Source organism: Microcoleus sp. Pol7_A1 (genome assembly GCF_036701085.1).
Taxonomy (GTDB): Bacteria; Cyanobacteriota; Cyanobacteriia; order Cyanobacteriales; family Microcoleaceae; genus Microcoleus; species Microcoleus asticus.
The window spans coordinates 1-57,671 of record NZ_JAUBQD010000046.1 but is presented as its reverse complement, the minus strand read 5'-3'; the positions used below and the strand labels follow the sequence as shown (position 1 = coordinate 57,671).

The 57,671-nt window shown below is 45.4% G+C and carries 42 protein-coding genes and 1 pseudogene (1 of these 43 running past the window's edge); 23 read left to right on the top strand and 20 right to left on the bottom strand.

Features of this window, described 5'->3' with window-relative positions; genetic code table 11:
- From QUA20_RS22740 to QUA20_RS22725, 4 genes are all read right to left on the bottom strand, one after another.
- On the bottom strand, nt 1-1,609 hold the start of the coding sequence (locus QUA20_RS22740; RefSeq protein WP_333191337.1) for a WD40 domain-containing protein. Its footprint begins 1,910 nt before the window's first position; 1,609 of the gene's 3,519 nt are visible here — the first part of the coding sequence; it begins with the start codon at nt 1,607-1,609; its stop codon lies beyond the left edge, outside the window.
- A gap of 27 nt (nt 1,610-1,636) precedes the next feature.
- Nucleotides 1,637-5,203, bottom strand: a complete 3,567-nt coding sequence (locus tag QUA20_RS22735; protein ID WP_333191336.1) for an AAA-like domain-containing protein — start codon at nt 5,201-5,203, stop codon at nt 1,637-1,639.
- A 27-nt stretch (nt 5,204-5,230) separates the two neighbouring features.
- Nucleotides 5,231-8,773 (bottom strand): AAA-like domain-containing protein, encoded by a 3,543-nt coding sequence (locus QUA20_RS22730; protein WP_333191334.1) that lies wholly within the window; start codon nt 8,771-8,773, stop codon nt 5,231-5,233.
- Nucleotides 8,774-9,008: 235 nt separating this feature from the next.
- Nucleotides 9,009-10,331: an AAA-like domain-containing protein gene (locus QUA20_RS22725; protein WP_333191333.1), complete on the bottom strand. Its 1,323-nt coding sequence runs from the start codon at nt 10,329-10,331 to the stop codon at nt 9,009-9,011.
- Between the two features lie 583 nt (nt 10,332-10,914).
- On the opposite strand from QUA20_RS22725, the gene QUA20_RS22720 reads away from it, so the two are divergent.
- The 3 genes from QUA20_RS22720 to QUA20_RS22710 all read left to right on the top strand — a co-directional run bounded on the left by QUA20_RS22720 (nt 10,915) and on the right by QUA20_RS22710 (nt 17,429).
- Entirely contained in the window at nt 10,915-12,462 is a 1,548-nt protein-coding gene (locus QUA20_RS22720; protein ID WP_333191331.1) for an ATP-binding protein, read from the top strand.
- Between the two features lie 175 nt (nt 12,463-12,637).
- On the top strand, nt 12,638-16,255 hold the full coding sequence (locus QUA20_RS22715) for a GAF domain-containing protein (RefSeq protein WP_333191329.1): 3,618 nt from the start codon (nt 12,638-12,640) through the stop codon (nt 16,253-16,255).
- A gap of 37 nt (nt 16,256-16,292) precedes the next feature.
- Entirely contained in the window at nt 16,293-17,429 is a 1,137-nt protein-coding gene (locus QUA20_RS22710) for an adenylate/guanylate cyclase domain-containing protein (RefSeq protein WP_333191344.1), read from the top strand.
- A gap of 36 nt (nt 17,430-17,465) precedes the next feature.
- On the opposite strand, the gene QUA20_RS22705 is transcribed toward QUA20_RS22710, so the two are convergent.
- Together QUA20_RS22705 and QUA20_RS22700 are read right to left on the bottom strand one after the other, a co-directional pair.
- Nucleotides 17,466-18,746, bottom strand: a complete 1,281-nt coding sequence (locus QUA20_RS22705; RefSeq protein WP_333191326.1) for a recombinase family protein — start codon at nt 18,744-18,746, stop codon at nt 17,466-17,468.
- Nucleotides 18,747-18,749: 3 nt separating this feature from the next.
- Nucleotides 18,750-19,109, bottom strand: coding sequence for a VOC family protein (locus QUA20_RS22700; RefSeq protein ID WP_333191324.1), 360 nt, complete (start codon nt 19,107-19,109; stop codon nt 18,750-18,752).
- A 196-nt stretch (nt 19,110-19,305) separates the two neighbouring features.
- On the opposite strand from QUA20_RS22700, the gene QUA20_RS22695 reads away from it, so the two are divergent.
- From QUA20_RS22695 to QUA20_RS22660, 8 genes are all read left to right on the top strand, one after another.
- Nucleotides 19,306-19,725 carry a hypothetical protein gene (locus QUA20_RS22695; RefSeq protein ID WP_333191323.1) on the top strand — a complete coding sequence of 140 codons (420 nt, stop codon included), beginning with the start codon at nt 19,306-19,308 and terminating at the stop codon, nt 19,723-19,725.
- Nucleotides 19,726-20,011: 286 nt separating this feature from the next.
- Nucleotides 20,012-20,206: a hypothetical protein gene (locus tag QUA20_RS22690; RefSeq protein WP_333191321.1), complete on the top strand. Its 195-nt coding sequence runs from the start codon at nt 20,012-20,014 to the stop codon at nt 20,204-20,206.
- Nucleotides 20,207-20,254: 48 nt separating this feature from the next.
- Nucleotides 20,255-20,524 (top strand): hypothetical protein, encoded by a 270-nt coding sequence (locus tag QUA20_RS22685; protein WP_333191319.1) that lies wholly within the window; start codon nt 20,255-20,257, stop codon nt 20,522-20,524.
- Between the two features lie 120 nt (nt 20,525-20,644).
- Nucleotides 20,645-21,154 (top strand): SpoIIE family protein phosphatase, encoded by a 510-nt coding sequence (locus tag QUA20_RS22680; RefSeq protein ID WP_333191317.1) that lies wholly within the window; start codon nt 20,645-20,647, stop codon nt 21,152-21,154.
- Between the two features lie 22 nt (nt 21,155-21,176).
- Nucleotides 21,177-21,407 (top strand): SpoIIE family protein phosphatase, encoded by a 231-nt coding sequence (locus tag QUA20_RS22675; RefSeq protein WP_333191315.1) that lies wholly within the window; start codon nt 21,177-21,179, stop codon nt 21,405-21,407.
- A gap of 165 nt (nt 21,408-21,572) precedes the next feature.
- Complete coding sequence (locus QUA20_RS22670; RefSeq protein WP_333191314.1) at nt 21,573-22,808, top strand: adenylate/guanylate cyclase domain-containing protein; 1,236 nt, start codon at nt 21,573-21,575, stop codon at nt 22,806-22,808.
- Nucleotides 22,809-22,839: 31 nt separating this feature from the next.
- Nucleotides 22,840-23,448, top strand: coding sequence for a DUF6272 family protein (locus tag QUA20_RS22665; protein WP_333191313.1), 609 nt, complete (start codon nt 22,840-22,842; stop codon nt 23,446-23,448).
- Between the two features lie 66 nt (nt 23,449-23,514).
- Nucleotides 23,515-23,868, top strand: coding sequence for a slr1659 superfamily regulator (locus tag QUA20_RS22660; RefSeq protein WP_333191312.1), 354 nt, complete (start codon nt 23,515-23,517; stop codon nt 23,866-23,868).
- A 120-nt stretch (nt 23,869-23,988) separates the two neighbouring features.
- On the opposite strand, the gene QUA20_RS22655 is transcribed toward QUA20_RS22660, so the two are convergent.
- Nucleotides 23,989-25,407, bottom strand: coding sequence for an ATP-binding protein (locus QUA20_RS22655; protein ID WP_333191311.1), 1,419 nt, complete (start codon nt 25,405-25,407; stop codon nt 23,989-23,991).
- A gap of 193 nt (nt 25,408-25,600) precedes the next feature.
- Complete coding sequence (locus QUA20_RS22650) at nt 25,601-26,431, bottom strand: alpha/beta hydrolase (protein WP_333191309.1); 831 nt, start codon at nt 26,429-26,431, stop codon at nt 25,601-25,603.
- A 159-nt stretch (nt 26,432-26,590) separates the two neighbouring features.
- Between QUA20_RS22650 and QUA20_RS22645 the strand changes: the two genes are divergently transcribed.
- Both QUA20_RS22645 and QUA20_RS22640 read left to right on the top strand, forming a co-directional pair.
- The gene (locus tag QUA20_RS22645; RefSeq protein ID WP_172188544.1) at nt 26,591-26,791 is read left to right on the top strand and encodes a hypothetical protein; all 201 of its coding nucleotides are present in this window, start codon (nt 26,591-26,593) and stop codon (nt 26,789-26,791) included.
- A gap of 154 nt (nt 26,792-26,945) precedes the next feature.
- On the top strand, nt 26,946-28,928 hold the full coding sequence (locus QUA20_RS22640) for a BamA/TamA family outer membrane protein (protein ID WP_333191306.1): 1,983 nt from the start codon (nt 26,946-26,948) through the stop codon (nt 28,926-28,928).
- 449 nt (nt 28,929-29,377) lie between these two features.
- Here the strand turns inward: QUA20_RS22640 and QUA20_RS22635 are convergent, their stop codons facing one another.
- Nucleotides 29,378-30,679 (bottom strand): HEAT repeat domain-containing protein, encoded by a 1,302-nt coding sequence (locus tag QUA20_RS22635; RefSeq protein ID WP_333191304.1) that lies wholly within the window; start codon nt 30,677-30,679, stop codon nt 29,378-29,380.
- Between the two features lie 45 nt (nt 30,680-30,724).
- Nucleotides 30,725-31,276, bottom strand: coding sequence for a CPBP family glutamic-type intramembrane protease (locus QUA20_RS22630; RefSeq protein WP_333191302.1), 552 nt, complete (start codon nt 31,274-31,276; stop codon nt 30,725-30,727).
- A 56-nt stretch (nt 31,277-31,332) separates the two neighbouring features.
- On the opposite strand from QUA20_RS22630, the gene QUA20_RS22625 reads away from it, so the two are divergent.
- Nucleotides 31,333-31,623, top strand: a complete 291-nt coding sequence (locus QUA20_RS22625) for an acylphosphatase (RefSeq protein ID WP_333191300.1) — start codon at nt 31,333-31,335, stop codon at nt 31,621-31,623.
- Nucleotides 31,624-31,762: 139 nt separating this feature from the next.
- Here QUA20_RS22625 and QUA20_RS22620 read toward each other — a convergent pair whose 3' ends face one another.
- A complete protein-coding gene (locus QUA20_RS22620) occupies nt 31,763-32,404 on the bottom strand; it encodes a phosphoribosylanthranilate isomerase (RefSeq protein WP_333191342.1) in 642 nt (213 codons plus the stop codon).
- A gap of 133 nt (nt 32,405-32,537) precedes the next feature.
- Here QUA20_RS22620 and psaK point away from each other — a divergent pair, with 133 nt between their 5' ends.
- From psaK to QUA20_RS22600, 4 genes are all read left to right on the top strand, one after another.
- Complete coding sequence (gene psaK, locus QUA20_RS22615) at nt 32,538-32,822, top strand: photosystem I reaction center subunit PsaK (protein WP_333191298.1); 285 nt, start codon at nt 32,538-32,540, stop codon at nt 32,820-32,822.
- A gap of 80 nt (nt 32,823-32,902) precedes the next feature.
- Nucleotides 32,903-34,099, top strand: a complete 1,197-nt coding sequence (locus tag QUA20_RS22610; RefSeq protein ID WP_333191296.1) for a site-2 protease family protein — start codon at nt 32,903-32,905, stop codon at nt 34,097-34,099.
- Nucleotides 34,100-34,303: 204 nt separating this feature from the next.
- Nucleotides 34,304-36,280 (top strand): adenylate/guanylate cyclase domain-containing protein, encoded by a 1,977-nt coding sequence (locus QUA20_RS22605; protein ID WP_333191295.1) that lies wholly within the window; start codon nt 34,304-34,306, stop codon nt 36,278-36,280.
- Between the two features lie 17 nt (nt 36,281-36,297).
- Complete coding sequence (locus QUA20_RS22600) at nt 36,298-37,098, top strand: DUF928 domain-containing protein (RefSeq protein WP_333191293.1); 801 nt, start codon at nt 36,298-36,300, stop codon at nt 37,096-37,098.
- 50 nt (nt 37,099-37,148) lie between these two features.
- Here QUA20_RS22600 and QUA20_RS22595 read toward each other — a convergent pair whose 3' ends face one another.
- A complete protein-coding gene (locus QUA20_RS22595) occupies nt 37,149-37,928 on the bottom strand; it encodes a biotin/lipoate A/B protein ligase family protein (RefSeq protein ID WP_333191291.1) in 780 nt (259 codons plus the stop codon).
- Between the two features lie 143 nt (nt 37,929-38,071).
- Here QUA20_RS22595 and QUA20_RS22590 point away from each other — a divergent pair, with 143 nt between their 5' ends.
- Entirely contained in the window at nt 38,072-38,398 is a 327-nt protein-coding gene (locus tag QUA20_RS22590; RefSeq protein ID WP_172188562.1) for a thioredoxin family protein, read from the top strand.
- Nucleotides 38,399-38,623: 225 nt separating this feature from the next.
- Nucleotides 38,624-39,829: an LL-diaminopimelate aminotransferase gene (locus QUA20_RS22585; RefSeq protein WP_333191290.1), complete on the top strand. Its 1,206-nt coding sequence runs from the start codon at nt 38,624-38,626 to the stop codon at nt 39,827-39,829.
- A 260-nt stretch (nt 39,830-40,089) separates the two neighbouring features.
- Here the strand turns inward: QUA20_RS22585 and QUA20_RS22580 are convergent, their stop codons facing one another.
- The gene (locus QUA20_RS22580) at nt 40,090-40,488 is read right to left on the bottom strand and encodes a hypothetical protein (RefSeq protein WP_172188566.1); all 399 of its coding nucleotides are present in this window, start codon (nt 40,486-40,488) and stop codon (nt 40,090-40,092) included.
- Between the two features lie 128 nt (nt 40,489-40,616).
- A complete protein-coding gene (gene surE / locus QUA20_RS22575; RefSeq protein WP_333191289.1) occupies nt 40,617-41,423 on the bottom strand; it encodes a 5'/3'-nucleotidase SurE in 807 nt (268 codons plus the stop codon).
- 216 nt (nt 41,424-41,639) lie between these two features.
- Here surE and pheS point away from each other — a divergent pair, with 216 nt between their 5' ends.
- Nucleotides 41,640-42,644, top strand: coding sequence for a phenylalanine--tRNA ligase subunit alpha (pheS, locus tag QUA20_RS22570; protein WP_333191287.1), 1,005 nt, complete (start codon nt 41,640-41,642; stop codon nt 42,642-42,644).
- 239 nt (nt 42,645-42,883) lie between these two features.
- Here the strand turns inward: pheS and QUA20_RS22565 are convergent, their stop codons facing one another.
- Complete coding sequence (locus QUA20_RS22565) at nt 42,884-43,333, bottom strand: hypothetical protein (protein WP_172188572.1); 450 nt, start codon at nt 43,331-43,333, stop codon at nt 42,884-42,886.
- Nucleotides 43,334-44,018: 685 nt separating this feature from the next.
- Nucleotides 44,019-47,540 (bottom strand): response regulator, encoded by a 3,522-nt coding sequence (locus QUA20_RS22560; RefSeq protein WP_333191285.1) that lies wholly within the window; start codon nt 47,538-47,540, stop codon nt 44,019-44,021.
- Between the two features lie 946 nt (nt 47,541-48,486).
- Between QUA20_RS22560 and QUA20_RS22555 the strand changes: the two genes are divergently transcribed.
- Together QUA20_RS22555 and QUA20_RS22550 are read left to right on the top strand one after the other, a co-directional pair.
- Nucleotides 48,487-48,822, top strand: coding sequence for a hypothetical protein (locus tag QUA20_RS22555; RefSeq protein WP_333191283.1), 336 nt, complete (start codon nt 48,487-48,489; stop codon nt 48,820-48,822).
- 437 nt (nt 48,823-49,259) lie between these two features.
- Nucleotides 49,260-49,883 (top strand): GNAT family N-acetyltransferase, encoded by a 624-nt coding sequence (locus QUA20_RS22550; protein ID WP_333191282.1) that lies wholly within the window; start codon nt 49,260-49,262, stop codon nt 49,881-49,883.
- A gap of 795 nt (nt 49,884-50,678) precedes the next feature.
- Here QUA20_RS22550 and QUA20_RS22545 read toward each other — a convergent pair.
- The 4 genes and pseudogenes from QUA20_RS22545 to QUA20_RS22530 form a co-directional block, all read right to left on the bottom strand.
- Nucleotides 50,679-51,751 (bottom strand): annotated as a pseudogene (locus tag QUA20_RS22545) (IS630 family transposase).
- Nucleotides 51,752-53,179: 1,428 nt separating this feature from the next.
- Nucleotides 53,180-54,898 (bottom strand): GTPase HflX, encoded by a 1,719-nt coding sequence (gene hflX, locus QUA20_RS22540; RefSeq protein WP_333191280.1) that lies wholly within the window; start codon nt 54,896-54,898, stop codon nt 53,180-53,182.
- A 364-nt stretch (nt 54,899-55,262) separates the two neighbouring features.
- Entirely contained in the window at nt 55,263-55,472 is a 210-nt protein-coding gene (locus tag QUA20_RS22535; protein WP_333191341.1) for a manganese catalase family protein, read from the bottom strand.
- 332 nt (nt 55,473-55,804) lie between these two features.
- Nucleotides 55,805-56,284 (bottom strand): DUF4383 domain-containing protein, encoded by a 480-nt coding sequence (locus QUA20_RS22530; RefSeq protein WP_333191278.1) that lies wholly within the window; start codon nt 56,282-56,284, stop codon nt 55,805-55,807.
- Nucleotides 56,285-57,671 lie beyond the last annotated feature (1,387 nt).

Here is a 57,671-nt window from a genome sequence, read left to right as displayed (position 1 = left end):
TTTGTAATTTTCGTTTAGCTTCGATCGCTTTTATCAGCGCGTCTAATCTCCGGTTTGAGGCAAACAATCCATCAGAAGAAGATGTCAGTGCTTTAATTTCGCTGATTCTTGCTTCGCGTTCGCTTGCTACTGCTCGGCGATACTGAAAATAAGTTGTCACCCCTAAGCCGCCGGCAAATAGCAATGCTCCACTGACTGCAAACAGCAAAAATCTTTGTCGTTTGGCAGCTTTTTTCTCTTGAATTAATCGTATTTGTTCCTCTCTCAGTCGCGCTTCTACTTCTTTTGTCCGTTCTGCTTCTAAAGCGAGTTGAACTTCTTGGCGATCGAGGTTTTGACTGGCAGCAATAAATTGATAATCTAAGTCGCTCAAACTTTTTCCTTGCGCCCAAAATAGAGCTTCTTCCAGAGCTTGACCGCGCAAAAGCCGCGATTCGTCCTGTTGTCTAGAAGCAATCCAAGCATCGAAGGCTTGGGAGTAAGGGCGGAGTTTTCCTAATTGTTGATCTACCCATTCGAGGTTAAATACTTCTCGATAAATTCGGTTTTTTACCTGCAAATAACCCGGCTGTTTGACGACTAATCCCGATAGCAATAGTTCGATTTGCTCTCGGCTGTCATCGGTTGCCACTTTTACGCCTTGTAAGATTTGCTGATAAATGCCTAGCAATCTAGCTGCGCGTTGTTCGTTGCGAAGAAGGCGATCGCGTATCGTTTTCAAATGCTCTGGTTCGTCTTGCGATTCCCAATTCTCGATAAGTTGCGCTCTGACCACAGATTCGACAAAAAATCCTTCGGTTATCGCTGGTATTGTTAAATCACCGCCGCGGGATTCTTTAGTAGTTCTTACCACCAATTCACATATTTTTTGGGTCATAAATGGCTGCCCTCCAGTCCAAGCTAATATTTCTTTTATAACTGCTGGTGGATGGGGGATTATATTTTCTAATCCTAAAGCTAATGGTTGTGCTTTCTCAAAAGAAACCCCCTGCAAATCGAGCGCTCGTCCGATATTAAAAGGAGTTCGATTTTTATCTACTATTAAATCGCTGGGCGTCGCTACTCCGAAAATGGCGAAGGTAATTCGATTGTATTCTGGATTGATGGCTCTTTGGTTGTAACAGTACCGAATCAAGGCAAAAAAATCATCGACTGGAAAATCTAAACTTAAAATGCTATCAATTTCATCAACAAATATAATAATTCTGTATTCTGGAAATTGGGCTAACAAGATGTCTTCGATGAAATGGCTCAATCTTTGGAGGAGAGAAACTTCTTCTTCTTTCCACCAGCTTTTAAAATTAACTTGCCCTAATAATTTGAAGCCGCGCCACAAATCGCCAACGATTCCTTTATACCATTGTAAGGGAGTGATATTTTCGCTGCCGATGCGGGTCATGTCGATGGTGCTGCATTGAAATCCTTCTGCTTGCAATCGATATTGAGTGCGGACTAAGAGGGAAGATTTGCCCATTTGACGCGAGTTGAGGACGTAACAAAATTCGCCAGCTTTTAATGCTTCGTAGAGTTCGGAATCGGCCGCTCTTACTACATAGGTAGGCGCATTATTGGCGAGACTGCCACCAATTTGGTATTGATAATTGTTCATCATTTTGAGCTCAGAGTTTCTGATTATTTAGCGATCGCCCACTCGATCGCACAAATGTCTGTCCTCCTCCTTCACATCGGCATTTGTTCGCAGGTAATCCCGCACGCGATCGCACGCATAAGCGAGTTCATCTAGTTTGAGAATGCGCTCCACATCCCACAAAATCACCGTGCGATCGTCCCCAGCGGAGGCAATGAGTTTGCCATCGGGGCTAAACGCAACTCCCCAAACGTTCCCTTCATGTCCGGTTAGCGTCGTTATTTCTGTCCCGTCGGTTTTCCAAAGTTTGAGTGCGCCAGTTGAGCCTCCCCCCACCAGAATTTGACCGTCAGGACTGAAATTAACTGCCATCATGCCTCTAGTATTTCCCTTGAGGGTTTTGAGCAACGTGCCATCGATCGTCCAGAGTTTAATCGTGTCATCCCTGCTGGCAGTTGCCAAAGTGCGACCGTCTGGACTGATGGCAACTTCCCAAATCGGGCTGCGATGACCCTCTAGAGTCTTGGAAAACTTACCGTCAAGACTCCACAACCGAGCAGTGCTGTCGCTACTGGCTGAAACCAGCCTCTGTCCGTCAGGGGTAAAGTCCACATCGTAAACCCTAGCCCGATGCCCTGTGAAAGTTTTCAGCAAAGTGCCGTCCTTGTTCCACAGTTTCACAGTTTTATCGTTGCTAGCAGAAGCCAGTAGCCGACCATCTGGACTGACGGAGGCATCCCACACTCCCGCCCCATGTCCTGTAATGGTTTTCAGCAGCGTCCCGTCGAACTGCCAGAATTTAATTGTTTTATCTTCACTAGCGGTAGCAAAAATAGGTGCGATCGCAGGATTGGCAAAGCTGGCACCAGAGAGGAAAGCAACGGAGCGAACGGCGGTCTTATTTCCGGCAAAAGACTTCAGCAACGTGCCGTCTCGCGCCCACAGTTTGAAGCTGCCATCCGTACTGGCTGAAGCTAGCATCTGACCGTCCGGGCTGAAATCCACATCCCAAATCGTGCCGCCATGTCCGTAAAGAACTTTTGAGAAGGGGTTTGTCGGGTTCCACAGTCGGGCGGTATTGTCGTCGCTGGCGGAGATAACTATTGGACTGTTAGGAATAAAAGCAAGCCCGCGAATTCCCGATTGATGCCCTTTGAGGACTTTCAAAATTGTCCCGTCCGGCTTCCAGAGATTGATGGTTCCGTCGGCGCTGGCGGAAGCGATGAGATCGCCTGCTGTGCTGACGGCGACTTCAAACACTTCCGCACTGTGACCGCTAAGAGTTCGTAGCAGGGTTCCGTCGGGTTGCCAGAGTTTGACAGTGTTGTCAGCGCTGGCAGAGATGATGGCGGGACGCTTGGTGCCGCTATTATCGGCAAGTAAAGCGAACTCAACGTCCCAAACGGTGGCGCTGTGACCTTCCAGAGTGCTCACCAGTTCGCCGTCTAGAGTCCAGACCTTGACAGTATTATCTGTGCTGCTAGATGCGAGGAGGTTTCCATCCGGGCTAAAGGCAACACCCCAAACTGCACCTTGATGTCCGCTCAGGGTTTTGAGCAGTTTGCCATCAACGCTCCACAGGCGAATGGTGCTGTCTTCACTGGCGGAGGCGATGCGCTCACCGTCTGGACTCACGGCGATCGCCCAGATCGCAGTCTTGTGTCCCTGAAAGGTTTTGAGCAGTTTACCTTCCCGACTCCACAGATAAATGTTGCCGTCTACGCTGGATGTTACCAGGCTCTGACTGTCGGGAGTAAAACTGAGGGCGTAGACGCTGCTGATCGTGTGCTCGAGAGTGTGCAGCAAGGTGCCATCCCGTTGCCACACCTTGGCTGTTTGGTCGCCGCCTCCGGTGGCTATGAGTTGACCGTCTGGACTGACATCAACTGCCAGAACCGGGCTGGAATGCCCCAACAGGCGATTGAATTCTGCCGTTCCATAGATGGCTTGTTGCAGTATTTGTTGAACTTGAGATTGCAAATGGGGGCTGGAATTCGCGAGACTGTCGAGCCTGCGTCTGGCTTTGATCGCACTCACGAGGGCGTCTAATCGCTGTTGGGAGGCGAATTGCCCTGCGGAGGAGGAGGTGAGGGCTTGAATTTCGCTGATGCGGGCTTGCTGCTCGCTGGCGATCGCGTAATGATATTGCCAGAGGGCAATAATGCCAAAGGCGATCGCAACTATTAGCGCTCCGCTGAGCGCCCCAAGAAATCTTCGCTGTCGCTTCGCTATCTCTCGCTCTAAAACTAACCGCTTGCGTTCTTCTGCGAGTCTCGCTTCAACTTCTCTGAGCCTCGCTGCTTCCAGCGCTTGCTGCACTTCCAGCCTGTCTAATTCTTGAGAAGTCGCTAAAAATTGATAATCCAAATCGCTCAAACTTTTTCCCTGGGCCCAGTAGGAAGCGTCTTTTAGCGATTGTCCCCGCAACAGTCGCGATTCATCGGTTTGTTTTGAAGCGATCCAAGCGTTGAAAGCTTGGGAGTAAGGACGCAGTTGCTCTAACTGTTTTTCTACCCATTGTAGGTTAAACACTGCTTGATAAATCGGGTTTTTGACCTTCAACAAACCTTGTTGTTTAACTACCAAACCTGATAGCAACAGTTCGATCTGCTCTCGACTATCATCGGCTTCAATTTCACCCCCCTGTAAGAGCTGCTGATAGATGCCTAAGCTACGTGCAGTGTATTGTTCGTTGCTAAGGAGGCGATCGCGTATCGTTTTTAAATGCTCCGGTTCGTCTAGGGATTCCCATTTATCGATGATTTGCGATCGCACCAAACTCTCCACCCAAAATGCCTCTGCTCCCGGGGGAATATTTACTACTCCGCCCGCCGTTTCAAGGCTAGCTCTGTAAGCCAAATAGCAAATTTTCTGGGTGAGGAATGGCTGTCCTGAAGTCCAAGCTAATATTTGTTTGATTACGGCATCAGGATTACTTACGGCACTCTCTAATCCTTTAACTAATAGTTGCGATTCGTGCCGTTCAAAACCCCGCAAATCTATAGCACGACCGATATTAAAAGGAGTTCGCTTTTTGTCAGCTATTAAATCGCTCGGCGCGGCTACTCCAAAAATTGCAAAACTAATGCGATTGTATGAAGGATTAATCGCTCGCTGATTGTAGCAAAACCGAATCAGGGCGAAAAAATCATCGACCGCGAAATCCAAACTGAGAATGCTATCGATTTCATCGATGAATATAAATATCTGCTCTTGAGGAAATTTGACCAGTAGGATATCTTCTATAAAATGGCTCAATCTTTGCAGAAACGAGACATCTTCTTCATCGCACCACCAGGTTTTAAAATTAACTTGTCCTAATAATTTGAAGCCGCGCCACAGTTCCCCAATCATGCCTTTATACCACTGTAGGGGAGTGATATTTTCGCTGCCGATGCGGGTCATGTCGATGGTGCTGCATTGAAATCCTTCAGCTTGCAATCGGTGCAAGGTGCGGACTAAGAGAGAAGATTTGCCCATTTGCCGCGAGTTGAGGACGTAACAAAATTCGCCAGCTTTTAATGCTTCGTAGAGTTCGGAATCGGCAGCTCTTACTACATAGGTAGGCGCATTATTGGCGAGACTGCCACCAATTTGGTATGGATAATTGTTCATCATTTTGAGCTAAGAGTTTCTGATTATTTAGCGATCGCCCGCTCGATCGCACAAATGTCTATCCTCATCCTTCACATCGGCATTTGTCTGCAGATAATCCCGCACGCGATCGCAAGCATAAGCCAGTTCATCTAGTTTGAGAATGCGCTCCACATCCCACAAAATCACCGTGCGATCGTCCCCAACAGAAGCAATCTGTTTGCCATCGGGACTAAACGCCACCGCCCAAACATTCCCCTCATGTCGGGTTAGCGTCGTTATTTCCGTGCCGTCAATTTTCCAGAGTTTGACTGCGCCAGATGCGCCTCCCGCCACCAGCATTTGACCGTCAGGACTGAAATCAACTGCCATCAAGCCTCTAGTATTTCCCTTGATGGTTTTCAGCAACGTGCCATCGATCGTCCAAAGTTTAATCGTGTCATCCATGCTCGCACTTGCCAAAGTCCGACCGTCTGGACTGACAGCGACTTCCCAAATTCCACTGCGATGACCTTTCAAAGTCTTGTTCAAGCGACCGTCCAAACTCCACAACCGAACTGTACCATCTGCACTGACAGAAACCAGCCTGTTTCCGTCGGGGGTAAAGTCCACATCGTAAACCCTAGCCTCATGTCCTGTGAACGTTTTCAGCAAAGTGCCGTCCTTGTTCCACAGTTTCACGGTTTTGTCGTCGCTGGCAGAAGCGAGGAACTGACCGTCAGGACTGACGGAGACATCCCAAACGCTCGCCCCATGTCCTGTTATGGTTTTCAGCAGCGTCCCGTCGAACTGCCAGAGTTTAATCGTTTTATCTGTACCAGCAAAAGCGAGTACAGGCAAGATATCTTCTTTGGCAAAGCTAGCAGGAGAGACGAAAGCAACCGAATAAACGGGAGCCTTGTCTCCCGCCAAAGACTTCAGCAACGTACCGTCTTTTGCCCACACTTTGAAGCTGCCATCCGAACCGGCTGAAGCTAACATCTGACCGTCTTGGCTGAAGTCCACATCCCAAATGATGCCGCTATGTCCGTACAGAACTTTCGAGAAAGGGTTTGTCGGGTTCCATAGCCGGACGGTATTGTCGTCGCTGGCGGAGACAGCGATTTGAGAGTTGGGAATAAAGATAACGCCGCGAATTGCAGATTGATGCCCTTTGAGGACTTTCAAAAGCGTCCCGTCCGGCTTCCAGAGATTGATGGTTCCGTCTGCGCTGGCGGAAGCAATGACATCGCCTGTATCGCTGACGGCAATTTCCAACACTTCGGAACTGTGACCCCCGAGAGTTCGTAGCAGCGTTCCGTCGAGTTGCCAGATTTTAACCGTGTTGTCAGCGCTGGCAGAGAGAATAGCGAGACGTTTTGTGCCGTCACTGTCTGCGAGGAAGGCGAACTTAACGTCCCAAACGGCAGCCGCGTGCCCTTCCAGAGTTCTCACCAGTTTGCCGTCCTTGGTCCAGACCTTGACCGTACCGTCGGTGCTGCTAGAGGCGAGCAGGTTTCCATCCGAACTGAAGGCAATACCCCAAACCCCACCTTGATGTCCGCTTAGTGTCTCCAGCAGTTTGCCATTAAAGTCCCACAGGCGAATCGTGCTGTCTTCGCTGCCAGTGGCAAAGCGATCGCCGCCCGGACTGACGGCAATGTCCCATATCGCAGCGCTGTGTCCCTGAAAGGTTTTGAGGAGCTTGCCGTCTCGATCCCACAGATAAATGCTGCCGTTGAGACTGGATGTGACCAGGCGCTGGCTGTCGGGACTGAATTTGAGCCCGAAGACAGCAGCCGGGTGTTGCAGGTTGTGGAGCAGCGCACCGTCCCGCTGCCACAGCTTGACTGTGCGATCGCCGCCGCCGGTGGCGATGAGTTGGGCGTCTGGGCTGACATCAAGACCCAGAACCACGCTGGAATGCGCCGTCAGGCGATTGAATTCTGCCGTTCCGTAGATGGCCTGTTGCAGCACTTGTCGAACTTGCGATCGCAACTGGGGGTTGGAATTAGGGAGGTCATCGAGCCTGCGTCTGGCTTTGATGGCAGTGACGAGGGCGTCTAATCGCTGTTGAGAGGCGAATTGCCCTGTGGAGGAGATGCTGAGGGCTTGTATTTCGCTTTTGGCGGCGCGGTAATATTGCCAGAGGGCGAAAATGGCGGATGCGATCGCAGCTATCAGCAACCCACTCAACGCTGCAATAAACTTGCGCTGTCGCTGTGCTGTCTTTCTTTCATAAGCTACGCGCTTGCGTTCTTCTACCAGTCGTGCTTCGACTTCTTTTACTCGTTCTGCTTCCAGTGCTTGCTGCATTTCCAACTTGTCTAATTCACCAGAAGCGGCTAAAAACTGATAGTCCAAATCGCTCAAACTTTTACCTTGCGCCCAGGATTTAGCGTCTTTCAGCGCTTGTCCGCGCAACAGTCGCGATTCGTCTTGTTGTTTGGAAGCGATCCAAGCATCAAATAGTTGGGAGTAAGGGCGCAGTTGCCCTAAGTGTTTTTCTACCCATTCGAGATTAAATACTTCTTGATAAATTATGTTTTTTACCTGCAAATACCCATATTTTTTTACCACTAAACCCGATAGTAATAGTTCGATTTGATCTCTGGTATCATCGGTTGGTACTTCCACACTTTGCAAGATTTGCTGGTAAATGCCTAGCAATCTTCCGGCGCGTTGTTCGTTTCTCAGGAGGCGATCGCGGATCGTCTTTAAATGCTCTGGTTCGTCTTGAGATTCCCAATTGTCGATGATGTGCGATCGCACGACCGATTCCACAAAAAATTCTTCCGTTCCCGGTGGAATTATCAGCACGTCAGTGTGAGATTCTCGCGTCGCTCTTACTATCAATTGACACAGCTTTTGGCTCAGAAATGGTTGCCCAGAAGTCCAAGCTAATATTGATTTGATAATTACCTCGGCATTACTAACTACACTCTCTAAACCTTGAGTTAAAGGAGAGGCTTCTTCCCAAGAAAAACCGTGCAAATCTACTGCTTGTCCGATATTAAAAGGTGTCCGATTTTTATCGGCGATTAAATCGCTGGGTGTAGCTACTCCGAAAATCGCGAAGGTAATTCGGTTGTAGGCGGGATTAATGGCTCGTTGGTTGTAACAATAACGAATCAAGGCGAAAAAGTCATCAACGGGAAAATCTAAGCTTAAAATACTATCAATTTCATCGACAAATATAAAAATTCGCTCCTGCGGAAATTTTACTAATAAAATCTCTTCAATAAATTGACTCAATCTTTGCAGGAGAGAAACTTCTTCTTGTTCTTTCCACCAAGTTTTTAAGTTAAGTTGCCCTAAAAGATGGAAGCCGCGCCATAAATCCCCAACGATTCCTTTGTACCACTGTAAGGGAGTAATGTTTTCGCTACCGATGCGGGTCATGTCGATGGTGCTGCATTGAAATCCTTCTGCTTGCAATCGGTGCAAGGTGCGGACTAAGAGAGAAGATTTTCCCATTTGCCGCGAGTTGAGGATGTAACAAAATTCGCCAGCTTTTAATGCTTCATAGAGTTCGGAATCGGCAGATCTTACTACATAGGTAGGCGCATCACTGGCGAGACTGCCACCAATTTGGTATCTAACCTTGGTCATGCCGTTTACAGGTGGTTTTAAAGGTGAGTATGTAGTGAATTTATTTAGAGGTGAGGATGTGGTACTGGAGCTTGATTGTAATAAAAATTATGCCAAATTTGGGTTAATTACCGCCTTTTTTTATTTAGTCCGCCGGCGCGGACTTTGTTTGTATAGCAGCGACTTATCATCGCCCGGACAAGTCTAGTTTTCAAGAATAATTTTGTATGGCGCAAAAAAACAGTAAACCCCCGCTCTAAAGAAAGTTGTGCGAACCAAAATACAGGCGGTACAACTCGCAGCTTAGCGTATAGCGGTTGTTATCGATATGAATCAGCCCCATACTCATTAATTTAGAACCTAATATCGGATCTAATTCCACGCCCCCCTCAGATTTTACCACTTGTTTAAGTGCAACCGCAAGTTCGGGATACTCTTGCAATGTCACCCAAAAATTCTGCAAGTAATCTTTATAAATTCCCGCCAGTGTGGGAGCTTCTTGTAGTAGCCTATCTAGCGTTACAGCGTTTTGACAGAGGTGGTAAAAAGCGAGCCGCACCAGATAAGGATGTCCCCCCACCATTGCCATCAGTCGATCGGCATCGGGGGTATCTCTCCAATCCAGTCCGTGACGCTGCGCTAAAGCAAGTATCTGCTCTTTTGTAAAATAGGGTAATTGCAGCGGCAAACCGACATTAAAAGGCGATTCATTCAGCTTAAAAGGAATATAAACTTCTGTGGAGTGAAGTACGATTAACCGCAGTTTTCCAAAAGTTTCTATCCGCTTTGCTTCTTCATGCCAGCTTCGCAGCAGCGGCAAAAATTCTCTGGCAATTTTTGGATACTCTAAAATTCTATTGACTTCATTTAAAGCTAAGACAATAGGACTCCTTATTTCTGCTAATACATATTGTTGCAAATAGACGGTGCAGCTTACTTTGCTACCCATATCTTCATCCCAATAATCATCTAATAGAGGTGGCAATTTTAGGTGACGGCTGATGTTGGCACAAAACCAGCGTAAAAATTTATCCAAGTTGTCTAAAACAGCTTCCTCGGCTTGCTGAAAATCCAAACTTACGGTTTGGTAGCCAAGAGAATTAGCGCGCTCTAAAATCCTTAGCAGCAGGGAACTTTTTCCCATCTTCCGGGGAGCTTTAATCCGCAGAACACTTCCAGGTTTGTCAATCTGTCGGTACGCGAGTTCTTCAATTAGCGGGTGATGGATATAAAATGGCGAACCGAGGGGTACTGGAGAGCCGGGATAGTCTAAAGGTGTTGCTAGGCATTGGCTGCGGGTAAATTCTTCTATTAATTTTCGTTCCTCTGCTGTCAGGGAACGCGATTCTAGAGAGGATCTAAAATTTGATTTACTAATAGGTATCTGCAAGATCTCAGAGAGAGATTGCCACAAGGACGAGGCGATGTTTCTCAGGTAATGCTCTCCGTAATGAGAGGCTGATGCTATACTTGTATAAGTCTTTCCTTCCCAAACTTGGCGGAGTATGATTTCTTGTACGGGATATAAATTTTTTTTAAATCGGGTACGAGTTAGCTGTATGACCTCATCTATTGTCATAATTTGCAATTATTCCCTAAGTGTATCGTTGATGTTATCACTTTTGATTGACTGTAAAGCCCTGAGCGATAGCCTATTGAATTGCGACGCGAGGCGGAAATAATATTTCTCTGGGGGTAACAGGTAAAATCCGTTAAATGTCACCGAACCCTTCTTTATTCTACTCCCTAGGGCGTAATCCCTACGCTCGTCGGCCAAAATGTCATGCAGGTGTCACAGTGAGTAGTAAAGCCATAATTATAAATGTGACACTTGACCTTGATAAATTTTAGTTAATTGATGTTAATTTAATCAGATGTAGTTTCATAGAGTTCTCGTGACTATCGGGTAATTGATATGGCTTAAAATTTTCCGGGCAAGGGTTTCAGCGATTTTATTTAGAAAAATTTGTGTTTCTAAATAAAGTTGAGCCACAAATGTTACGCCACAAATCCAAGATATCCTTTCATATCGCTGCATCTATTCATCACAATTGTGACAATTGTTAAGTCCAAAAGCCTAATTCTTCTTTTTGTGTTCGCAGGTTTTTAAATTTTCCTGTAATCCCCTCTAAAAAATAGTAGCAGATAACCGAGTTGATTTGATGCAAATGGTTCATAAAATGTTTCCCAATTATTTTATTCCTCACGGCCATTGCTACTTGTGGAAGCCTGGATTAGTGGGGCTGCACGTTTTGTCAGATGCTTTGATTGCCGTCGCTTATTTTTTGATACCCATTACGCTGATTTATATAGTTAAGAAGCGGCAAGATGTGCCTTTTGACTGGGTTTTTATGTTGTTTGGCTCTTTTATTGTCTGCTGCGGCATTACCCATATTATGGAAATATGGACGCTGTGGCATCCTAATTATTGGTTCTCTGGTTTTCTTAAAGGGATTACGGCCCTGATATCGCTATCTACAGCAGCAGTGCTGGTGGAACTAATTCCAAAAATCTTGGCTATCCCCAGTCCCGATCAATTGGCGGTGGCAAATGTGGCTTTACAAAATGAGATTGGCGATCGCAAACAAGCTCAGGAAGCACTCTCAGAATTAATGCTGGAATTGGAAAAACGGGTTATTGAGAGGACGAGCGCTTTAGAATCCACCAATGAACTTTTGTTACAGGAAAATCGCGATCGCTCCTTGGCTGAAAATTCATTGCGGCGCTCTGAAGCTAAACTGCTTGAACGAACTCAGCAGCTAGAGAAAACTCTGCAACAACTTAAAGGCACCCAAGCTCAACTCGTACAAAATGAAAAAATGTCCTCTTTGGGGCAAATGGTAGCTGGCGTTGCTCACGAAATCAATAACCCTGTTAACTTCATTTATGGCAATCTGATTCCGGCTGAGGAATACATTAAAGACCTTTTGGGACTGATTAAGGTATATCAAATTTATTACCCCACTCCTGCGCAGGAAATTGCAGACAAGATTAAAACCATCGATCTCGATTTTGTTTTAGAAGACCTGCAAAAACTTTTTAGTTCGATGAAGATAGGAGCAGAGCGGATTAGGGAGATCGTTAAATCTTTACGCACTTTCTCCCGGTTAGACGAAGCGGATATGAAAAAAGTAAATATCCATGAAGGTATCGACAGCACTTTAATGATTGTGCAGCACCGCTTGAAAGAACAACCAAAACGTCCGGCTATCCAAGTTATTAAAGAGTATGGAGATTTACCACAGTTAGAATGCTATGCTGGAAAGCTCAACCAAGTATTTATGAACATTATTTCTAATGCTATTGATGCTTTAGAACTGATGGCGCAGCAGGGACATTCCACCAAAGGCTATTGGGAAAATAATTTCGATGAACACTTACACAAGACCCATTGCCAACTGCTAAAAATTCGCATCCGCACGCTTTTGGTTGAGGGCAAGTGGGTGCAGATTTGCATTGCTGATAATGGCACTGGTATAGATTCTGACGCGATCGCTAAAATTTACGATCCCTTTTATACGACGAAACCTATCGGTTATGGTACGGGCCTGGGTTTGGCAATTTCTTATCAGATTATTAAAAGCCATGAAGGTTATTTGCGTTGTGTTTCCGAGCTTGAGAGGGGTACAGAGTTTATCATTGAAATTCCCTTGAAATCCCAAAATCAGCAACAAGCAACTTGCTCAAAAAAAGTTTTTGTAAAGCTGTAAATTTTGGTTGATCCCGTTTTGGTGAAGCAACTTGTGTGGTGGGCATAAAAACCAGCACTAACTCAAATATAGGCCAGGCTCTTGGGTCTAATTCATAAGAAAAATAGGGTAGCCTATTCGACATACTATACAACAAGAAGAGCATTTTAATTAAAATTATCTGCAATCAAACATTATGTGGCCAATAGTCAAAAGTATCTTTTCTCCAAGTCAGTATATGCCTCACGGTCACTGCTATCTGTGGCAAACACCTTTGGTATGGCTGCACATCACCGGCGACTTTTTAATCGCGATCGCCTACTATTCAATTCCGGCGATGCTGATTTATTTTATCCTCAAGCGGCGCGATATCCCTTTTTTAGGAATATTTGCTTTATTTGGTGCATTTATTATTCTCTGCGGCACGGGTCACTTGCTAGAAATTTGGACGCTGTGGCATTCCGCTTATTGGCTGTCGGGAATTGAGAAAGGACTTACTGCAATTGTTTCCTGCTTCACTGCTGGACAGATGGTAACACTATTGCCACAGTTTTTATCTTTAAAAACCCCCCAAGAATTAGAGGCAATAAATCGCAAGTTGCAGAGTGAAATTACTGTCCGTGAAGATGCAGAATTAGCGCTGCGACACGCTTATGATGACTTAGAAACTAAAGTCGAAGAGCGCACCGCACAGTTGAGAGAAACCAACGGTTATTTAGAAGCAGAAATTAGAGAAAGAATAGCCGCTGAATCGGCTTTGCGCGAACGAGAGCTTAGGTTAACAGACCAACAAACTGCCTTGCTAGAATTAGCACAAAATTCTAGTATCTACGAGGGAAATATTAGCGAGGCGTTGAGAGAGATTACACAAATGGCAACCCGTACTCTGAATGTTGAGCGGGGAAGCGTTTGGTTTTATCGGGAAGATAAATTAGCATTGTGCTGTGCGGATATTTACGAACTGACAGCCAATCAACACAATGAGGGTGCTGAACTGAAAGTTGCTGACTATCCTAGCTATTTCCAAGCTCTAAAGAGAGAACAGACGATCGCAGCAGTTGATGCCAAAACCGATCCGCGCACCCAAGAATTTACAGAATCTTATTTGATTCCTTTAAACATCTCGTCAATGCTAGATGTTCCTATTACCCATCAAGGACGAATTGCGGGTGTAATTTGTTTGGAACATCAGGGGACGCCGAGGAAGTGGACGCTCGACGAACAAAGCTTCGCTAGCTATTTGGCACAGATGACAGCTTTAGCAATGGAAGCTCGCGATCGCAAGCAAGCCGAGTTAAATTTGCGCTCTGTCACCGAACGCTTGCAATATTTGCTGGCGACTACTCCGGCGGTGATTTTTAGCTGCCAATTAGGAGGAAATTATGACGTAACATTTGTTAGCGAGAACGTTATTTCAATGATCGGCTACGAAGCACGCGAATTTGTTGATGGTTCTCTTGATTGGCATAGCATCGTTCACCCAGAAGATCGAGAGGTTGTTAATACTTCATTCGCTCAGATATTGGAAAAAGGATCGATTTCCTATGAATACCGCGAACTGCACAAAGACGGTAATTATCGCTGGATATACGATGAGGTTAAGTTGGTCAAAGATGCTGCTGGCATACCTGTGGAGTGCGTTGGTTATGGAGTAGATATTACTGCACGCAAACAAGCGGAAATAGCCTTGCAGCAACAACTAAAAAGGGAGCGGCTCGTAAATTCCATTCAAGAGCGGATTCGTTCTTCTCTTAACCTAGAAGAAGTGATGACAGTGGCTGTGGAAGAAGTGCGCCAGTTTTTGTCAACTGACAGGACAGTTATTTACCGTTTTAATCCAGATTACAGTGGATTTATAGCCGTCGAGTCGGTAGCAGCCGATACGATGCCGATTTTGGGAATTGATATTAACGATCCTTGCTTTCAGCAACACTACGTCTCTATTTACGAGCAGGGACACCTTCGCGCGATCGACAATATTTACACGGCAGGTATTTCAGAGTGCCATATTAATTTACTGAGCCAGTTTAAAATTAAAGCTAACCTCGTGGTTCCCATTTTGCAAGGTGAAAAATTATGGGGTCTTGTCATTGCTCATCACTGCCGCAGTCAAAGACATTGGAACTCTTCTGAGATAGAATCTATCAAGCAAATTTCCGTGCAGCTAGCAATTGCCATCAAGCAATCCACCCTTTTTGAACAAGCCAAAACAGAAATTTCCGAACGCAAAGTAGCAGAAACAGCATTACAAAAAGCTGTCGTAGCTGCTGATACGGCTAACCGCGCTAAAAGCGAATTCCTTTCTTCTATGAGCCACGAACTGCGGACTCCCCTAAATGCCATTCTGGGATTTAGTCAGGTGATGGTGCGCGATTCATCTTTAAACAAGCAACACCAGCAGCACCTAGAAATTATTAATCGCGCCGGCGAACACTTGCTTGCACTAATTAATGATATTTTGGAAATGTCTAAAATTGAAGCGGGCAGAAGTCAGCTTAATGAAAGCAGTTTTAATTTAATGCGCCTGCTAGAAACCTTAAAAGAAATGTTTCGATTAAAAGCTAAAGCTAAGAAATTGCAGCTCAATATAGAAGTTGTTGACGGCGTACCGCAATTTCTTAATGGAGATGAAGGTAAATTGCGCCAAATTTTGATTAATCTTGTAGGAAATGCGATCAAGTTTACAGAGACGGGTAGCGTTACGTTGCAAGTGAAAAAGAAGGTAGAAGAAAGTTTTGCTGTTGAAACCGCAGAGTTTACGGGTACACAAACAAAACCTGCCTCGGCGGGTTCAGAACAGTCCTCGCAGGCGGACTTTGATGGTGTAGAGGCGAATGACCTTCGCCGGGTATTTTTACGCCTTCAGTTTGAAATTGAAGATACCGGCCTTGGTATTGCCGCAGAAGAGATGAATAGGTTATTTGAACCATTCGAGCAAACAAAAACAGGTCAACAATCTCAACAGGGTACTGGATTAGGTTTACCAATTAGCCGCAAATTTGTACAAATGATGGGAGGGGATATTGCTGTCAGCAGTACGCCTGGTGTGGGAAGTAAGTTTGCATTTGATATTGAAATCAAGCTTGCCGATCCAACCGAGATGAAAATGCTTCAACCGCAGAAAAAAGTAATTGGTTTAGCACCGAATCAACCAGAATACCGGATTTTGGTAGTTGACGATCGCGCCGATAACTGCCTAGTCATAGAGAGATTACTGTCACCGCTAGGCATCATCGTGCGAGAAGCTAGAGATGGTGAAGAAGCTATTGCTGTATGGGAGGATTGGCAACCGCACCTGATCTGGATGGATATGCAGATGCCTGTCATGAATGGCTATGAAGCCACCAGAAAAATTAAAGCTCATCCTCTCGGAAAACAAACTGTAATAGTTGCTCTTACAGCTAGCGCTTTTGAAGAAGAACGACAAACTATTTTAGAAACAGGGTGCGATGATTTCATGCGTAAACCCTTCGAGGCAAAAATATTATTTGCCAAAATGGAAGAACTTCTAGGAATGCGCTACATTTACGAGGAATCTGTTGATGCACACCAAGAAAATGAAAGCGAAATTAGCGGAGCGACCAGCAATCAATCTGTAGTAGAATCACAACTCGGTCAAATGCCTGTTGAGTGGGTGGAGAAGATATATGATGCTGCTCATGAATGTTGCGACGATAAAATTGTCAAGTTGATTGAGGAAATGCCTAGACAATTTGCTGTAGCCGCACAAGTTTTAACTACTTTAGTGCATGATTTCCTCTTTGATGATATTATAGAGCTAGCGAAATCCGCAGTTACGGCACGTCAGTGTTAATATCTTTAGATCTTAAAAGAATACCGTGAGCGATCGCATGGACAGCAATGAATATCCTACAATTCAAGCCAACATTTTAGTAGTTGATGATAAGCCAGATAACGTGCGGCTTTTATCTACAATTTTGACGGCACAAGGGTATCAGGTTCGTAAAGCGCTGAATGGGCAAAGGGCGATCGCTACCGTGCAAGAGTTTCCGCCGACTCTAATCCTGCTGGACGTGATGATGCCTGAGATGAATGGATATGAGGTGTGTGCAAAGTTGAAAACTTCACCAAAAACCAGTTCCATTCCCGTGATTTTCTTAAGCGCCTTAGATGACGTTGTAGATAAGGTGAAAGCCTTTGATGTGGGTGCAGTTGACTATATTACTAAACCTTTTAACAGTAAAGAAGTATTGGCACGAGTGGCAAATCAGTTAACAATTCAAAGTCAGCAACAGTTACTTCAAGAGCAAACGAAGCAATTAGAAGAAGTTGTGAAACGTTTGCAAAACGAAATTAAAGAGCGACAGGGGGTGGAAGTAGCTTTGCGCCTTTCTCAAAAAAAATCAGATCATTTATTGTTAAATATTTTACCCGCAGCGATTGTTGAAAATTTGAAAAAAGGCCAGGGTGCTGCTGCCGATAGGTTTGACTCAGCAACAGTCCTATTTGCCGATATTGTTGGTTTTACGTCTCTTGCTGCCAGAATTTCACCTCTGGAATTGGTAAATTTGCTAAACAAGATTTTTTCAAAGTTTGACCAATTAACTGAAAAACACGATTTGGAGAAAATTAAAACGAGTGGGGATGCTTATATGGTAGCAGGGGGGGTGCCGGTGCCGAGGGCAGACCATGCTGAAGCGATCGCGGATATGGCGTTGGATATGCAGGAAGCGATCGCAGATTTTCAAACTGACACAGGTGAACCGTTTCAAATTCGGATTGGCATTAATACAGGGCCAGTAGTTGCTGGCGTAATTGGCACGAAAAAATTTATTTATGATTTGTGGGGAGATACCGTTAATGTTGCTTCTCGCATGGAATCTCAAGGATTACCGGGATATATTCAAGTTACTGCTGCTATTTACGAGCTGTTAAAAGATCGGTATTTATTTGAGGAAAGAGGCGCGATCCCGGTTAAAGGTAAAGGAGATATGATCGCCTATTGGCTAAAGGGTAAAAAAAGTTAGTTCAAGCTAATTGATAAGTTATAGCCGAACTAATTATTAAAAAATGAAAATAACTTGAAGTTTCCAACTTTCATTCTCGTGTACTATTTCAATGCGATCGATAAACTCTCGAAAATAGAACCTGCGTTCCGATTCCGACAAGTCCAGCCAAAATTGTGGAAGAGAAACAGTTTGAGCAGTTTCTCGCAAATTCACTGGCGGCAGTTGCGCTAATTTGCTTTGCTGTTCGGCAATTTCCGTGCGGATTTTGTATGATCTCAACTCTGCCGTTTCTGTGTCTAAAATGCCGCTTTCCATCAGGGCGGGAAGTTGGTCTAGGATTTCTTGTTTCGAGGCGATCGCCCTTTCAATTCTTGCTTTAATTCCGTTGATATCCGGCATTTGCAGCGCGGCGACAGCAGCGGGCAAATCCCGACAGATTCCTTCAATGGTTGATTGCAATATTTCTTGGTAGGAAAAGCCACTGCATTTAGGCTGAGACAGACACTTAATGGGCCGCAAATAAAGGTATTCTCTATCTTTGCGGTAGGAGGTGACTTTTGCAACAGTCATGGGCGATTTGCATTCCGCACAAATTGCTAAACCTGCGAGGGAACGGGGGGCGCTGGCGCTGCGGGGAGAAAGGCGGCCGTTGCGGCGCAGCAATCTGTCTATTTGGGCGGCTTCTTCTCTGGAAATAATCGGGACGTGGGTGTTAGAAATTACTTGGCCGTTTTGATATTCCAAATCGCCTCGGTAAGCGGGATTTGTCAGCCAGCGGCGGCCTGTGCTGACGGAGATTTTTTTGCTGTATTTCTTTGCTAAATACCGCACGGAACCGCGCAAAGAACCGTAGATTAGAAAGTGTTCAAAAAAGTCTTTGACGGCGGCGGCGGCCGATCGCTCGATCGTGTAGCGCTCTTTGCCGCGCCGGTAGCCGTAGGGAGCCTTACCCGGTGGAATCCGGGATTTGATGCGGTTGCGGGCGTGTCCTTTGCGAATGCTCCGGCTGTGTTGGCTGCGCTGGAGTTCTGCGAGGATTTGCAGCAAGTTTTTGCGGTTTCGCGGTTCTGTTTCTGCTTGTACGATGATTTCGACGCCGAGGTTTTCGAGTTGGGCGAGGTGCGAACACACTTGCTGCAATGTGTCGCCGAGTTCTTCAAAGCGCTGAATTAGCAGGTATTTGACGGGTTCTGTTTGGCAGTCTTTTAGGAGTTGTTGCAGTTGTTGCCGCCCTCCTAAGTCTTGATATATTCGATCGACCTCTTGGCCCCAAATTTCGGCTGCCGGCGCAGGTTCTAGCAGCGGTTCGCTGTAAGAGTAGGCAATGATTTTCATCTTTTACTCGCTCAGTTCAATTATATTCCCGTCGGGGTCTTGGGTAAATAATGCCGATCGACCTGACGCGCTCATTTGAAACGGGCAATTGTGAGCAATTAATTGCTCTCTGGCTGCTGCTAAGTTAGCAACAGAAAATGCTAAATGTCGGTTGCGCCCCCATTTGTCATTGTCTGCGGCATCTGGGATAATTGTTGCAGCTACAATTAGGTGTATCTGGAAGTTGCCCACTTGATACCAGATACCGGAAAATTTTAATTGTCTATCTATTTTTGACAGTCCTAATATGCTGCTGTAAAATTCTTCTGATTTTTCGAGGTTGGAAACGAGTATGGCGGCGTGGAGGGCTTGAGTAATTTGCATTTTTTTGGGTATTTATTTTTTTATTTTAACCGCTGATGCAGGCAGATGAGCGCTGATGAACGCAGATTGGCTGATGTTTATTCCGTTTTTGATATAATTATAACATTGTCAGTCGTTATTAACATATCTACGGAGGTAGAAGCGAGGCAGCAATTCCAGTTTGCGCCAGCATTTAAAAACTTCTTGATATCATGCTATGACCTCCACCTTTTGCCAATTCCGCCTCCGCACCGCCCTCGCAGTTCCCTTCCTGCAAATTTTTGCAGCCGTTGGTTTAGTTGGCTATCTTTCCTTCCGCAATGGACAAAAAGCGGTAACAGATTTGGCTAACCAGTTAATGACTGAGGTGAGCAACAAAACCGATCGGCACCTAGATAACTATTTCTCAACCCCTCATCATATTAATCAGATCGACATCAATGCGATCGCAACAGGATTGCTGAATCTAGATGACTTAGACCTTGCTGGACGCTATTTTTGGAAGCAAGTGCAAGCATTCGATCATCTTGGCTGGATATCCTATGGACTTTCAGATGGACGCTTTATTTGTGCTGGGCCAGTCAGAACGGGGAAAGGCGTCACTATTGACGAGCTTTCAGCAAGGACAAATCGGTAAATTTACGGCTATATAACCGACAAGCAGAGGAATCGAACTAAAGTAGTGCAGGTTGCTGCATTTGATACGCTGACAGCAGAATGATACACTCAGGCGGCTAAAGCGGGTAAACCCATCTGGACTTCTGTGTATGCGTTAGACCAGTTTAAATTTATTGCTGAGGGGCGATGCGTCCTATTTTTGCAAAGGGCAAACTAATCGGAGTGATTGGGGTTGATTTACAACTGTCCAATATTACTAACTTTCTGCACAACTTAAGCTTGAGCAAATCCGGGCGAACTTCATCATGGAACGAGATGGGCAGTTGATTGGAAATTCCGGTTCCCAACCCTCTTTTACAAGGGTGAACAATCAAGCCCAACGTTTCAGCGCCCTGAACATCTCCGATCCTGTGATTCCAGCTGCTGCTCAAACCCTGCAAAATCAGTTCGGCAGCTTTCAAAAGATTAGAAAAACCCAAAGGCTTAAGATTAAAATTTAAGGAGAGCAATATTTTGTCCTGGTTGCTCCCTGGCAAGACAAGTTTGGGTTGGACTGGCTAATCGTGACGGTGGTTCCCGAGTCATATTTTATGGCCCAAATCCATGCCAATACCCACACCACAATTCTATTGTGCGCGATCGCATTTACTGTGGCAACGGCAATGGGAATTCTCACAGCCCGCTGGATTACTCGCCCCATTGAAGGCATCATCCAAGCTTCGGAAGACATGGCTAAAGGTTATCTCGATCGACAGGTAAAAACCTGTTCGATCGTCGAAATTAAAAAAATCGATAATTCTTTTAACAGCATGGCATGACAACTCAAAGAATTCTTTGAAACCCTGGAATATAAAGTTAAAGAACGCACCGCTGAACTCGCCACAGCTAATACAGAAATTGCGGCTCTCAATCACCGACTCAAAGCGGAAAATATGCGGATGAGTGCCGAACTCGACATTCTCAAACAAATGCAGAAATTGATTTTGACCAAACGCCAAGAACTAGAGGAAATTAAAGATTTAGATATTGCCGGATTCATGGAACCAGCCGACGAAGTAGGCGGTGATTATTACGATGTTCTCCATACCGACGGTGTGGCTACAATTGGCATCGGCGATGTCACTGGACACGGACTAGAAAGCGGCATTTTGATGGTAATGACTCAAGCTGCTGTCCGCACTCTTCAGGAAATGCAAGAATCCGACCCTGTGCGTTTTTTAAATATCCTCAACCGCACTATTTATAAAAATGTCCAGCGCATGAACTCGGACAAAAATATGACGCTAACTATGCTCAACTATGCCGATCGCACAATTAGTATCAGCGGTCAGCATGAGGAAACTTTTGTGGTCAGGAAAGGCGGTAAAATCCAGCGAATAGACACAATAAATTTAGGATTTGCGATCGGCTTAGATGAGAATATTTCTGAGTTATCGGCTATGTTTTAGTAGAGTTAGAGCCGGGGACGGGGTGGTGCTTTATACTGACGGCATCCCCGAAGCTAGAAATATGGACAAAAAATTCTACGGTATCGAAAGACTTTGTGAAGTGGTTTCTCAAAACTGGCATTTGAGCGTCGTCGAACAATTCAAGCAAGCCACCATCGATGATTTGCGAGAATTTATGGCAGAACAGAAGGTATTTGATGACATTACTTTGCTAATATTGAAGCAACAGGGAAATATCGTGCATAATTTATGATTGACTGTCATCAACCCGGTTTCTAGCATCGCTATTGGATTTAGTGGCGAAGCATCTAAGCAGAAGAAGCAGAAACCGGATTTCTCGCTCCGCCTGTGTAAGTTGTAGTAATTTACAGCGAGCGAGTGAAACAATTTTGCTATCCCAGATTCGAGAGGATAAATTATGAAACCCAAAATAAATTTAGCACAATCTACATCTCCAGAAAAGCTCAATACCCAGCTACAGGATTTGATGCAAAAACTTGAGGAAGCCGAAGAGGAAAAAAATAGCTATGAAACTTTAGTAGAAATTATCACGGAACACTCCACGGATCTGGAAAACCAGATCCATCATAAAAATCGAGAGATGCAGACTTACATCCAGCAGGTCAAAAAGGTAATAGATGCAGCTATTGCTGTGAAAAATAACAGCTTTGAACCCCAGATATTGTCAGAGGTGGCAGCGCGTAGTGATGCACTGGGAGAACTGGCACAGGTATTTTCGCATATGGTGCAAACGGTGAAAGCGCGGGAACAAGAATTAGAGAAACTTTTGCAGGCTTACGGACGTTTCGTTCCCGATGAATTTCTCCAATTTCTCGGCAAGCAGAGCATGGTTGATTTCCAGCTTGGAGATCACGTCAGCAAAGAGATGGCAATTATGTTTTCCGATATGCGTTCGTTCACCACGATGGCGGAGCAAATGACTCCTCAAGAAAACTTTGACTTCATCAATAACTATTTACAGCAAATTAGTCCCGAAATTCGCAAGCATAACGGTTTTATTGTCAAGTATATAGGAGATGGAGTCATGGCAGTTTTTCCCGATGGCGTTGATGATGCTATTCAGGCAGGAATTATGAAGTTGGAGCGGTTGCAAAAATACAATCAAAGCCGTGTAATAAATGGGTACGTACCGCTGAATATTGGCATTGGTATCCATGTCGGTGATACAATGGTGGGAATTATTGGAGACGCGAACCGGATGCAAGCCGATGCCCTGTCCGATCATGTCAATCTCACGGCGCGTCTGGAAAGTTTAACTAAGTATTATGGCGTATCTTTATTAGTTTCAGGAGATGTGGTACAACGTTTGACTCAACCAGAAAAGTATCATATTCGATTTTTGGATCGTGCCATTGTCAAAGGTAGACAAGAAGCCATTACTGTTTGTGAGGTGTTAGATGTTGATGCAGAACCAGTGCGATCGCTCAAAATTCAAACAGTGCCTATTTTTGAGGAAGGACTCGAACAATATTGTCTGGGAAATTTTGCTAATGCCAAAGTTTGTTTTGAACAAATAGTGGCACTAAATCCCGGTGACAAACCCAGCCAACTTTACCTAGAACGCATCCAAGCATTTTTAGAAAATAGTATTCCCGCTAACTGGAATGGCGTGTGGAAATTTACCCAGAAGTGACATTAACACATCAATTGAACGGAGAACAATAATGACATCTGGAAGCTTACAATCTGTGACAGAAATCTGTGGAGAATTCATTGACCAATTTCCACCGGAACACGACTCCCTAGAACTTACTTTTACGCCTAGCTCTCGCCCCATCAAGCAGCGCTGGCGCAACAACAGGCTTTCGGCTCATTTTGTAGCCGATTATTTGTCCAGCTTTCTACCAGTGGACGCAGAGGATGCTAGCAGCGAGAAACGGGTTAAACAAAGCAAGGGAGCTGTGAGCTACGTCGCTAACGAACTGTTAGAAAATGCGATAAAATTTAATAAGGATGATACCAATTACAAAGTCAAATTTGGCATACACTTTATTGGTGAAACAGAGGTGACTGCCGTAATTTTTGCCAGTAATAGTGTTAATCCAGAAGGCGCGAATAAGTTGAAGGAGTTTATTAAAGAAATTCTGGCTTCCGATCCGAATGAACTTTATTTGCAGCAGATTGAAAAGAATGCTGAATCTGAAAGCGACACCTCGGGATTGGGATTGCTGACTATGATTAATGACTATTCAGCTAAAATAGGTTGGAAATTCGACCCAAGGCCAGACAGTGATACGATCGCTGTGACGACTGTGGTTCAAATTACGGTCTAGTTTCAACCATTTCAATATTTACTCTCTTGTGCGATCGCAGTATTTTACTCAGGAAACCAAAGAACAATGAGCATTCAAGAAATTAAAGGTGAAGATTACAACATTCAGTACGATGGAGAATCAGTCACAGTCATTTTCCAAGGCGAACTCAGCCTGGGCGGGCCAGCAGAGTATGCACCAATAGTCGAATTGTTAGATGAGGTCGCCAATCCCGAACCGCCTACTATTACCTTGAACCTAAAAAAATTGGAATTTGTTAACAGTTCTGGTATCAGTATGCTGTCTAAGTTTGTCATTAGCGTCCGGAAAAAGAAAACGATTAAACTTTTGGTATTGGGCTCAAATGATGTTCCTTGGCAACAGAAATCTCTCAGAAATTTAGAAAAGCTGTTGCCAACTTTGAAGCTAGAATTAGAGTAGGATATGTGTAAATTTCAACTAGAGTTAACATAGGCGGGACGCCCATACCACACACAATTAACACAGGCGTGCTGCCCGTGCCACAATTAACACAGATAAATTTGGAGATTTGTAAATTGCTTAAATTTGCTGTACCGGCAGTTCAATGATAAACTCGGTTCCTTTGGACGGTTCAGACTCGCACCTGAGCGATCCTCCGTGATTTTCTACTAATATTTTGTAGACAATAGACAATCCTAAACCGGTACCTTTACCGATTTTCTTTGTGGTGAAAAACTGCTCGAACATTCGTTGTTTTATCTCTGCTGTCATTCCGGTTCCCGTGTCAGCAATCCGTACTCTCACGCGATCGGGCCCAGCTAATTCTGTGCTGATAGAAATTTTGAGCGCAGCATGGGGCTCATTTTGTGATGCCTCGTCCAAAGCATCGATCGCGTTGGTAATTAGATTCATAAATACTTGATTTAGCTGTCCGCCATAACACTCTACAGCAGGCAATTTTCCATAATTTTTAACTACTTGAATGTCGCGACGGTCTATTTGAGAATTGAGACGGTTTCGCAAAATTAACACGGTGCTGTCAATGCTGTCGTGCAAATCGCACAGGGTCATGTGACTGTTATCGGTTCGCGAAAAGTTGCCCATAGATTTGACAATTTCGCGAATGCGATTGGAACCCATTTGCATAGAAGAGATAACTTTAGGCAAGTCTTCAACTAGAAAATCAAGATCTATCTCTTTGATTAAAGTTTTAATTTCGGGACAGGGATTGGGACAGTATTCTTGATACAGACACAGCAGGTTCAGCAAATCTTGAGTATAAATTGCGGCATGGCTCAAGTTGCCGTAAATAAAACTAACTGGGTTATTAATTTCGTGGACGATACTAGCCATTAGCGCCCCCAACGAAGACATTTTTTCGCTGTGCAGGAGTTGAGCTTGAGTTTGTTTGAGTTCGCAAAGTGCGCGATCGAGCTGGGCCGCTTGAGCTTCCGCTTTCGCGGTAGCAGCGCAACTTTCTTGATAAAGTTCAACCTGTTTGAGGTCGATTTCAAATTGTTCGATTTCGCTTTCTTGCTGGTATTGACTCACCACGGCATCGAAAGCTTCTAGCAAGTCGCCGCCTGCAGCTTCGACAATGTACAGCATATCGGGATTGTCCAGCCTGATTTCGGCATCGGGAACTTGCACCAATGCTTTTATTCGATCGATATATTCGCGGACTTGTTTGTCTAAATACAGTGGCGGCTCAAAATACATTGCCTTGAGGGTGGCTGAAGGGGGACTGCCTAAGTTGATGCTGCTGCCAATATTAATTAAGTCGCGGTGCGATTTTTCCATCAGCTCGATCGCCTCTAACAAATCCCCGCGCAGTTTTGCTCTTTCTGCCGCATTCTCAGAGCAAGCTAACCTCATGCAAAAAAAAGCCGTTCGTTGGGAAAGCATTCGCTGGCGGCCGCTGATGTTAATTACCGCAGCACTAATTTTTCTGGCTGTCGTAATTTCTTCCAGATTAAAGTAGTTATTGAGTGTCGCCATTGATAATGCCCCCGACTCAACTAAATGTCTGTAGCTCCTGCTGACACAAGATTTAAGAGCCATAAATTTTTTTTGTACAATACACTAACTAATATATTGTGTAGTTCGTAATAAAGTAGTATACTAAAACACAATTATTTTCATTTTTTGACTTATCACAATTTTCATAATTCGGCTTGTTGCATAGTTTTTCTTAATTATTCAAAAATTTACTAATCAACTTGGCCATGATTTGAGCTTGAGTTTGCGGCAACCCGTGAGCGGCATTGGGAATAATTGCTAACTCAGCCCCCGGTATCTCGTTGGCATAGGTTTGACAGTGCCATAGAGGAATTGTTTCGTCGCTATCTGCAGCGATTACTAAGGTAGGAATTTGCAATTGGTGAATTTCTTTTTCTACTGTATCAACTGCGTCTTCCGGTCGCATCCGGCTCATTAAAAATGACCTTGCTACTGGTTGAGACATTAACTCCCGTCGCCACCCGGAAATTTGCTGCAATTTATCACTTTTTCCCGCTAAACTAGCAAAAGGTTTGGCTAAGTTCAAGGCCCAATCAACGGCGGTTGTTTCCCACAGCAGCGGCCGCAAAGCATCGTATTGACCGCAAAAACTATCGTCCCGAATTCCCGCAGGTGCTGCTAATACTAAACTGCTGACTGAATTGGGATATTTTAGGGAATATGCAGATGCCACCCAACCGCCAAAAGAATGTCCGATGATGCAGCATGGTTCGATATTTAGTTGTTCTACAACTTGCCGCACAAAAGCAACTTCTACAGCTACATCGTAGCGGATTTCTGGTTTGCTGGATTCTCCAAAACCCAACATATCTAAACTGATGCACCGAAACTGAGATTGCAATAACTCAATTAATGGCAGCCAGCAAGTCTTTTCTCCGAAGAAACCGTGGAGCATCAATAAGGGTCGGCCGCACCCGATGTCGAGGTAGGCGGCTGTTTGGCTGCTGCTATTGACAAAGGTACTTAATGTGTGCTTCTGTCCTACAAGTGCTTGAGACTGCATGGGCGATCGATTCCTGATAGGTAAGAAATTTTTGTAAACAATTGTAACAAAACGGCAGTCCAAAGGTTAAACTTCATTACGGAGTACACAATTAGAAATAGACCGTGATATTCTCTATTATTATTTGAAAATACTGCCAACTCAAAGCAGGAGAACACTTTGAACTCTACTTTAAAACAGTACCCGGCTTGCTCTCTTCGCGAAGATGTCAGTGAGTACGTAGCACACCTACAGCTTCACATGACTTTACAAGCTCGCAACTTGCTCCCTACCATTACCACCGCTAAGGATAGTCGCGAACTACTGTTGCAGCAAACTCAGGCTCATTTTGAGAAACGAGTTTCTCGACAAGCTATTTAAACAAATTTTACGATCGCCCGCGGTCGATCGAATTTTCCCAAATTCCAGCATCGTAGAAACCCGGTATCCCCAAAAATACCGGGTTTCTTTTCGGCTAATTAGGCAGGGGGCCAGGTTTTGGGTAATATGCGTTGGGTTCTTTAATTTTATGTTTATGCGAATTCCGATTATTGCATTTTTGACTTTGGCGTCGGTGGCTGGTGGCGAATTGGGGGCGCGGGCGATCGATCCGAGTGCCGCACCGACTGAGGCGGAGTTTAGAGAGGGAACCGCAGAAATTGACAGGCGAGACGCCTGTCCCACAAGCGCACAGACGGAGGATGAGGTGAGTCTCACATCTGGCACCATTCTCAAGAACGGGCAAGATGCCCGTTCCACTACAGATGAATTGTTTTGTGGAACAGGCATCTTGCCTGTTCATAAAAAGCTGATTGAGAATGGTGCAACCTCTCAGGTGAGTCCAACTGTGGGGGATTTGCCGGCATCCGACGAGCTCGCAGTTGCGGTCGAAGTACCCGCGGCGCAGCTATCCCCTAGGGAATCTCCCTCATATCGTTTCCGGTTGCATCAAAATAATAAAATCGAGTCAACAGTTAACACTCAACCATTGAGTTTTTCCACCCCTCCTTCTACAGTCAACAGTCAACAGTCAACAGTCAACAATCACCTGACGGTGCAACCGGAATTGATATCACTCAAGTCCAGCCACCATAAAGATTTTACATCTCTGTTAAAAACTCCGGCGATCGCGGCCAACGCCGAAATCCCCGAAGCAGTAAACAGCAACGCCCGACAGCTAGGCGGTACTCTACAAATCAGTCAAGCGGGCAATCCTGAGGGCGTTTACGTTGCTGAGGTGAAAATTCGCTTTGTCAATTCCAGAGGCGAAGCTGTTGATAAAAAAGGGAATCCGGTTGAGGGCAGAATTTCGGAAGATTTTATCCGAGGCGAGCTCAAACTCAAGGCGGGGGATAACTACAGCCCGTCAGTTGTACGATCGGATTTGCAGCAGTTGCAGCAATTGGGATTGTTTGACAAGGTTACGGTTTCGATCGAAGAAGTTGGCACGGATATTAATGTAATCTACAACGTTCAAGAGCGATCGGCTCGCTCTTTTAGCGTGAGTGCCAGTCTTAGTGATGATGTTGGCGTTGCTGTTCCTCTTTCCTATACCGATCGAACTTTCGGCCGGGTTCCGCAGCGGCTGGCGGTGGAACTTCAGCCCAGCCTCCGAGGTATCGAGTACGATGTCCAGTTTGTCAGCCCTTACGTTGCCGCCGAAGACCGTTTGGGATACAGTGTGAGAGCTTTTGGCGATCGCAAAATATCGGAAATTTTCAACAAAGATATTGATTTGCCCAACGGGGACCGGGTACGGGAAATTCGGGTGGGGGGAAATCTCAGGTTTACCAGACCTTTGGGCGAGTGGCAATCGACTTTGGGATTAAATTATACAAATATCAGCACGCGCGATCGCAACTTAGATATCGCCCGCCGCGACGAACTCGGCAATCCTCTCACTTTCAGCGGCAGCGGCGTTGACGAGTTATACACAGTTTCTTTTGGTGCGATGCTCGATCGGCGCGACAATCCCTTCGACCCAACCAGTGGCTGGATTCTCAGCCTCAGCACCGAGCAGTCGATACCTCTGGGGCGAGGTAACATTGTGAGTAACCGGCTGTTGGCGAATTACATACAGTATGTACCAATTACTTGGCTCGGCCGCGGCGACTCCGAGGCCTTGCCAGAAATGTTGGCTTTTAACTTGCAAGCGGGGACTGTAATTGGGGATTTGCCCCCAACAGAAGCTTTTCGCCTCGGCGGTCGCAATTCCGTGCGGGGTTACGATAGCGGGGATATTGGCAGCGGCCGGAGCTATTTTTTGGCTTCCGGCGAATATCGGTTTCCTGTCAGCAGGGATGTCGGCGGCGTGATATTTGTTGATTTTGCGTCGGATTTGGGAACGGGAGACAGCGTGTTGGGAAAACCGGCGGTAGTCAGGGACAAACCGGGGACTGGGGCGGGTGTTGGGGTGGGTGTGAGGGTGCGATCGCGCTTTGGATTAATTCGCTTAGATATGGGGGTTAGCGACTCCGGCGATCTCAAATTTATACTCGGTACAAAGCAACGATTTTAAATTAGTCATCAGTCAGCAGTCATTAGTCACGAGTTAAGTGTAGATACAAGAAGCGATTTTAATTGCCAGTTGCTAAAAAAGGTTTCAGTCTACGGTTTTAAACAGCGCCGTGTCGGTGATTGCTGCGTCTGATTGGGCGAGTTGTCGATCGTATAATTGAGTTTGATTTCGTTCCCCAACCCAACCTACAAAGTGTTCACTATATGTTTGTGGTAGTAATTGAAATTAATTGCCATACAGCACCTCGGTAAGGACACAACGGGAGCATCTCAGTTTTGCTTGTAAATGCGTGCGAGCCGGACGCTCGCTATATGTATATACTGTGCCGGACAGGACAATCGCACTCCAAAAAAACGCTTTTTACTCTCTGCTGAGATGCTCCCGAGACAACGTTGTTGTATCCTGTGTTGTAGGTAATTGAGAATTGCTATATTTATCCTAGTAACTACTTAACGCTTTGGTTTCTTCAGATCGACAGTTTTGGGCTTAGCCGCCGGAGTGCGCGGATAAAACTTAAACTTAGTGAGCGCAGCACTTGCCGATTTAGCCACACCGCTATCTGTATCTCGCAAAGATTTTTGTAACAGTGGAATCACTTTTTCAGACTTAATCATTGCTAGTGCTTCCACAGCGGCTCCGCGCACCTCCGGGTGAATATCTTGAGCTAATTTTCCCAAGGTTTCTATTGCTCGCTGACCTTCTGCTCTCAGAGCATTAGCAGCAGCCATTTTACCTAAAGCAGACGCTGCAAACTTGCGAGTTTCTTTGTCCTGACTTTGAACACATCCCATCAACTGCGGTAGGGAATAGCTTGGTGCTTGTCTGGCAATTGGAAGCGGTTGTTCGGCTACTGGTTGAGGTAAATCAATTGATTGTGGTTCTGAAAAATCTGTGTAATTTAACTCTTCTTGAAATTCTGTTTGATTTAACTCACTTGGCTGTTCCTGCCAAACTTCTTGTTGTGGTAAATATTCTCCAAATTCTGTGGGATTTAACTGACTGAACTGCTCCTCCGGGACTTCTTGTGGTTGTACATTACTCTCGTACTGATCTTGCAAAGACCTGATAGTAGCTTGCATCTGAGCTTCGTGAGCTTTCAACTGCTCGTTAGCGGCTTGCAACTGGCTCTCGTATTGCTCTTGCAAAGCCTGCATATTTAACTGCATCTCAACCTCGCGGTTCTCATATTCCTCAGCAGTTTGCCTCAAGCGAATTTCGTGTTCATTTTGCAGGTTTTGCAAATGTTGCTCCATCTGAGCTTGATAATTTAGATGCAATTCGTCAGCAACTCTGAGTAAATGATGTTCGTGTTCTGCTTGCAGAGATTGTATATTTTGCTGCATCCTAGCATTGTTAGCAGCTTCTAATTCCTCGCTGATTTGTCGCCGCAGCTCATCCTCGTCTGCGCCAGCAACTTGTTGAAGCTGACTGTCGCGTTCTGCCTGAACTTGTTTGAGCCTGGTTTCGTATTGATTCGCAACTTGTTTGAGCTGATTTTCGTATTGGGTAGTAACTTGTCTGAGTAAATTTTCGTGTTCGATAGTAGCTTTTCTAAGCTGATTTTCCCGTTCTCCTTGCTGAGTTTCGACAGCTTGTTGCACCCGAGACATCTGAGCTAATTCTATTTCCTCAGTAATTCTGCGAGTTTGCTGCAAGTATTCTTGCTTTTGCTTGTTTAACCGCTTTTCAACCAACCAGTAAGCAACTGCTATGCCTGCCAAAAAACCTACGATCGCTCCTATGATAGCCACAACTGAGATCCTCCCAACAAAATAGTTATACTGAACTTTTTACATTTAACCATACAGCCTCCTGTAACCGCCCAGTAGCAGCAGCCAGGCTGTCACTGCCAGCCAGTGAACGGCCACCGCAGGCCAGATAGAACCGCTTTGCAGGTATGCGATGGAGCACGCAACTCCCAAGATTGCCGCCAGCAGCAAAAACACTGGATTCATAAAGGTCGATCGACCAACCGGGTAAAAAGTCAGCGCGTTCAGCGGGTGGTAAACTACAAAAAGCGCCAAACTCGTGCATCCCCAAAACCACAGGATTAACCCAGAAGCATTCTCGAACGGGTGCGGCAGCATTAACACCCGGAACAATAATTCCTCGGTGATGCCCGGACTTAACAAACAGCCAAGAAGCACTCCCACAATTGTACGCCGAGAGGTTTGCACGTCTATTTTCAGAAATCCCGACCAAAAACCCACGGAAAGAGCGATCGAAGTGTAAACCAGCGCGAGCATAGCTGCAACCAGCCAATCAGTGAAATCGGGAATAGTTGAAAAAGCCAGGGTGACGCGACGTATCAGGAATCCCGGCAGCGCCATCGCACTAAAATTTAACATAATCAAACTGATCCTTAAAATTTTCCAAGAGATGTTAGCAGTAAGTTGACCCGTTTATGCAAAACCAATCATCGCAGCCCGTCAGAGTCCGTGTTTTTGTTTCGGGATTAGTTCAAGGAGTAGGATACCGATATTCAACGATGAATCAAGCAAAGTATTTCGGCCTCAGCGGCTGGGTGAGAAATCTCCCAGACGGCCGCGTCGAGGCTGTCTTTGAAGGAGCCAAAAAAGCTGTTGAAGGAATGATTGACTGGTGCCGCCGCGGCCCCACCGGTGCTACGGTTAGTGCGTTGGTTTTGGAATACGAAGACCCGGAGGGCGAGCGCACTTTTGAGATCCGTCGATAAAAGAATAAACGGCATAAACTGCGGTTGAAACCGCTATTATAGAAACGAAGTCTGCCTAGTCTACGGCAGGCTTCGCTCACGCAGACTAAACAATGAATCGCATAAAAATCGCGAATTTTGTATTGCCACTTATCAATGATTAGCAAGTTGACTTAATGAGAGCGAACAACTGAGCAACTTTGGTCAAATCTTTATCTCCTGGCGCTATTTCTACGCCGCTAGAAAGGTCAACACCGCTGAAGTTATTGCCGATCGCGCTGTCAATTGCATTTAAAATATTATCGGGTGTTAAACCGCCCGCCAGCAGCCAAGGACACTGCGGTCTAAACTCTGATAACATCATCCAGTCGATCGTTTTTCCAGTACCGCCTAATTGCTCTGGATGGTAAGCATCTAGCAGTAAAGTATCGACACGAACAGCGTAAATAGCTGCAGTTTCTAGAGTTTCAGGAGTCTTAACTCTCAAAGCTTTGATAATTTCAATTCCCGGCAAAAACTCCCGCAGCCGATCGCAATATTCCGGCGTTTCATCTCCGTGTAACTGCACCCCGCTTAAATTTGACTCTGCCGCTACTTGACAGATGTTTTTTATTGTGGTGTTGGCAAAAACGCCGATGCGATCGACATTTTCCGGCAACTGCTCGACAATGACGCGAATAGTTTCTGGGCTGACATAGCGGGGGGAAGCCGGCACGCAGATAAACCCCAAAGCCTGGGCTCCCAAGCGGGCGATCGCAATTCCTTGGTCTAATTTAGTGATTCCGCAAATTTTAACCCGCACTCTTCCTCCTAGCTTCCGAATTTGTATCAAAATATCAACGAATTGTTAACTATTAAAACAAATCTTAGTTTAATGCAAACCGCTTTTTATAATCTTGGAAATCAATTTATCTGTGAAATCAGGAGATAAAAACATGATCGACTCATCTTTGCTGTTAGCCGTACAATCTACCGTTCCCTCAACGCCGGAGTGGTCGCCACTGGTAGGACTGACAATGATTTTATGCAATTTGCTGGCGATCGCGATCGGCTACTACGGCATCTCCAAGCAACACCGAGGCAAGGGCCCAGCTTTACCCGTTCAAGTGCCTGGAATGTTCAAAGGCTTCGGCATACCAGAATTGCTAGCAACAGCCAGCTTCGGCCACTTGCTCGGAGCCGGAGTAATCTTGGGCTTAGGTAACGCCGGAGTTCTGTAAAAATCAGGGGAAAGGCAAAGGCAAGGGGTAGAAAAGATATAATAGAAACTCTTTCTTGCTCTCCTTTCCCAGGAAAATTCATGCAGACAGGTTGGCGAATCGGCTCTTTATTTGGCATCCCCCTACTTATAGATTATTCGTGGTTTATAATTTTAGCCTTAGCAACCCGCGAATACGCCAGCAGTTACCGCCTGTGGGGGCCTGCGCTCTCCTGGAGTGCGGGGTTGGCAATAGCTCTGCTGCTGTTTGCTTCCGTACTCTTGCACGAACTCGGACACAGTTTGGCTGCCATATCACAAGGCATTAAAGTTAATTCTATTACCCTATTTTTATTTGGCGGAGTAGCTTCGATCGACTCAGAATCAAAAACTCCCGGTCAAGCTTTTCAAGTAGCCATGGCAGGCCCTTTCGTCAGCTTTGCGCTGTTTTTAATCCTCGGTTTGGGTTCTCAAGTTCTTCCCCCGAAAAGTTTGCTAGCAATTGTCACCGAAAGGGTAGCACTAATCAATCTCGTTTTGGGATTATTTAACTTAATTCCCGGTCTGCCTTTGGATGGAGGACAAGTTTTAAAAGCAGCTATTTGGAAAATCACCGGCTCTCGATTTGTCGGCGTTCGCTGGGCGGCAAAAACAGGACAAGTTTTAGGTTGGCTGGGCGTTGCCTTGGGTCTGAGTTTATGCTTGTTAGCGCGCGATTACGACGGTTTGTGGATTGCGCTGATCGGCTGGTTTGGCATTCGCAATGCCACTGCTTATAGCCGATTTACTTCACTGCAAGAAGCCCTGCTCAAAATTAAAGCCAGCGATGCGATGAGTCGCGAGTTTCGAGTTGTAGATGCAGATTTGACTCTGCGAGAATTTGCCGATCGATATTTGTTAGAAGTCAATCCGTTTCCATTTTACATTGCTGCCACCAACGGCCGGGATTTGGGCTTAGTGTCGATCGACGATATCCGCTTCACTGAACGCAGTCACTGGCAACTTCAGACTTTGCACAACATTTTGAAACCCCTCCAAAAAACCCCCACAGTCTCCGAAAAAGCATCCATTGCAGAAGTAATTAACAACATGGAAGCCCGTCAACTTTCCCGAATCATCGTCCTCTCGCCGATTGGTTCAGTAGCGGGGACGATCGATCGGGGTGACGTGGTTAAAGTTTTGGCAAAATACCTCAAACCGCAGATTTCAATCGCCGACATCAAGCGCAGCAAAGAAGAAAACAGTTATCCGCAGGGATTGCAGTTAAGTGCGATCGCCAAAACCGCACAAGAAAACTAAAAATTTGGCATTAGTCAAACAATTTGGGATTTGGGATTTGGGATTTGGGATTTGGGATTAAAAGAAGAAGAACCCCCGGATTCATCTGTGCAGACCATGTAAAATCCAATTCCACGATCTCAAATCAAAAATCCCAAATTGTTTGATTTGATAAGTTAAGAGGGGTGCATTTTTTCAAGGAAAGTTGAAAAAATAATTATCAATATGCCCAAATTTTTGCATCAATTTCATCATAAATTGAAGGATAGAGGCTGGAGTTGGAAAAACTTAACTCATTCCTTCCCCTTCCCTGACTTGCAACCTCTTGCTATTATCTGGATTGTCGTGACGGGAACTCTATTAGGAGTGCGGCATTTAGGCGGGTTGCAGCCATTGGAATTAAATGCTTTCGACCTCATGGTGCAGTTGCGCCCCGATCCAGGTGCTGACCCCAGGTTACTGGTAGTAACAATCACAGATCGGGACATCAATACTATTGAAAAATGGCCAATTTCCGATCGCACTTTAGCAAAAGCGATCGCCCAAATAGCGCGTCTTGAACCCACAGCTATTGGCATAGATATAATTCGCGCGACTCCCTACGAACCGGGGAATGCAGAATTAGCAACTCAACTGAAAAACCCCAAAGTATTTCCCATTACCTTCATCGGCAACTCAGAGTACGATCGAGCTCCGCCACCTCCCAACATACCAAAAGAACGGATAGGAATTAACGATTTAGTCCTCGATCCTGATGGTAAAGTGCGTCGAAATTTGATGTTTTCTGGCGATGGTAAAACGACACATACTTCATTTTCAATGCGGCTAGCTTTTGCCTATTTGGATAGCCAAAAAATAGCTTCTAAATTGACAGAAAAACAAGAAATTCAGGCTGATAAAACAGTATTTTCCAAATTGCGATCGGACTCAGGAGGTTATCAAAACATTAATGCCCAAGGCTATCAAGTCTTACTCAATTACCGCTCTGCTGAAAATATAGCAAAGACAGTGACACTAACTCAAGTTTTGGAGCAAAAAGTCGATCCTAAATTGGTGAAGGGTAAAATAGTCCTAATAGGCGTTACAGCCATAAGTGTCAACGATTTATATTTCACCCCTTACAGCGCTACTGCAAGCGGAAACCAGCCGATGCCTGGGGTATTAATTCACGCAACGGCCACCAGCCAAATTCTGAGTGCAGTTTTAGACGGCAAAGGGCTATTTTGGTATTGGGACGAATGGCAAGAAATTCTCTGGATCGCTGTTTGGAGTGCAGTGGGCGGCTGTTTAGCTTGGCGGCTAGAAAAATCGCTGAGTTTGATGGGAAGTGCGATCGCAGCTTGCGGCTCATTATTCGGATTCACCTTTTTCCTATTCATGCAACAGGGGTGGATACCTCTAATTCCCCCTGCTCTGGCACTTTTAATCACCGCAGCAGTTGCAGTCACCTATAAGTACGAGCAGTCGAGGCAACAGGAAGGGATTGTGATGAAATTATTAGGACAACAAACTTCACCCGCGATCGCAAATGCCCTGTGGAAAGAGCGCGTCCATCTGCTCGAATCAGGGTTATTGCCAGGGCAAAAAGTTACTGCTACCATCATCCTCACCGACTTGCAGGGTTTTAGTACAATCTCCGAAAAACTACCGCCAGAAGTAGTAATGAGTTGGTTAAATGAGTATTTATCAGCAATGGCCCAAGAAGTCCAAGAACATCAAGGCGTGATTAATAAATTTACCGGAGATGGAATGCTGGCAGTATTTGGCGTACCCATTCCGCGCACCACTCCAGAAGAAATTGCGGAAGATGCTCGCCTCGCCGTATCTTGCGCTTTAGCCATCAGTTCCTGCTTGCCACAAATGAATCAAAATTGGAGCGATCGCGGTTTACCGGCCGTAAAAATGCGAGTAGGCATCTTTACAGGGCCTGTTATGGTGGGTAGTCTGGGAGGCGCAACCCGTTTAGAATATGGAGTGATCGGCGACAGCGTAAATATTGCCTCTCGGCTCGAAAGCTGCGAAAAAGATCGGCAAGAGGACACTTGCCGGATATTGATTGCAGAAGAAACCTTACTGCATCTGGCAGACAAATTTGAGGTAGAATCTTGGGGAGCTTTGCTTTTAAAAGGCAGGGAGCAAAAAGTTAATGTCTACCGGATTTTGGGAAGGAAAAACAAAGAAAAAGAGAGAATCTATCCCTGAAAAATCATGGATTTCATATGAAAAAAACTACTAAGTTTATCATCAATCTGACATCTGTTGCCTCAATAGTATTGATAGCAACACTTAATGCTTCCCCATTAGCAGTTGTGGGACAGCCGACTCCAAACAACGTAGATGGCGGGCCACCCACTCGATCGGGAGGGCCGCGCTTCATTCAGCCTACTGAAGATCCTCTGACACCGAGCAATCCAGGGCCACCGAGAAGTTCACCGGGACCGACGCGCCGAGCAAGTCAATGCGTCAAGGGTAAGATAAAGCTAACAGCCTTAGTACCACCAAATAAAATCGGACGCACTGTTTCAGAATATCCTCTATTCTTTTTCTACTTACCTCAAACAGACGCGCCACTAGCCGAGTTTGTCCTCCAAGATGAAAACGGAAAACAGATTTATCAAACAACCCTCAAAATTAACAATTCATCAGGAGTCATCGGCGTTAGTATCCCCGCCAATCAAAATGTGTCGCCATTGGAAGCAGGGAAAAATTACCGTTGGTCTGTGGCATTGATTTGCGAGACTGAAGACAGATCTGCAGATGTGTCGGAAACAGGTATTGTGCGTCGAGTTGAACTGAGTGCAGATATCCGCAGTCAATTAGAGAAGGCAGATCCGCGCCAGAAAACCGTTATTTACGCTCAGAATGGGATTTGGCAAGATGCCCTCAGCACTTTAGCTGCCGCTCGTCGCGCTAATCCTAACGATGCAGAATTAGCTGCTGATTGGGAAAGCTTGCTGGATTCAGTGACATTGGGCGGAATTGCCAAAGAGCCGATCGTTGAAATTGAGCAGCAGCCATAGATGAGTTTTCCGATTTTAGATTGGCGATTTTAGCGAGATACCCGACTTCTTCAAGAAGTTAGGTATCTAGTATCTAATATATTTTCCTTCTTCCATCTTCCTTCAATATCTGCTATATCCTGCCATTCCCGATCCGAAAGCGGCTGCACTTCCAAATCAATTTCAAAACAGCGACAAGCGGCCGCACTCAAAACATCAATTACAGTTGCAATCAAATCATTCCCATCGGAAGATAGAGGTAATTTCACAGGAATTAATTCCTCCCCGAACACTTGAGAAAACAATTTAACATCTGGCTGCAAACGCATCGAACCGTGCTGCAAAATAGCATCCCCCCGTCGCAATTGGGCGCTACCAATTAACTTGTGGCCATCAAGTGTAACTAAATCCGCACCCGTCGCAGTACCAAAACAATTCGGATTGTGAATATAACCCCTTCCAGCTTCCCCGTAGTGCAAATCCAAACCCATCGCCCTCCAACCCTCAATCAAAAACTCGCAAATAGTCTGATAAGCTTTCATACGGCTGCTTCCAAATCCCGACGCCACAACTGCATAAGTTAAATCCCCTTGGTGCAGCACGGCGCGCCCGCCGCTGGGCCTCCTCACGAACTCCACAGGCATTCCCTGCCAAAACAACTGCTGCCAAAACTCCGGCCACCTGCGCTGGTGGTAGCCCAAGGAAATCGCCGCCGGTTGCCAAGTGTAAAATCGCAGAGTTGGGGGATTTTTGCCCGCTAGATGCTGTTCCAGTAGCCATTGGTCGATCGCCATCTGCACGCTACCAGACGCCGACAACAGTGGAATTAAACGCCATACAGAATTAGCCATCAGTTCCCACTCCTGAGTTCGCACTCAATAATTCGCAGAATGTTTTAAAATTAGTAACAGTTTTTTGGGCCTGTCTTGTCAGTTGGTACAAGTTTTACCGAGCCGGTGCTTTAGAAATAAATAGAAAAAATAATCGCAGAACCATGAGCAACAGTGTAATTGTCATTAACGACGAAAAATTTGAAACAGAAGTCCTGAAAGCTGAGCAACCAGTGCTTGCCTATTTTTGGGCTAGTTGGTGCGGGCCTTGCAAACTGATCGCGCCTTCGGTAGACTGGGTGGCGGCTAACTACAGCGATCGGCTGAAAGTGGTTAAAATGGAAATTGACCCCAATCCTAATACTGTGAAGCAGTATAAAGTAGAAGGAGTCCCAGCTCTCAGGCTGTTTAAAAATGCCGAAGTAGTGCTTTCTCACGAGGGAGCTATTACTAAACAAACTTTGATCGGTTTGCTCGACGCTCACTTATAAAGTTTGGAAATGATTGGGGAGTTTCCAACTCCCAACTCACAATTATAGCAATCGCAATTTTTTTTTACATCTCTCTTTTTTCCTCGATGTTCCTCTCAGACTCTGCGCCCTCTGTGGTTATTAAAAATACATTCACAAAGCAAATAAAAATGCCAAAGCAAAAAAATAAATAATATTGATTCAATATAAAAAGATTCCTTAAAATCCCAAAAAGTTACAAAAAATATGCAATTTGCCAAACGTTTAGAGCCACTGCAATTTAATGTATTTGCCGATATGGATCGGGCAAAAGCTCAAGCTAGAGCAGCGGGGCAGAATGTGATTGACTTGTCTCTGGGTTCTTCGGATTTGCCGACCGCTGCTCACATTACAGATGCGATCGCACATTCTTTGTCGGACTCCAGCACCCACGGCTATTTGCTGTTTAACGGGACGAAATCTTTCCGGGAAGCCGCAGCTATTTGGTACGAGAAAAAATTTGGGATTTCAGTAAATCCAGAAACCGAAGTGCTGCCGTTAATTGGTTCCCAAGAAGGCACGGCGCACCTGCCTTTAGCTGTACTCAACCCCGGAGATTTTGCTTTGCTGCTCGATCCGGGCTATCCTTCCCACGCGGGCGGCGTGCATTTGGCCGGCGGTCAAATTTATCCGATGCCGATATTAGCAGAAAATGCGTTTTTGCCGATATTTGAAGATATTCCGACAGCAGTGTTGGCTCAGTCGAAGATGATGGTTTTGAGCTATCCTCACAATCCTACAACTGCGATCGCACCTGTTGCTTTTTTTGAGAAAGCTGTGGCTTTTTGTCGCGAACACCGGCTAGTTTTAGTTCACGATTTCCCTTATGTGGATTTGGTATTTGACGATCGCAATTATGGAATTGAGGCGACTGGGAGCGAGGAAAACCGCAAATTGATGGCGCCGTCAATTTTTCAGGCAGATCGAGATAAGAGTGTGGCGATCGAGTTTTTTACACTATCCAAATCGTACAGTATGGGAGGTTTTCGAGTCGGATACGCGATCGGTAATTCCGAACTAATTGCAGCGCTGCGACAGGTAAAAGCAGCAGTAGACTTCAACCAATACCGAGGGATTTTGAACGGAGCGATCGCAGCTTTAACAGGCCCCCAAGATACCGTCAGAACAAGCGTAGAAACCTTCAGAAAACGGCGGGATGCCTTTGTAAACGCGCTGCAGGGCATCGGCTGGCAAGTCCCCGTACCCCCTGCCACCATGTACGTCTGGGCGAAACTGCCGGAACCTTGGGCCCAAGATTCCGTGAAATTTTGCACTCAGCTAGTACAAAGTACAGGAGTCGCAGCTTCCCCCGGTGCCGGTTTCGGGAAATCAGGAGAAGGCTACGTGCGATTTGCCTTAGTCGAGTCGCCAGCAATTTTGGAAGCAGCAGTTAGAAAAATTGCTGAGTTTTAAAATTGAGCGATGTAATCTGTGTCAACTTAAGCCGAAACACCGTTCTAATACTTAGGTACACCGGACTTGAGCTTTGAGGCAGGGGTTTAACCCCTGCCTGAGTGGGGTTTGGGCGTTTTTGGCGACACTCTTTGGGCATGGCGCCTAAGTCCCTACCCGCAGCTCAAGATTGGTTGGTGCAATTGCTAAAATATTGTGATTTATACCTAAAGGAATAGATATTTGCACGGAGTATCTGTCAAAATTTCAGTTAAGAAATGTTAACGCGAGGCATCTTGAGAATTGTCAGTTCCGCTCACCCACTCTAAAAATCCTTGAAATGAATTCTGTCGGGGCAGCGATTGTTCCGTAGCGGCGATCGCACATCCCAAAAATACCATACTCCCCAAAATTGCAATCAGCGGAAAATGCTTGCCCAGCCCAAAATCGCGCTGAATGCGAGCTAGCGGCCTGCTCTCGCGCCTGAGCATCTTTCCCACAGTCAGTTGTTTGAGACAAAAAGGATCGCGCACAAAATGACCGCTCCAGCTAATTACTAAATGAGAATGGCAGTGAGGACAAGTGAATAGTCCGCTAACCATCCCGACTGGGCCTACGACGCTGGAACGGTTGCATATCGGGCAAGTGACAGAATGAGTGTTATAGGTGGGAGCGTTCATAACTGTTTTTCTTGAGTAAAAAAAAACCAACAACTAATTGGGAGCCTGTGTTAACGCCTAAGGTATAGACCTGAAGAGGCACTTTTCCTTAATTCCTAGTTTACCGCTCGGATCGGGTCGATCGCAGCTCATTGCTTTGGAAAACCTTCAAATTGCCAATCCCGCAACGAGTGCAAGTCGGGAGTACAGGTGAGATTGTATTGCAACGGAGTAACCGTTATTCTGTTGTCGCGAATAGCTTGTACGTCCGTAGGAATATCATGCAACACCGCCGAATCGGGGATCTCTTCTATATCTTCTAACAATTCCCCAGCTAGCCAATAATAAGTTTTGCCGCGCGGATCGGTGCGCTTTTGAAATATGTCGAAATAGCGGCGAATTCCTTGACGGGCGATCGCAACTCCGGTAATTTCTGCTTGTGTGACTGCTGGTATGTTGACATTCAACAGCACCGGTTTGGGCATTGGCTGTTTTTCCAACTGTGCCAGCAAGGTAACAGCGAAATCCACCGCCGGTCCAAATTCCTGCGAAGTATAGCTCGCGAGGCTGAAAGCAATGCTGGGAATGCCTTCCATAATTCCTTCCATTGCTGCCGAAACCGTGCCCGAACAGATGATGTCCGTGCCTAAATTGGGCCCGTGGTTGACGCCGGAAAGGACAAAATCCGGCGGTTTGTCAAGTAAAGCCCACAAAGCGAGTTTCACGCAGTCGGCGGGAGTTCCCGAACAAGCCCAAGCTTGGACTGCAGGATCAAAAATAGATTCGACAATTTCGGCGCGGATGGGTTGGTGCAGGGTGAGGCCGTGACCGGTAGCGGATCGCTCTCTGTCGGGACAAACTACGCTCACGTCGTGACCGGCAGCGGCGAGAGCGTTGGCGAGGCTGCGGATGCCTTGTGCAAAGATGCCGTCGTCGTTGCTAATTAAAAGTTTCATTGAAATTTTTATAGGCCTTATAACAATACTAAACTAGATTCAACTAGGGCGATCGCTCTAACATCGAATTACCTATTACGAATTATCCGTAAATACCGAAAATCTAAAATCTAAAATCTAAAATCAACAAGACTGTCGAGCCAAAATTGCGCTAAACTCAACTTGGCTCAAAACTGCCATCAATCTAAAATCTAAAATCTAAAATCTAAAATCAAAATGACTGTCCAGCTAAGCGACATTGAAACTCAACTAGAAACCCTCGGTCAAGAGTCCAAAAGTGCGATCGCCACTGCCAATACCCTCGAACAACTCGAACAGTTGCGCGTCGGCTACCTCGGCAAAAAAGGTCAACTATCTCAAATTTTAGGCATGATGGGTAAACTGTCGCCAGACCAGCGGCCCAAAGTAGGTGCGATCGCCAATACTGTAAAAGAATCCCTGCAAGCCGATTTAGAAGACAAGCGCGCCGCCCTCCAAACCGCCCAAATCCAAGCCAAATTAGCCTCAGAAACCATCGATGTCACCATGCCGGGGATTTTTCGCCCCCAAGGCCGCGTTCACCCCTTAAACGCCGTCATAGACCGCGCTCTCGATATATTTGTCGGCCTCGGATACACCGTCGCCAACGGCCCGGAAATGGAAACAGATTATTATAACTTCGAGGCGCTCAACACCCCGCCGGACCACCCAGCGCGGGATATGCAAGATACATTTTACCTGCCAGGAGGCGACTTGCTGCGGACTCAGACATCATCTGTGCAAATTCGCTACATGGAACAGCACAAACCACCGATTCGGATTGTCTCTCCCGGCCGCGTTTACCGCCGCGATACTGTTGATGCTACTCACGCGGCAGTCTTTCACCAAATTGAACTTTTAGCAATTGATGAAGGTCTGACATTTACTGACTTGAAAGGCACGATTAAAGAGTTTTTGCGGCAAATGTTCGGGCAAGATTTGCCGATTCGTTTCCGCACCAGTTACTTTCCGTTTACGGAGCCTTCTGCCGAAGTAGATTTGCAGTGGAACGGCAAATGGCTGGAAGTTTTGGGCTGCGGAACGGTCGATCCTAATGTTCTTAAAGGAGTGGGTTTAGACCCAGAAAAATATACTGGGTTTGCGGCCGGTTTTGGGGTCGAGCGGTTCGCAATGGTACTTTATGAAATCGACGATATTCGCCGGGTTTATGCTAGCGACTTGCGCTTTTTGCGGCAATTTTAAAGCATGGTTTGGGGTCGGTTCTACAAACCCTCTAGAGATTTTGCTTAAGCTACATCAATTTTTCTGTTTCAAGTAAGCAGACAAGAGCGACAAAACCATAAGATATGGTGGGCGGGTGAGTGCAAGTAACTCTTGCTATCCGACTTCTTGCAGGTCAAAACCCGCCCCCTCACATCAGTTTATTCATGCCCGCTTACTTAAGTAGACAAGGCCTTTGCACTTACCTACTTATTTATTTTCTAATTGCTAAAAACATCCTTGATGCTGTCAACAGCGCGCTCTACAGCATTTTTGGTATTATCTACTGCTTCCTGAGTCCGAGCTGAATCTTCCGATGCTCTTTTCTCAATTGTGGCCGCATCTTTCTTAGCTTTGCGCTCTACGACACTACCATCCTCCGATGCTCGATCGACTTTAGCAGCATTTGTCTTGGCAGTTTCCTTAACCTTCTCTTCTGTATCTCGGATGAAGTTCTTGGCTCGTCCAGCATCTTTGCTGGCTTTTTCTTGAACCTTATCGCCCGCATCTGGATCTGCTGCCATCGAGTTTACAGCAGGAGATGCCATTGCTGCGGTGTTGGAGAAGAACGCACCAGACCAAACGAAGGCCATCGCTGACACGCAAAGCACAGTTGCAGCCATCCAGCGCCCTAAAGTCGAAAGCCGTGTTGTAAAAGAATTCAGTTTCATACAATACACAATGAGATATGACATTCTATTTCTAACCGATCAGAGCGCTCGGCTGAACCGTTCTCTAGAGAGAGGTTATCCGCCGACCAACCGTTAAAAAATTTCCCTCTTTTGATAGATGGAAGCAAGGAATGTCAGTCAATTGTAGATTTTAGATTTTAGATTTTAGATTTTAGATTTTAGACTTTACTCTACAACCGCCATGTGGAATCTTGAACTTTGGTGAGCCGATTTTAGATTAAAGATTAAAGATTAAACAATTGATATCAAATCTATTAGAAGCGGAATTATTCATATATCTCTTCTCTGCATCTGCCCTCATCTGCGTCAATCCCTTGTCATCAGCGGTTCGAGAAATTATATTTTTTTAACCGCAAATGAGGGCAGATAAACACAGATTAACGCAGATGAATTAGATCGAGTCCGGTTGCAGCGTCCGTGATTGTTGACAGTTGACTGTTGACTGGATTTTACCAAAACGATGCTGCCGGATTTGATACAGCGCTTTGCATCTAAATGGAGTACACCCCTCCCCAACCCTCCCCGAAGTTCGATGAGGGCGCCCGATAGGGCGGGTGGGGTCGAAGGTACTTCACTTAGTTGAAATCTGCTGTATTTACGAATAGGTTGTTTCGGAGATTGTGTGTGGGATGTCAATATATAATACTTAACCAACAACTAATGACTAATCGCAATTCAGGATAAAAGTCAATACTGTTTCATCGATTCCCTTTAGTTTCAATGGCTTATATTTAACAATTCGATTTTCCTCAACATAATCTGCAACCGCAGCCGAAATTAGCACAGTGTTTGGTTGCGCCACCTCTTGCAGGCGGGCGGCAATATTCACGCTCGGCCCGATCGCAGTATAATCCGATCGGTCGGGGCCGCCAAACATCCCTACCACCGCAGTACCCTGGTGAATTCCGCAGCGAAACCGCACCGGAAGCACCCCATTTTCCCCAACAATTCCCTGCTCCAACCAGCCCTTGTTAAGCTCCTTCAGAGCTTGCAGCATTTGGCTAGCAGCAGCTACAGCGCGGCGTACTTGCTCGTTAGGCGTTAGTTCCTCGGGCGCGCCAAAGAAAGCCATTACCGCATCTCCGACAAACTTGTCCACCGTACCGCCGCTGTCAAAAATAGCCTTAGTCATTGCCGCCAAATATTCATTCAAAAGCTCAGCTACCCGGCGCGAGCGCAGCGTATTTGACATTTCCGTAAAACCGACAATATCGCTAAACAGAATAGTAATCAATCGCGGTTCCGGGCGCAAATCCAAAGCCAAATCTCCAGCCGCTGCGGCCTTCACCATCGACGGCGGCAAAAATCGGCGCAGCACCGACTCAGTTAAATAACTGTTCAACTGCTGCACTCGGCGCTCGTTTTGTTTGAGGGCGAGCAAATTCCGCACTTCCGCCAACAATTCGCGATCGTTAAAAGGCTTGGACAAATAAGCATCAGCACCCCGTTCTACTCCTTCAATTCGAGTATCCTCGTCGGCTTTAGCAGTCAGCAAAATTGCCGGAGTTCCCTGCAATTCCTCATCCTCTCGAATCATCCGAATCAAATCCAAGCCCGAGATCAAAGGCATCATCAAATCCGTTATAATTAAATTAGGGTGGCGTTTTTTTGCCACGGCAAATCCTTCTTCTCCGTTGCGGGCGAGCAAAACTGCAAAGCCGGAATCTCGCAAAATTGCCGACACATAAAAGCGCAAATCGGGATTGTCGTCAACCACCAAAACCGTTCCCACTGCTGTTTCCGATCTAACCGGTTCGAGCGCCTCAAAGTTATAATTTTCTGCCTCACTTTCCGACAAATCCGCCTCCACATCTGCAAGTTCCACCGCAGCTTTGGATGAGTGAAACTCCGCAGGTATTTCTAGTACCTGTTCCGGGGGCAAGTGAGTCGAACCGAAGTGCAGCCAAACGGTAAAAGTAGTACCTTCGCCGTAAACTGACTCAACGGAAACTTGACCGCCGTGGAGTTCGACTAATTCTTTGACAAGTGCCAAACCTAAACCGCTGCCTTCGTAGGAACGGCTGGCAGAACCTTCGGCTTGGTGAAAGCGCTCGAATAAATAGGGAATTTGTTCGGTGCGAATGCCGATACCGGTGTCTTTTACTTGCAACAAGCAGTGAGCGCCGGCTGATTCAACTTTCAGGGTGATATTTCCGCCTTCTGGGGTGAATTTGACAGCATTAGATAGCAGGTTGTAAATAACTTTGTCAAATCTTTCAAGGTCCAAATAAAGTAAAGGACATTCTTGCAGTTGGGTAATTAAGTGCAGTCCTTTTTTCTCGCAGTAAGCGCGAAACGACTCTGCGGTAGAGTAACAGAAACCGACCAAATCGCAGGGGCGAAAACTCGGCTGCATCCGTCCGGCATCGAGCCGCTGCAAGTCCAGCAGTTGATTTACCAAGCGCAGGAGGCGGCGGGAATTGCGCAAAGCGATTACTGCTTGTTCGTAGGGCAAGTCTTCTTGGCGCCTGCAAGCTGATTCCAGAGGGCCGATAGTTAGAGTTAGAGGTGTGCGGAACTCGTGGGAAATATTTTGGAAAAACTCGGTTTTGAGCCGATCGGCTTCCAGAAGCCTTTCTGCCTGCTGTCTGGTAGTCTGGTAGAGGCGCGATTGCTGCACGGCCAGAGCAGCTTGAGTTGCCACTATTTGAGCCAGGTCAATGTCTGAGTTGTTCCAGCGGCGGATGCTTCGATTTTGGCGCAGGGAAATGCTGCCGATGATGTTGCCTTCTGAGAGCAAGGGAACGACTAACAGGGCGCGGGCTGGCGATCGAACTTGCAGTTCTGTAACATTTAACTCGGGGTGTTCGTGGAGGTCTTCGATCGCCACCGGCTCTTTTGATACCATAACTTCCAGCAACACCGGATTCCCCCGAATCGGCACCAAAGACTGGGGTAGGGAAGGATGGGCAAAAACCCAGCCGCGAGCTTTATTAGCAGCATCCGCAGAACTCGTCTCATGGCCAAGAGGGTTCGCAACTACATCTGGATCGTTAAAACCCTGTTCTACAGTCACGGTATCTCTCTTTGCGTCGTATAGCCCCACGCATTGGACGTATTCATCATCTTCTGTCCACAGAGATAGGGCGCAGCCGTCAACTTGCAAAGCTTGGCCAAGCTGTTGAGTAATGGCTGCAAAAATATTTTGGGGATCGAGACTCGATCGAATTGCCGTAGTAATAGTATTGACTAAGGCTTCGCGCTTAGCCAGCGCCCGCACCTGTTCGTAAGCCCGGGCTTGAGAAAGCGCCAAAGCCGCTTGGTCGGCCACCGTAATTACCAACTGTACCTCGTGGTCTTGCCACTGGCGCGGTCGATCGAACTTGTGCAGCGCCAAGACTGCCATCAGTTCGACTTTGTAAAACAGCGGTACGATCAAGCTCGATCGAATATTCGCAGCTTGGTAAGCCTGCTTTCGCTGTTGATTATCCCAGTTTAAAACTCGATCGTCAGTTTGGGCATCTTGAATCACCTCTACATCCCGAGTTTCCCAAACCAAATTCGGCAGCAAATCCGGGGATAGTTCGGCGGCAGAAGCCTCTGCGGGCGTGACTTCCTCATCGCCGCCCAACCCTTGAGTTTCGGCCTTCTGGTAAACGAACCACTCATCCGCCACCCGGCCGTCTTGGAACGGCCGCAGCAGACAGCAACTCACCTCAAACATCTGCCCGACGCTTTCCACAATTCTTTGCAGCATTTGCTGGTAATTGGGAGCCGAGCGGATAGTATTGGTAACCGCATACAGCAGCGATTCTTGGCTCAAAGCCCTGCGCAGTTCATTGGTGCGCGTTTTCAGAAGATTGTGAGTCTCAACAGCTTGACTGACAAGAGTTATGAGTTCTTGAGCATCCCAAGGCTTGGTAACGTATTTGAATACTTTGCCAGCGTTAATAGCTTCAACTAAATCTTCAACATCCGTATAGCCAGTTAAAATAATTCGGATCACGTCGGGGTATTGAGCCGCCGTCAGGCTGAGAAACTCCGTACCGCTCATTTTTGGCATTCGCTGGTCGGAGATAATCACCGCAACTTCTCCCTGTTTTGCCAAAATTTCGAGGGCAGCGGGGCCAGATTCGGCTCTGAGCACTTTGTAGTCTCGATGGAAGGTGCGGTAAAGCAAGTCGAGGTTATCCGGTTCGTCATCGACGATCAGAATTTTTAGCTTAGGATTTTCTTGGGAATTCATGCACCGTTCTCCTGTGCCCCGGGGCAGTTCGATTTAATAAGTCTGATGAAAGGAAGAATTCACCGATTTCAATTGCTCAAGTCATACCATTTTCGATTTTCGATTTTCGATTGGTAATGACTGATGAAATAAGAGTTGGGAGTTTGCCGACAGTGCCATTATTTTGGGAAAATGGTATCACAATAATTCGTGGACCTGAAGTTTTTGTGAGTGTGCCGAGGCAAGCATCAACCTTGATTTTTGATGTCTGGGTTTTTAATTCGGAATTCTTCTGAGCCACAGTTATCTATCGTGCACCCCAATTTTATTATTTAATGATATTCACATAAACTCCTCTCCCAAAAAGTTTTCTGAACCCCTTAAATCTATGCAGCACGAGAGCCAACACGAATCGGGCACTTTTAACTGCCGTCTGGATCTCTTAGAATACATAGGAATAACCGTCCTGATTGTGAGTTGATTTGCCAAATTGATGTTTTATTCTGGCTCCTGGGCCTGTTTTATTTGGTATGTGAAAGCTGCCCGCAGCACGATACAATAGACAACCAACATCTTCGCCTGTGTTTTTCCGCACAGGTAACAGCAACTTTAACACTCAGCCAAGGATACAGGTCGCAATCCGGCGCCAAGCCCCTGACTGATATTCGGGGGTGGCCCACAGACAACAGAGCCGTCTGTGGGAGTGACGCAATTGCTGTACCATTTTAGTTAGACTTGCACTTTTTTTCCCGATCGCGGCATTTTTTGTGCCTCCTGCAGACCTTCGACAAGCCAATTACTGCGGCGAAACACCGCAAGCCAGAGCATCCATCTGTTAATCTTAGCTAGGGATGTACTCTGTGGAAACCGGTCAGTCGATTTAGATTTTAGATTTACTCCACAGATGAATCGGGGAGCTTGAACTAGGGTCTAAAATTTTGATCTATCCACGACGAGTGTCGGGGGGTTGTATCGGTTTTTGGGCGGGGTCAATCAGCTCGATCGAGGTTTTGAATGTCTCGATCGCGCGCAGCGCAGAGTATCGCAGCACAGTATCGAGCCGACGGGGGATAAACCCCCGCAGACTGTTTCCCGGCATCCAAATTTAAATTGGACGGTTGGGAGATTAGCCCCTGCCGCAAAAGGCGCCGGCCGGTTCGATCGGGGACGCGCGATCGATTGCCCAGAACTGCTGAAAGCTGGGTTGCCAGGCCGGGGGCCGGCGGTGAACATCCGACGCGCGATCGCGCCCGGTTTTAGTCTAGCCAGTCGTGGAGTTTTTCAATTACCCCTTGAGGGATAAATTATATTCGATCGGGTATTTCCGCAAGCAAAGAGGGGTAGAATTCCGGGAACCTGACCTTAAAACCTTTTTGATTGTTTTTAATACCTTTCCCGCTAAGCTGTCGCGCATTTAATTGGTAAGCTAGTGTTTACTTAAACTCTTGTGTCCTGGGCTCTCCTGCCAGCGATCGAGCTTCAATTTAAATGCCAAGTAGCCGATCCACAAATCTAGTATTCGGGGATAGCTTTTATTTGGTCATAGCTAGAGTTTTAAACCCTAAAAAATTCCAATTTACATCATAAGACTACTTAAAGTCAACAAAAAAAAATGTAATTTAATCTTGCTAATAAACCATGCCTATAAGTTACGTTATAAGATCAGTATAACATCAGTGAACTTTCTAAGAGGGCAGCTTAGAAACCCGCGTAGAAAAATTAATATAGTGGCCTGGCATTGTGAATCCTTCCTTTTTTTCCTCACCCTCTCACGAACAACAAACTCCCGGACTTTCTGGTTTTTCGATCCGGGTGGCTGCACCGAACGACTTGACGCAGCTAGCTGATATTTTGGCCATGAGCTTTCACTCCCGCCAGGGGTTTGTAGAATGGGTGTATCCGGTGTTGCGTTTGGGCATTTATGAAGATTTAAAAAATCGACTGCGTTCTAAGGCAGAACATTACATTTGTCTGGTTGCTGAGCTAGTCTCGCGCGAGGAGGGAACCCAGAATTATAGATCGCACCGAGATCAGCGCATGGCAGGAACAGTAGAAATGGCTCTGCGTTCTCGCTTTCCTTGGCAAATCCCGAGTTCTGAGTATCCTTATTTGTCCAATTTAGCCGTTCACCCAGAGTACCGGCGGCAGGGAGTTGCTCAACAATTACTCAGCAACTGCGAGGAGACAGCCAGAGAATGGGGATTTTCTGAGATTTACCTCCACGTTCTGGAAAATAATCACGCGGCGCGACAGTTGTACTATCAAGCCGGCTATCGGTTGCAACAGGTGGATTGGAATTGGACTTGTTGGCTGTTCGGCCAGCCGCGCCGGCTGTTTTTACGCAAGCAGATTTTGCTCTCATAAGCTAAGTATTAGAATTGATCGTAGGGAATTGGGACGAACCAGGAAAAAGGAAAAAACAGCTATCCGTGCATCTGTGACTTCCGCATCGTGAATTAAGGGAATTGGTAATAGGGAATTGCGACGTAAAAGGAAGAAGTATTGACTTATATACGAGAAAATTATTTAGTTCAGGACTTACGCAGGCATCCTACATATAGCGTGCCGAAAAAAGGATCTTGCGTTTGCTCTCACGATCTTATTGTGTCACTTCGGGGAGGGTATAAGACGCCGACAGCAACCAAATATGTAACTGCTCGCTCCTTAAAAAAAGTACAATAATAATTTATATAATAGTTTATCAACCATTTTTCAAATATTAGAATACTCATTTGAACATCTCAGACGTGACGGTTGTTTGATAGCTTTTTTTCATAAATATAAATTCGGCGGGCAACTAGGGATAACTTTTGTATTGTCTCTAATTATTTTTGGGTGTGTTCAACATTTTTTACGATGCCGAGCGAGCTTTGACCAACCATCGCCAGTTATTCCTGGTTCTATCCCCAATCCTCCCGGGGTCGATAGGTAGTTATCCCGCTCGTAGATCACTTCTGGCCTGACGAGTGGCTGTTAATGGTTCTCCAAATTCTTGCGTTGTAAAATAGCGATAGTTCTCTTCATCTTTTTGAAGATAAATCTCAGCTTCCACTACCACGTTTAGCCTCACCCTCATTCAAATTCATCGATGAGTATTGCCAAAACTATTGACACCTGTTTGATGAAGTCAGAAATTATGAAGCATTTAATACCATTTTTTTAAAGATGTGATAGAGATAAAGAATGTAAAATCCAAGACCATCCGGTGAGAAAACCAATGACGCGAGCGGTGAAAGATGCCAAAATTTCCTTGACTTTTGTGCGGAGTTCGTCAAGATTACTAAACACCGACTTTCGCTAAAAAATCTTTCAGATATTCCCACACTCTTTCTGTCGGATTTACTTCGGGACAAGCCGGAGGCTGAAATAGTAAAATAACATTGTCGGGTAATTCAGATGAGTCCAACTTATGAGCGGGTGCGTTATCTACTTGAATGATGTGTAATTCATGAGGATATTGTATTGACAAAAGTTGTAAATATGCTTCAAAACAAACTTTGTCTAAATGCGAAAACTCCCAAAAAAAACTCTTTCCAGTAGGGATTGATACTGCCCCATACAGCCAAAAACACTCAAATTTCCATTGATGCTTCCCCATGGGCTTTACGCCTGAAAGCGTCAGCTTGCGCCGACTTTATTGTATGTAGTCCTAGGCGAGTTTCATCGCTACACCAGTAAGTAACTTTTTTATATTTGTTTACTTGAGGTAAAGCTTTGTCTAGTAAAGCTTTTATCTGTTGATGTAAGTTATTTTTAAATTCATTAATTGCCGTAGATTTTTGAGAAATACTGCGAGGTCTGGGAATTTTTAATTTACTTTTTAATTCCCCTCTTACTAAAGAATATACAGCCTGGTAACTACTGGCTATTCCTTTAATCAACCATAGCCAAAGATGAACTTCTTTATAACTCTTAAATCCTTCGGGATCTCTCAACTCTTGTTGCAAAATCGCTGCTATTTCAACTGAGAACTTTTTTGGGCGACCGAAAACCTGCCTATTTTTTAACAAATTTTCCAGACCGCCCCTTCTATATTGTCCGAGCCAGCGATGAATCGTTGCCTCACTTTTACCTAAAACAGCGGATACTTCCCGCACAGTTTCTACTTGTTTTGACTGAAATAAATAAAGCATTTGGACTTTATTATAAGCTAGGATTCTTCTTTGTTGCTTGAGGATTTCTCGCAAATTTTCTCCAGATTCGGTAATCTTTATATGAGGACGACCAGACATTGTAATACTCTCCTTTGATTTTTACACAAGTCTATCACATCTTTAAAAAAATGGTATAAAATCCTAAATCTCGAACTGTTATCCAAAGTCCCCCGTAAATCATTGGCAAAAATAGCCAGAAGGGTTGGGTTATCCAATAGCCAATCTTTACATGACTTTTGACAGAATTCTATCGGCGAACATTCAGCTTTAAGAGAGACTCGATAAAAATTGGTTTTTCAGTTAATTGGAGAGCAACAAATTATCCGGTGTATTGATAAAAAGTGATATGTCAAAAAAGGTAAAGCCACTGATTATCTATCCAAACAGTACATTGGAAACTTAGGTAAAACCGCCCTGGGAATTGTATCGTCAATGCCTATGCAGTTGTAGGAGGAATTACTTATCTATTGCTGTTTAAAATCTTTAAGCCCAGAGGCTGTCTCCTACCCGGAGACACCTATAAAGCCAAACCTCAGCTAGCGTAGAGATTCTGCAATAACTCACTCACAGAAATTGGATTTTATATCTCCTGGGTTTTAGCAGGCAGTTTATCTGGGAAAAGTGGAGAGGTCATTGGTACATTATATCGCTTAGGGTTGCATTTTATCGTTGCCATTGGCAGCAATCATGGTGCCAGAGGAGAGATCGCGCCTGGAGAACGAGTACGTTATAATAGCTGGAAACCTTACCAACAACAGCTATCACATCGTCAAGCCGATCTCCGATTTCTGAGAAAAATTATTTTTGGGAAACGCTATCGGCTGAGATACTACCCAATTCCCTTCATGCCATACTACCGATCGAACTGGTGAAAACTGTTGGTATATTATGACTAATCTTGAGGGAAGATTTACCTCAAAGTTGCTCGATTTTATAGTGTGAGAGATCGGATTGAGTATGGCTTTAAGCAAGCCAATAACGAGTTAGGGGATGGGTCGATAATCGTGGCAGGCATTATCCGAGCAGAGAACGGTGGTGGAAAATCATTTTGAGTGTTTACTTATTAGTATAGTAAGAATTCACGCCAACTATTTCGATAATGATGATGAGTTAGCTCGGGATTCAACCAATAAATTGACTCTTTCATCTCAGTTTATTCTCCAATTTCAGCAAGATAGTTTTTGGTGGTAGAATGCTAACACATATAAATGTACGATGAATAATTTAAAATAAATCATTCAACCGTACATTTTTGTTATTTAATTTGTCCCTGCTTAGAAGGATTTAAGCTGACAAGTCTGGGACTAAAATTGTGCCAATTAATCCATTATTTGAATTAGTTTCGGACTCTTCTTAATGAACCAGTAGTTATGGATTTGCTTGCTGCGAGGGTCTTATATTCTCCCCCAAGTGACAAAAGAGGGATTAAATATGCGATTTAGATGCACAACAGCTTAATAGTCGCATTACGAAATTCAAATTTATAGTCAACACGATCGCTCCCTTCTACTGTTCTACAAGTGCTGGAGATAAAACGCCGTCGTCCATAAATTGCAGCAATCGCTGCCTTAAAGTATCTAAACCAAAGCTTTGAGTGGCCGAAATAAATACAGCTTCGGGATATTCTTGCTGGGCTAAAGCTAGAGTTTCGCTATCGACCCGATCCACCTTATTAAAGGCAATCAAAGCTTTCGCTGGAACGGCAGGCATTTCTTCTAACACGTCCATCACTGAACGGATATGGCTTTGCCAAGCTGGATGGGAAAGATCGACGACATGAAGCAGGGCATCTGCCTCAGTAACTTCCTCTAGTGTGGCTCGGAACGCATCCATTAGCGGTGGCGGGAGTTCGTGAATAAATCCAACCGTGTCTGTCAGAAGAACCGATCGCCGTTCCTGGGTTTGCGGATCTGTAATGACAATCTTTCGCGTCGTCGGGTCGAGGGTGGCAAACAGGCGATCGGCTGTGTAAACTTCGGCATGAGTCAACACATTTAACAGGGTGGATTTACCCGCATTGGTATAACCTACCAATGCAATAGAGGGGATTTCTTGCTGCTGTCGTTGTTGCCGTAAGCGGGCGCGATGTGCCTGTAATTGGTTTACGGATTGCTGGAGTTGCGCGATTCGTCGCTGAATGACTCGTCGCTCAGTCTCTAGTTTGGTTTCACCAGGGCCTCGCGTCCCAATTCCAGCCCCTAATCTTGACATCGCCTGACCTCGACCCCGAAGCCGAGGTAGCATATACTCCAATTGCGCCAGTTCCACTTGCAATTTACCTGCCTGGGATTGAGCACGTTGAGCGAAGATATCGAGAATGACTTGAGTCCGGTCTGCTACTTCGATCCCAATCAGGCTTTCCAAGTTTCGCGCTTGAGAGGGAGAGATATCTCGGTCAAAGACAATGAGATTGGCTCCAAGCTGATGAGCCAACAGCGTAATTTCTTCTACTTTTCCTTGACCGACGACAGTTTGAGGATGGGGATGCGATCGCTTTTGCTGCACCGTCTCCACTACCTCTCCTCCCGCACTCTCAACTAACCGGACGAGTTCGTCTAGTCCATCTTGAAACCTTTGGGCAGTAAGATCCTCGGTCATTAACCCAACCAGCAGAACGCGATCGCCCTCAGTCTCAATTGCTGGGAATTGAGATGTTTCAAAGCCTGCTTCTTCAAACTCCCTTTCCCATCCATCAACTAAGTCGTCGAAGTCTTGCTCAGTCAGGTCATGCAGACTGAGGGGAGGAGAAACGAGGCAAGGCGTGTCTAAATCGGGTACGAGGTGAGCTAGATAAGCTTCTTTGACATAGCCAGTAGCGCTGTCATCTCGTCTTTGGGTTCCATTGCTGTTGGGGATTAACACCACCAAAGCATCTAAGCGTTGCCGTGCCATTGCCATCAGTGCCGCAGCATCAGGTGCCTCTCCTTTGAGTTGAGTGGCAACGCAACGAATTCCACTCAAGTGCCCAGCGCCCTGTTGAGGCAGCTCTTGCGGCGGAATTTGAGTCTGTTGCGGCGTACCTACCCCGACTCGGACTACCTGCCCGCGTCGATTGATGTAGCTGCTTACTGGCTGATGAATTTCTGTACTAATGGCTGCTAGCTTCTGAGCAAATTCGGGGGCGATCGGGCGATCGCTTGGCTGCCGCTGCTCGGAAAGCTGCTGTAATTGTTTAATGTGACTCGGTTGTAATCCTTTAAGATTGCCGTAAATATTATCGCTCATGTTCCTCAAAAAACTTGCGTCTGAATCCGTTGACTCTATATGTTTCTATCTGTTATTTATCTTACCTTTATATCCTATCTTTCCTGGAGAGTAACTAGGGTATGAAGCGACAAGTTGCTGTTTATGATAACAGACCGTGAGAATCATTTGAAGGTTCAAATAGAAGCCTCCCAAATCTTAATCGTCAATAAAAAAAACCCTCGCCTTCCACTTAGAGATTTTCCGGCTCAATCAGCCCCATCTCTGGATAGAAGCACAGTCATTTTAAGCATTTTGCTAGAAAGTCTTTCATTACTATAATTTCCCGATTTTTTTCCAACCCATTCCCTATTTATTAACCTATCCTTCTACCTAAAGGACTGGACTAATGGTAAACAACAGTCGCAATATCCATCACCATGTCGTATTTGTCGCGGTACGACTTGCGGGCGACTAATCCCTCAGTGAAATAGTGCATTGCCACTTTTAGTTCGCTATTATATCCACCGAACTGTTCTAGGAGCAACCTAGCAAGGTGTGGCTCTGGATCGGACAACCGCGAATTGAATTCCAGCTCTTTGACGTGATCAAATATTTGAATTTCTTACCTAATCTTGCTGTGCTTTGATGTGCTAGCTATCGGGAGCAAAGCTTGAATCAATTCAAAAAAATGTCAAAAAAATAGACGTTTAGAGAGCCAAGTATTGTAGGTTTATTTGCTGCCTCTAATTAAACAAAGTAACGGCTACAGTTGCCCTGGCTTTATACCTAAACATATAGATTGGAAAAGGATTTTTTCTAAGCTCTTCTTAAAAGAACTCAACGAATAAATTCAGGAAACTGTAGCGCATTTTTTCAATCCAAAAACCATCCAGCTACGGGAATGAGCATACACTCATCCCGCAGTAGGACGGTATCAGTCCTCTCTTAAGATCTGGGCGACGTGTTCATCTGTGGCATTGTTTGTGTTGGTTGGAAAAACCCCAAGTAGGCAGCGACGATAGCTGTTAAGGCGTTGAACCAAACATTATTCCCAAAAATCGGCATTAAGCCGAACGTTGTCTGAGCGACTGGTAGCAATCCCATGATTGCGATTAAGGCATAGGCGATCGCAAAACCCCGATTGTAGAGACGTGCACCACCCGAACTGGTATAGGCAACAATCCCCACGATCCCAACTATTATGTGTACGATGTTATGCAAGAGATTGGTTGGAAATAGCCCGAATAGATAGCCAAATCCCGCCGAATAGATGTTAGGAGATGTATCAACCGGGATAGCAGCACCTGTAGGTGGCAGTGAAACAAAACCTGGTACAAATCCAGCCACACCTATAACCGCGAAGAGGATTCCGATAATCAGGGCACAGTAACGCTGTCCCATATTTTCGCTGTTCATTTTGTCCATCTTTTTTATTCCCTCATTTTTTCAAATCTTCTTGAATGGTGTTCTTATCGCTTTTATTTTCACTTCAATGGAGTTCCCTAAAGAATAGAAAGAAATACTATTGGGTAAGCTGAGGCGAGATATACCCCGCAAGTACCGTCAGATTATCTATTCCTATTCTTCACCTACTCCCCACTCTTCATTTGAGAATCTCCTAGAAGCAGTGCAATAATACTTTCTATTAAAGCCATATTTTAGCCCGTTTACTCTATCAAAAGGAAGAATTAAAGCGGTAGGATTAATGCAGAGTGACAAACTCTTCGATAACTAAAGGATGAAGCCGATTGCTTCATCAAAATGTTTCTTAGTTGCCCTTAAGTGGGGGGATAAAGCCAGACATTTAATAATCTCTACAGCCGCTTCACCCACCATGTGAGCAGCACTGGATCAGATCGGCTATCAACAACTAACTTGATTAACGTGAGTTCGACGCGAGCGTGAGCGACTGGAAACATAAACGAACTCTTGCTCGCGAGCGCGGTCACTCACGGGCTAGACAATTATCGCAGACGGGCTTTGTTGCTGCATCAACTGTCGCGCTCCGCGATCGTGAGGCCCTCAGGAATTACGCATAGACGCTATATAATATAGGGTTCTAAAAATCCCGAAGCCTCGGAAAAATAGGTGAGCCGTTGTCATGAATTTAAAAAGTTAAATTTTCAAGAAGTTCCCAACTTTTCTGTTAAGCTATCTGACAATATATAGTGAAATTTTAATTCATTTATAGAGTAAATATAGCAATATATTTTTATTAAAATTTTTCTTAGTTTTTCAATTTAATGTGCTGCTTTTTAGAGGCAATTCCACAGTAAGACTGTACAATAAATAATATGATTAATGCGAACACAACTTGGGGAGAATTAGCAGCTTCTATGCCGATTAAGGGTTTTACTTCGGATGAAATTATTGAATTTTTTAACGCATTTTGTCAACTTTTTTGATATCGGTTGTGTCACATTGGTTTAAGTCATTGCTTGCTATAGATTCCGTGCTGTTGGTATAAACAGTAACACAAAAAAAATTGTTTGTCGAAAAGTTGCGAACTTTTATGAGTTTTTCTGACTGAATTTTTTGTGATGTCCTCTCGATTTTTTTTAGTTATTTATTTATACTTGGATACTCCTCCGGTGTCATGTACTAAACGATTTTTTTTCTGTCGGCAATAGTAAATCTTTCCCAAACTGTCAATTTTGCTATCAGTTTTTGGGACGCATACCAGCTATCCATAAGCACTTGGGCGAAAGAGATCTGTTTGCTGTTGACCAAACCATCTATAGCAATCCTAAATGATTTATGAGATAATAGCCAAAATCACTACATAATTTATCTATGTTAGAAGAATTAACGG

Coding starts and splice junctions, on each gene's coding strand:
- QUA20_RS22720 (WP_333191331.1), top strand. CDS start 10,915: ATGCAAATGGTTCATAAAATGTTTCCCAATTATTTTATTCCTCACGGC.
- QUA20_RS22690 (WP_333191321.1), top strand. CDS start 20,012: ATGGAACGAGATGGGCAGTTGATTGGAAATTCCGGTTCCCAACCCTCT.
- QUA20_RS22625 (WP_333191300.1), top strand. CDS start 31,333: ATGCAAAACCAATCATCGCAGCCCGTCAGAGTCCGTGTTTTTGTTTCG.
- QUA20_RS22580 (WP_172188566.1), bottom strand. CDS start 40,488: ATGAACGCTCCCACCTATAACACTCATTCTGTCACTTGCCCGATATGC.
- QUA20_RS22585 (WP_333191290.1), top strand. CDS start 38,624: ATGCAATTTGCCAAACGTTTAGAGCCACTGCAATTTAATGTATTTGCC.
- pheS (WP_333191287.1), top strand. CDS start 41,640: ATGACTGTCCAGCTAAGCGACATTGAAACTCAACTAGAAACCCTCGGT.
- QUA20_RS22590 (WP_172188562.1), top strand. CDS start 38,072: ATGAGCAACAGTGTAATTGTCATTAACGACGAAAAATTTGAAACAGAA.
- psaK (WP_333191298.1), top strand. CDS start 32,538: ATGATCGACTCATCTTTGCTGTTAGCCGTACAATCTACCGTTCCCTCA.
- QUA20_RS22565 (WP_172188572.1), bottom strand. CDS start 43,333: ATGAAACTGAATTCTTTTACAACACGGCTTTCGACTTTAGGGCGCTGG.
- QUA20_RS22725 (WP_333191333.1), bottom strand. CDS start 10,331: ATGACAATAGATGAGGTCATACAGCTAACTCGTACCCGATTTAAAAAA.
- QUA20_RS22705 (WP_333191326.1), bottom strand. CDS start 18,746: ATGAAAATCATTGCCTACTCTTACAGCGAACCGCTGCTAGAACCTGCG.
- QUA20_RS22655 (WP_333191311.1), bottom strand. CDS start 25,407: ATGGCGACACTCAATAACTACTTTAATCTGGAAGAAATTACGACAGCC.
- surE (WP_333191289.1), bottom strand. CDS start 41,423: ATGAAACTTTTAATTAGCAACGACGACGGCATCTTTGCACAAGGCATC.
- QUA20_RS22660 (WP_333191312.1), top strand. CDS start 23,515: ATGAGCATTCAAGAAATTAAAGGTGAAGATTACAACATTCAGTACGAT.
- QUA20_RS22710 (WP_333191344.1), top strand. CDS start 16,293: ATGGACAGCAATGAATATCCTACAATTCAAGCCAACATTTTAGTAGTT.
- QUA20_RS22665 (WP_333191313.1), top strand. CDS start 22,840: ATGACATCTGGAAGCTTACAATCTGTGACAGAAATCTGTGGAGAATTC.
- QUA20_RS22730 (WP_333191334.1), bottom strand. CDS start 8,773: ATGACCAAGGTTAGATACCAAATTGGTGGCAGTCTCGCCAGTGATGCG.
- QUA20_RS22640 (WP_333191306.1), top strand. CDS start 26,946: ATGCGAATTCCGATTATTGCATTTTTGACTTTGGCGTCGGTGGCTGGT.
- QUA20_RS22670 (WP_333191314.1), top strand. CDS start 21,573: ATGAAACCCAAAATAAATTTAGCACAATCTACATCTCCAGAAAAGCTC.
- QUA20_RS22700 (WP_333191324.1), bottom strand. CDS start 19,109: ATGCAAATTACTCAAGCCCTCCACGCCGCCATACTCGTTTCCAACCTC.
- QUA20_RS22735 (WP_333191336.1), bottom strand. CDS start 5,203: ATGAACAATTATCCATACCAAATTGGTGGCAGTCTCGCCAATAATGCG.
- QUA20_RS22650 (WP_333191309.1), bottom strand. CDS start 26,431: ATGCAGTCTCAAGCACTTGTAGGACAGAAGCACACATTAAGTACCTTT.
- QUA20_RS22610 (WP_333191296.1), top strand. CDS start 32,903: ATGCAGACAGGTTGGCGAATCGGCTCTTTATTTGGCATCCCCCTACTT.
- hflX (WP_333191280.1), bottom strand. CDS start 54,898: ATGAGCGATAATATTTACGGCAATCTTAAAGGATTACAACCGAGTCAC.
- QUA20_RS22695 (WP_333191323.1), top strand. CDS start 19,306: ATGACCTCCACCTTTTGCCAATTCCGCCTCCGCACCGCCCTCGCAGTT.
- QUA20_RS22605 (WP_333191295.1), top strand. CDS start 34,304: ATGCCCAAATTTTTGCATCAATTTCATCATAAATTGAAGGATAGAGGC.
- QUA20_RS22595 (WP_333191291.1), bottom strand. CDS start 37,928: ATGGCTAATTCTGTATGGCGTTTAATTCCACTGTTGTCGGCGTCTGGT.
- QUA20_RS22560 (WP_333191285.1), bottom strand. CDS start 47,540: ATGAATTCCCAAGAAAATCCTAAGCTAAAAATTCTGATCGTCGATGAC.
- QUA20_RS22600 (WP_333191293.1), top strand. CDS start 36,298: ATGAAAAAAACTACTAAGTTTATCATCAATCTGACATCTGTTGCCTCA.
- QUA20_RS22715 (WP_333191329.1), top strand. CDS start 12,638: ATGTGGCCAATAGTCAAAAGTATCTTTTCTCCAAGTCAGTATATGCCT.
- QUA20_RS22680 (WP_333191317.1), top strand. CDS start 20,645: ATGAGTGCCGAACTCGACATTCTCAAACAAATGCAGAAATTGATTTTG.
- QUA20_RS22630 (WP_333191302.1), bottom strand. CDS start 31,276: ATGTTAAATTTTAGTGCGATGGCGCTGCCGGGATTCCTGATACGTCGC.
- QUA20_RS22530 (WP_333191278.1), bottom strand. CDS start 56,284: ATGGACAAAATGAACAGCGAAAATATGGGACAGCGTTACTGTGCCCTG.